Genomic DNA, 57,671 nt, shown 5'->3' with positions numbered 1-57,671 from the left:
CCGAGGCGGGTGGCGGCCGGGCCGAGGGAGAAGGCGGGGTCCGGGGCACCCTTGGGGCGGCCCAGGTGCGAGGCGACGATCACGCGGGCGCCCGCGTCGGCCAGGGCCTTGACGGTGGGCACTACGGCGCGGATGCGGCCGTCGTCGGTGATGGTGGTGCCGTCCAGCGGGACGTTCAGGTCGGCGCGGACGAAGACGCGCTTGCCCGCGGCGCCTTCGGAGAGCAGTTCGTCGATCGTCTTCAAGAGGGCTCCTGGGTTCTCGGATCGCTCGTGATCCTACGAGGGCTGGTCGCGGCGGACGCGACGCAGGGCCCGGGCAGCGCGACCTTGCGCTGCCCGAGCCCTGCTACCGCATCGAGGTGCCTTGCTGAAGTCGATCAGAGCTGGTTGCCGACGAAGACCGTGAGGTCGACCAGGCGGTTCGAGTAGCCCCACTCGTTGTCGTACCAGCCGAGGATCTTCACCGTCTTGCCCTCCTGGACCATGGTCAGGGAGGAGTCGAAGGTGCAGGAGGCCGGGTCGCCGACGATGTCCGAGGAGACGATCGCGTCCTCGGTGTAGAACAGGAAGCCCTTGAGGTCGCCGCCGTCGGCGGCCTTCTTGAACGCGGCGTTGACCTCGTCCTTGGTGACCTCGCGCTGGAGCTCCACGACCAGGTCGGTGGCCGAGCCGGTCGGGACCGGGACGCGCATCGCGATGCCGTCGAGCTTGCCCTTGAGCTGCGGCAGGACCAGCGCGGTGGCCTTGGCGGCACCCGTGGTGGTCGGGATGATGTTCTCCGCGGCGGCACGGGCGCGGCGCAGGTCCTTGTGCGGGAAGTCCAGGATGCGCTGGTCGTTCGTGTACGCGTGCACCGTCGTCATCAGGCCCTTGACGATGCCGAAGTTCTCGTCGAGGACCTTGGCCATCGGCGCCACACAGTTGGTGGTGCAGGAGGCGTTGGAGATGACGTGGTGGTTCGCCGGGTCGTACTTGTCCTGGTTGACGCCCATCACGATGGTGATGTCCTCGTCCTTGGCCGGGGCCGAGATGAGGACCTTCTTCGCGCCACCGGCGATGTGCTTCTCCGCGTCCGCCTTCTTCGTGAAGATGCCGGTCGACTCGATCACGATGTCGACGCCCAGCTCGCCCCACGGGATGTCGGCCGGGTTGCGCTCGGAGAGGACCTTGATGGTCTTTCCGTCGACGGTGATGGTGTCCTCGGTGTGCGTGACCTCCTGCTTGAGGCGGCCGAGGATGGTGTCGTACTTCAGCAGATGGGCGGTGGTCGCGGTGTCACCCAGGTCGTTGACAGCCACGATCTCGATGTCCGCACCCTGCTCCAGCAGCGCGCGGAAGTAGTTACGACCGATGCGGCCAAAGCCGTTGATGCCTACGCGGATCGTCACGAACCGATCTCCTCGTTGGTACGCCGGCCCGATGTGCCGGCGAGCTGTATTTGGGATGTCCCCGACCACCTCCGACCCTACCTCTCTACGGCGTCGGGGGTGACATCGAGACGGCCCATACCCGGCAGGGCGGTCCGTACCCGCCAGTAGGGGTACGGACCGCCCTGGGCGACGGGGACCGATCACCCGATTTCGCTACACCGTGTCAGTCCCCCGCACACCGGAATTCACTCGTCCAGGGCACGCAGCGCCTGCCGGACCAGTGCCGCGCGGGCGGCCGGTTCGGCGAGGTGCTCCAGGCCGAAGCCGAGCAGCACGGTGTCGTCCGTGGTGACCGCGCCGTAGGTCTGGAACAGCGTCCCGGTGCGGGTCCAGTCCTTCAGGACGGCGGGGCTGCCCTCCGGGGGGCCGGAGACCCGCCAGGCGCCCAGCGAGGCCTCGAAGCCCTCGGTCTGCGTCGCCGTGCCCCCGACGACCAGGGAGGCCTCGTCGGCGAGGACGCCGCGGCCGCCGCTGCCGGGGTCGGTGACGTAGGCGATCGACAGCTCGACGGACTTCCCGGCGTAGGCGCTCAGGTCGAACTCGACCTGCTTCCAGCCGCCGGAGGAGCCGGTGAGGCTGTTCCACTGCCCACTCGTGCCGGTCGCGGTGCAGCCGTCGTCGGACAGGGTCAGGTAGTGCCCGAGCCACGGGTGCTCGCCCATGTAGAACCCGGCCGCGCACTCGGCGGGCACGGCCGTGCCGGTGGCGCCGTTCGCCTCGGGCAGCGTGGTCCAGTCGTCGGCGCCGGTGGTGTGCGCCTCGACCAGGGCGTGGTCGTAGCCGCGCTCGGTGTCCCACAGCAGCTGGGTGCGGAGCGTGGGGCGGTCGGCGGCGGTGACACCGGTGAGGTCGACGGTGCGGGTCAGGCGCTTGTAGGAGTCGTCGGTGTGGACGGCGGCGGCCATCCACTCCCCCGCGTAGTGCCCGTACGGGTTGACCGTCCCGGCGAACTTCCCGGCGCCCGCGCTCGCGAACTGCGGGTAGGTGCCGGGGTCCAGCTCGTCGGAGGTCACGCTGTAGGTCCCGGCGGCGTCCAGCGGGTTGCCGGGGGCGTCGCCGAGGGTGCCTTCGGCCTTGCCGAGCTTGCCGGAGCCGGTGAAGGCGGTGGCGCCGGAGGTCGAGGTGCGGGTGTAGGCGCCCAGGTAGTACTGGCTGAAGTCGTCGGAGAGGGTGCCGGCGCCGAGGTCGACGTCGCCCCCGGCCTGTTCGCCGGCCTCGATCAGCTTGCCGCCCTCGTTGAGGAAGGCGCGCAGCTGGAGCTGGGTGGCGTTGCCGGGCACCGCGGCGCCCGTGTAGTGGACGACGGTGCCGAAGTGGCCGAGGACGCCGAGCGCGTCGGGGGCGCCCTGCGTGGCGACGTCCCAGACGGCGGCGCGCCGGCCGTTGGTCTTGAGCGCGTCCACGTACGTCTGTGCCTGCGTGGCCTTCGCGCCCTCCTCGGCGACGACGAGAACGTCGGCGCGGGGCCGCTCGGCGACCGTGTACGTGAAGTGTTCGCTCTCGGTGCGCTTGCCGTGCTTCCCGTGCCGGTCGTGGCTTCCCCGCGGCGTCTCGCCGCTGAACCAGACCTCGACGCGGTCACCGGGATCGGCGCCCCTGACCTCGGCCCGGTACTCGTCGAAGTAGAGGTTGTCGTCGCCGCCGTACGTCTCACCGCCCCGCCAGGGCCGCAGCGCCACGTCGTGGGTGCGTCCGCCGTTGACGCGGTACTTCAGCTCCTTGTCGCGCACGGACTCGCGGACGACGACGGAGACCTCCTGGTCGGCGCCGCGCGCGTAGGAGGTGGTGAAGGGGGCCGGGGTGAAGTCGGCGGCGTCCAGGCCGACCGAGGAGGACGGCCGGTCGGGGTGGGCGGCGGTCTCGGCGACGGAGAGCGCGAACGGGACGTTCTTGGCGAACTCCTGCTGGATCAGCTTCTCGTCGTCGGGGAAGTTGAAGCCCGACCGGCAGTCGCGGGCGTTCCACCGGTCGTCGGGGTCCACGTCGGAGGCCGTCTGGCAGGTCGACATCTCCGGGGTGAACATCGCCATGCCGTTGACGTTGGCCGCGTGCCCGTCGGCCTCGCCGTTGGTGGTGTACAGCTCCGAGGAGACCTGCGGGTGGTAGCCGGGGACCGCGGAGTTGTCCGGCGTGCCGGCGAGCGCCTTGTAGAGGACGTCGTCCGGGGTGTTGGTGGCGACCTGCCAGCCGACGCCGTAGAGGAGGAGTTCGGCGGCGGAATGGTAGTTGATGCCGTACGTGAAGCCGATCCGCTTCTCGAAGGCGTCCAGCGCCTTGGTCTCGGGCTCGGAGCCGGGGCTCGCGCCGCGGTAGGTCTCGCTGGTGGGGTTGGGGGACGAGCCCTCGTCGTCGTAGCCCCACTTGTAGGCGAAGTTGCGGTTGAGGTCGACGCCGTCGCCGGTGCTGATGGTGCCGTCGCCGTTGACGTCGCGCAGGTTCTTGCGCCAGAGGCGGGTGTCGGCGCTCTCGAAGGTGTAGTCGTAGCCGTCGGGGTTGGCCGACAGGACGAACCACAGCTCGGTGGAGTCGACGATCTGCCTGATCCGCCGGTCCTTCTTGTAGTTGTCCAGGTAGTGGTGCATCAGCCGCCGGGTCATCTCCGGGGTGATCCACTCGCGGGCGTGCTGGTTGGACATGTAGAGGACGGACGGCTTGGAGCCGTCCTTCGACTTCTTCGCGTGCTCGGTGAGCTTGAGCGCCAGGATGTCCTGGCCCTTCACGGTCTTCCCGATGGAGACGACCTTGGTGAGACCGGGGTTCTCCTGGGCGGTCCGCAGGATCTCGTCGCGCAGGCCGCCGCTGCCGCTGTAGGGGCGGAAGACGCCGTCGGCGGCGTCCTCGACGCGGTCGGCGGCCTTGGCGGACAGGGTGTGCTCGGTGAGGTCGACGCCCTGTTTCTCCAGCGTGCCGGCCTGCTTCTCGGTGAGGTAGAGCTCGACGGCGGCCGTACCCCGGTCGGGCACCTGCTCGCCGAGTTCGTGGCCGTCCTGGCCGGCGGCCAGCAGCAGGGGTACCTGCTCCCGGGTGACGTCGGCGCGGAAGACCTTCACTTCGTTCGCGTCCGGGGTCGCCGGGTTTGCGGGTTGTGCCTGGGCGATGGGTGCGAAGCTCGCTCCGCCGTTCAGGAGCGCGCCGACGGCGAGGATCGATCTCGCTCTTCGTCTCATGAACCCCCCTAGATGGGGCCTGTCCGACAGGCCTGGGTCCGCCACAGCAGCGAACAGATGCCAGGCTCATGACAGCTCATGATCGAGTCAAGAGTGCGGCAAGGACACGCGAAAGCCGGTGCCGGTCACCCAAGTGGGCGCCGGCACCGGCGTGTTGGCGGTCGCGTTCAGGCAGCGGCGCCACCGGCCGTCCGTCAGCCGACGAGGTTGTCGGCCAGCTCCTCGCCGAGGTTGGCGTCCGTGCCGGCGATGCCGAGGTCCGAGGCCCGCTTGTCGGCCATGGCCAGCAGGCGGCGGATGCGGCCGGCGACGGCGTCCTTGGTCAGCGGCGGGTCGGCGAGGGCGCCCAGCTCCTCCAGGGACGCCTGCTTGTGCTCCATGCGGAGGCGGCCCGCCGCGGCGAGGTGCTCGGGCACGTCGTCGGCGAGGATCTCCAGGGCGCGCTGGACCCGGGCACCGGCGGCGACGGCCGCGCGGGCGGAACGGCGCAGGTTGGCGTCGTCGAAGTTGGCGAGCCGGTTGGCGGTGGCGCGGACCTCGCGCCGCAGCCTGCGCTCCTCCCAGGCCAGCACCGAGTCGTGGGCGCCGAGCCGGGTGAGCAGGGCGCCGATCGCGTCGCCGTCGCGGACCACGACCCGGTCCACGCCGCGCACCTCGCGGGCCTTGGCGGGGATCGACAGCCGGCGGGCGGCGCCGACCAGGGCGAGCGCCGCCTCGGGGCCCGGGCAGGTCACCTCCAGGGAGGAGGAGCGGCCGGGCTCGGTGAGCGAGCCGTGCGCCAGGAAGGCCCCGCGCCAGGCGGCCTCGGCGTCGCAGGTGGCCCCCGAGACCACCTGCGGCGGCAGACCCCGGATCGGGCGGCCCCGGCCGTCCACCAGGCCGGTCTGCCGGGCCAGCTGGTCACCGCCGGCGACCACCCGGACGACGAAACGCGAACCGCGGCGCAGTCCGCCCGGCGCCATCACGATCAGCTCCGAGCCGTGCCCGAAGATCTCCAGGATGTCCTGCTTGAGCCGGCGGGCCGCCCGCGCGGTGTCCAGCTCCGCCTCGATCACGATGCGCCCGCTCACCAGGTGAAGGCCGCCGGCGAACCGCAGTACGGCGGAGACCTCCGCCTTTCTGCAGCAGGTCCGGGTGACGGGGAGCCGGGAGATCTCGTCCTTCACCGCTGCCGTCATCGCCATGGGCCGATCCTTCCATGCATCCGAAAAATACGGTCGTACGCGGCGGCCAGCAGCTCCGGGTCGTGCCTCGGGGTCCCGTCGGTCCGGGCGACCGGAGCCAGCTCGACCGCGGCGCCGAACCGTTTCGCGGCGTCGGTGAGCGAGTCACGGTCGGGCACGGCGGCCTCGTCGGCCAGCACCACGTCCAGGGCGAGTTTAGGGGCGTGTCGTCCCAAAACCTCCAAATGACGCTGCGGGGAGAAGCCCTCAGTTTCTCCGGGCTGCGGGGCGAGGTTCAGCGAGAGCACCCGGCGCGCCTTCGTCTCGACCAGCGCGTCCAGCAGATCCGGCACGAGCAGGTGCGGGATGACCGAGGAGAACCAGGAGCCGGGGCCCAGCACCACCCAGTCGGCGTCCAGGACGGCGTCGACCGCCTCGGGGACGGCCGGCGGGTCGCTGGGCACCAGGTGCACGGACTGCACCTCGCCGGGCGTGAGCGCCACGGTCGCCTGCCCCCGTACGGTGTCCACCTCGTCGGGCCGCTCCGGGTCGTGGCCCCTGACCAGGGCCTGGAGCTCCAGCGGGACGGCGGACATGGGCAGCACCCGCCCGTGCGCGCCGAGCAGCTTGCCCACCAGGTCGAGCGCCTGGACATGGTCGCCGAGCTGCTCCCACAGGGCGACGATCAGCAGATTGCCGACCGCGTGTTCGTGCAGGTCGCCCTGGGACTGGAAGCGGTGCTGGATGACGCGGGCCCAGGTCTGGCCCCAGTCGTCGTCGCCGCACAGCGCGGCCAGCGCCTTGCGCAGGTCGCCGGGCGGCAGAACGCCCAGCTCGTCGCGCAGGCGCCCGCTGGAGCCGCCGTCGTCGGCGACCGTGACGACGGCGGTGAGGTCGCCGGTGATCCGGCGCAGTGCGGCGAGCGAGGCGGACAGGCCCATGCCGCCGCCGAGGGCGACGACCTTGGGCTGGGCGCCCCGGCGGCGTGGCCTGGCGCCGCGCGCCTGTTCGGGCCGGGCGGCGCGGGCGTCGGCGGGTCTGCCGCCGCGTCCCTCGGGCACCACCCGGCGCAGCCTGCTCAGCCGCGGAGTACGTCCTGTCATTCCCGTCCCATGTCCCGGTGGACGACCACCGTCTCCACGCCCTCGGCGGCGAGCCGGGCGGCGAGCTTCTCCGACATGGCCACGGACCGGTGCTTGCCGCCGGTGCAGCCGACGGCGACGGTCACATAGCGCTTGCCCTCCCGACGGTAGCCCGCGGCGATCAGCTGGAGCAGCTCGGCATAGCGGTCGAGGAACTCCTTGGCCCCGGGCTGGTTGAGGACGTAGCTCGAGACCTCCTCGTTGAGGCCGGTGAAGGGGCGCAGCTCCGGGACCCAGTGCGGGTTGGGCAGGAAGCGCATGTCGACGACGAGGTCGGCGTCGACCGGGAGGCCGTACTTGAAGCCGAAGGACATCACCGTGGCCCGCAGCTCGGGCTCCTCCTCGCCGGCGAACTGGGCGTCCATCTTGGCGCGCAGCTCGTGCACGTTGAGGCTGGAGGTGTCGATCACGAGGTCGGCGTCGCCGCGCAGCTCCCGCAGCAGCTCGCGCTCGGCGGCGATGCCGTCGACGATGCGGCCGTCGCCCTGGAGGGGGTGCGGGCGGCGCACCGATTCGAAGCGGCGCACCAGGGCGTCGTCGGAGGACTCCAGGAAGACGATCCGGCGGGTGACGCCGCGGGCGTCGAGGTCCGCGAGGGACTCGCGCAGATTGTCGAAGAAGCGCCGGCCTCGGACGTCGACGACCACCGCGATGCGGGCCACGTTGCCCTGGGAGCGGGCGCCGAGCTCCACCATGGTGGGGATCAGCGCGGGCGGGAGGTTGTCGACGACGAACCAGCCCAGGTCCTCCAGACACTTGGCGGCCGTCGAGCGGCCGGCCCCGGACATGCCGGAGATGATCACCAGCTCGGGGATGGCCGCCTCGTGCGCCCCGGCCGTTTCCTTGCCCGTACTCACCTGTGCTCCGTCGTTGCGGGTCTGTTCTCGTTCCGCTGTGCGCTGGGCCTGTTCTCGTCCCGCTGCGGGCTGCGCCTCGTGCTCGGTCATCTCTCCTGCCCCCGTCGTTCGTCCGGGGTGCCCGCGGGCACGGGCTCCCCCGGGGCATCCGCCGTCGTCTCGGGTGCCCCGTCGTCGTCATCCATGATCTCTCCGGTCGCCGTGTTCACGGCGGGCGCGGCCGGGGTCGCCCCGGCCAGGGCCGCGGCGACGGTCTCGGCCGTCTTGCGGCCTATGCCGGGCACCTCGCAGATCTGGTCGATCGTCGCCGACCGCAGCTTCTTCACCGAACCGAAGTGCTTGATCAGCGCCTGCTTGCGGGTCTCCCCCAGGCCGGGCACGTCGTCCAGTGGACTGGAGCGGAAGCGCTTGGCGCGCTTGGCACGCTGGTAGGTGATCGCGAAGCGGTGGGCCTCGTCGCGGACCCGCTGCAGCAGGTAGAGGCCCTCGCTGGTGCGGGGCAGGACGACCGGGTCGTCCTCGCGGGGCAGCCAGACCTCCTCCAGGCGCTTGGCGAGACCGCACACGGCGATGTCGTCGATGCCCAGCTCGTCCAGCGCCCGCTGGGCGGCCGCGACCTGCGGCTGCCCACCGTCGACGACGACGAGCTGCGGCGGGTACGCGAACCGCTTGGGCCGGCCGTCGTCGTCCTTGAGCGCGGGGCCGTCCGTGAGTGCCGCGCCGTCGTCCTCGGCGCCCGCGCCGTTCGCGTGCTGGTCGCCGTCGGTCAGTCCCTCGCCGTCCGCCCACTCGCCGGTCTTCTCCTTCTCGGCGAGATAGCGGCGGAAGCGGCGGGTGATGACCTCGTGCATGGAACGGACGTCGTCCTGTCCCTCGAAGCCCTTGATCTGGAACCGCCGGTATTCGCTCTTCCGGGCCAGCCCGTCCTCGAAGACGACCATGGAGGCCACGACGTCGTCGCCCTGGAGGTGCGAGATGTCGTAGCACTCGATGCGCAGCGGGGCGCTGTCGAGGTCGAGGGCCTCGGCGATCTCCTCCAGGGCGCGCGAGCGCGTCGTCAGGTCGGAGGCGCGCTTGGTCTTGTGCAGGACGAGGGCCTGCTGGGCGTTGCGCTGGACGGTCTCCATCAGCGCCTTCTTGTCGCCACGCTGCGGAATGCGCAGCGACACGCCCGACCCACGGCGCTCGGTCAGCCACTGCTGGACGGGCTCGACCGGGTCGGGCAGGGCGGGGACCAGGACCTCCTTGGGCACGGCGTCCCCGCTCTCCTCGCCGTACAGCTGCTGGAGGGCGTGCTCGACGAGGGCGCCGGTGGTGATCTCCTCCACCTTGTCGGTGACCCAGCCGCGCTGACCGCGCACGCGTCCGCCGCGTACGTGGAAGATCTGGACGGCGGCCTCCAGCTCGTCCTCGGCGACGGCGATCAGGTCGGCGTCGGTGGCGTCGGCGAGTACGACCGCGCTCTTCTCCATCGCCTTCTTCAGGGCCCCGATGTCGTCGCGCAGGCGCGCCGCCCGCTCGTACTCCATCTCCTCCGCGGCGTCGGCCATCTGCCGCTCCAGGCGGCGCAGGTAGGTGCCGGTGCGGCCGGCCATGAAGTCGCAGAACTCGTCCGCCAGGTCCCAGTGGTCGTCGGGCGTGATCCGGCCGACGCAGGGCGCGGAGCACTTGCCGATGTAGCCGAGCAGACAGGGGCGGCCGGTGCGGGCGGCGTTCTTGAAGACGCCCGTGGAGCAGGTGCGCACCGGGAAGACGCGCAGCAGGAGGTCGACCGTGTCGCGGATCGCCCAGGCGTGCCCGTACGGCCCGAAGTAGCGCACGCCCTTCTTCTTGTGGCCGCGCATCACCTGGACGCGCGGGAACTCCTCGTTCATCGTCACCGCGAGGTACGGGTAGCTCTTGTCGTCGCGGTACTTGACGTTGAACCGGGGGTCGTACTCCTTGATCCAGGAGTACTCCAGCTGCAGCGCCTCGACCTCCGTGGACACCACCGTCCACTCCACGGACGCGGCCGTGGTGACCATGGTGCGGGTGCGGGGGTGCAGGTTCGCCAGGTCCTGGAAGTAGTTCGCCAGGCGCTGGCGCAGGCTCTTCGCCTTTCCGACGTAGATCACCCGGCGGTGCTCGTCACGGAACCTGTACACCCCCGGGGAGTCCGGGATCTCTCCCGGCCTGGGGCGGTAGCTGGAGGGGTCGGCCATGACTCACACCCTACTGGCGCGGACCGACACTGCGGCGGGGCTGTGGACGACGGGCCGGACGCCTGTGGACAGCCGCCGGGGAAGACCGGGGCGGCCGGAGAGGAGGGCCGGGGAAGACGGTGCGGGGTCGGCCGGTCACGGCGGGTGGCCCCCCTGGAGGGCGGGCCCGTGCGTTCTCGGCCAGGAGCGCGTGACGGTCGGGCGCCAGGTGTTGTCGGGACTAGGTCAACACGCTTCAATGCGGGGGGACTCGGGGCCTGAAGCGCGGTGCACGGATGTGAAGACCTCTGCGCCGCGACCGGGGGCGGCCCCGGCCGATCCGTGTCGACGGTCTGACCAGCCGTCGTGAACTTCACAGAAGGGCCCCTGCATGCCGCACGCCACCCAGCACGCGGACGTCGCCACCGCGCAACTCGACTCGGCCCTGCGCGGTGGCCCCTTCCACGTCGCGCTGCGCGCGGCGATCGCCGCTCGCGGACTGCCGCTGCAGCGCGTGCAGCACCATCTGTCGCGCCACGGAGTGAAGGTGGGCGTCACGAGTCTGAGCTACTGGCAGCAGGGTGCCCGGCGCCCGCAGCGTCCGGAGTCCCTGCGGGCCGTACGGGCCCTGGAGGAGATACTCCAGCTGCCCGAGGAGTCGCTGATACGCCTGCTCGCCGAGTCCGACGCGGAGGCCTCGGACCGGCGGCCCGCCAGCCGCTCCTACCGCGCCCACCTGGCGGCCTCGGACGTCCTGGACGGGCTGCTGACCGAACTGGGGTGCCCGTCGCCGGACGGCGGGGTGCACACCCTCGGGCACCACGAACGGATCCGCATCGGGTCCGGCCGTGAGCTGGCGGGACGCGAGTCGCACCTCATCGTCCGCGCCCACCGGGACGGCGTCGACCGCTTCGTCGCCGTCCATTACGGCGATCCGGGGTGCGTCCCCGCCCGGATGACCGTCCACGCCCTGGAGAACTGCCGCACGGGACGGGTGCGCGCCCACCAGGAGACCGGTCTGCTCGTGACCGAGTTGCTCTTCGACACGCGGCTGGGGGCCGGCGACACCCACCTCTTCCGCTACGGCGTCGAGGACGGCACGGCCGGGGTGTCGCGCGAGTACGTCCGCGGGTTCGGTACGGCGGGCGGGCAGTACGCGCTCCAGGTGCGGTTCGACGTCGCGGCCCTTCCGGTGCGCTGCCACCGGTTCACGCAGCACTCCCCGGCGGCACCGCGCGGCGGCCGGCAGGAGCTGGCGCTGAGCGGACGGCACCACTCGGTGCACCTCGTGGAGCCGCGGGTCAGGTCGGGGATGCTGGGGATCGGCTGGGACTGGGAGTAGGACGCGCCGGCCCCTGCGGGTCAGGTCCCCGGGCCCGCGACGATCCGGCCCTGCTTCACCTCGACCGGCAGTTCGACGAGCGGCACGGTCGCCGGGGCGTGCAGCACCTCGCCGGTACGGGCGTCGAACTCGCTGCCGTGGCAGTTGCAGACGAGCTTGGTCCCCTCCAGCTTCTTGATGGGGCACCCCGCGTGCGTGCACACCGTGCTGAACGCCTTCAGGGAGCCGTCCTCGGCCCGGCTGACCACCACGTTCCCGTCCGGGAAGAGCTTGGTCGCGCCCTTGGCGACCGCTCCGTCCGCGCCGAGGTCCACGGGCGCGGTGGGCCTGGCCGGGGCGGCGCCGTCGTCGCCCGGGGAACAGGCGGCCAGGCCGAGTCCGGCGACGGGCGTGGCTGCCGCCGAACGCAGGACGGTACGGCGACTCGGGGCGGGGCGGCCGGGCATGGGGTCTCCACTGGTCGGGGCCGGTCCCGACTGGTCGGGACGGGGGCAGTGCGGGTGCAGGGCGACGATATCCGGCGGGCCGGGCCGTGCGGCGGGCCGGGGCCCGGACGCCGGGTGTCCGCCCGGCCCTCCACCGGGCCCTCCACCGGGGCCTCCGCTGGAGCCTCTGCCGGGGCCTCCGCCGAAGCCTCCGCCGGGCCGTGCGGCGGGGCCTCCGCCGAGGCCCGAGGTCCGCGTAAACGTTCGCGCAAGCGTTTACGCGGGCCTCGGGCATGGGGTACGGTCCGGCCAGAGCGCGACTGTTGAGCGAGGGGGGTGCGCCGGTGGCGACCATGGCCGATGTCGCGCGGAGCGCCGGGGTCTCCGTGGCGACCGTCTCGCACGTGCTCAACGACACCCGCCCGGTACTGCCGCACACCCGCCAGGCGGTGCTCGACGCCGTCGAGGAGCTGGGCTACACCCCGAACGCCCTCGCCCGCTCCCTGGTGACCTCCCGCACCCGCTCCATCGGGCTCGCGGTGTCGGCGATCAGCAACCCGTACTTCACGGAGATCCTCCAGGGCGTCGAGGCCAGTGCCCTTGAGCACGGTTACGGCCTGCTCATCGCCGACCCGCACGACGACCCGGGGCACGAGCGCAAGGTCGTCCAGCTGCTGCACGAGCGGCGCGTGGACGGCATGATCGTCGCGCCCTCCGCCGAGCCCCGGGATCTCGTCGCCTACCTCACGCGCCACCGGGTGCCGGCCGTGTTCCTCGACCGGATCGTCGACATACCGGAGACCGAGGACGCCCCGCGCTTCGACCAGGTCTGCGCCGAGGGTGCGGAGCCGACGACCGGACTGGTGGGCCACCTCGCCGGGCTGGGCCACCGCCGGATCGGCCTGGTCGCGGGCCGGCCGGGGCTCAGCACGACCCGCGAGCGGATCACCGGCTACCGGCACGGCCTCGCCGCCGCCGGGCTGCCCTACGACGAGCGGCTACTGGTCCACGGCGACTCCGAGGCGGCCGGCGGGGAACGGGCCACGGCGGAACTGCTGTCCCTGGCGGTGCCGCCCACCGCGCTGGTCACCGCCAACAACGCGATGACCATCGGCGCCCTGCGCGCCGTCCGCGAGCGGGGCCTGTCCGTACCCGGCGATCTCGCGCTGTGCTGCTTCGACGACTTCGCCTGGGCGGACCTCTTCTCGCCCCGGCTCACCGCCGTCGCCCAGCCCAGCAGGGACATCGGCGCGCGGGCGGTACGGCTGCTGCTGGACCGTCTCGCCGCGCCGGACCGGCCCGCGCGGACCGTACGGCTGCCCTGCTCCTTCGTCCACCGCACCTCCTGCGGCTGCGCCGAGCGGCCCGGGCGGTCCGCGGAAGCCCATGCCAAGGCCCACGAAAGGACCCTCCCGTGATCGTCGTCGCCGGTGAGGCACTGATCGACCTGGTACCGCAGGGCACGGGCGCCCTCGCCGCGCTGCGGCCCGCGCTCGGCGGCGGCCCGTACAACACGGCCGTCGCGCTGGGCCGCCTCGGCTCGCCCGCCGCGTTCTGCTCGCGGGTGTCGTACGACGCCTTCGGCGAGGCGCTGCTCGACCGGCTGCGCGAGACCGGTGTGGACGTCTCGCCGGTGCAGCGCGGGGCCGAGCCCACGACCCTCGCCGTGGCCTCGCTCGACGCGGACGGCTCCGCGGCATACACCTTCTACGTGGACGGGACGGCCGACCGGCTGTTCACGCTGCCCGCCGGTCTGCCGCCCGGCGTCCGGGCCGTCTCCTTCGGGACCTGTTCGCTGGTACTGGAGCCGGGCGCGAGCGCGTACGAGGAACTGCTGCGCGAGACGGCCGCGCGGGGCGTGTTCACGGCCCTGGACCCGAACATCCGGGCAGGGCTGATCCCGGACCCGGACGCCTACCGGGCCCGGTTCAAGAGCTGGCTGCCGTCGGTGTCGCTGCTGAAGCTGTCCGCCGAGGACGCCGAGTGGCTCGGCGGCACGCCCCGGGAGTGGCTCGCGGCGGGACCGGCCGCGGTCGTGGTCACCCGGGGCGGTGCCGGTCTGACGGCGTTCACCCGGGGCGGGGGCGAGTACACGGTGCCGGGCGAGCGCGTCGAGGTGGTCGACACGATCGGCGCGGGCGACACGGTGAACGCGGCCCTGCTGCACGGTCTCGCGGTACGGGACGCCCTCGGCGACGCGTCCTTGGCCGCTCTGGGGCCGGACGGCTGGGCCGGGCTGCTGGGCTTCGCCGCCCGCGCGGCGGCGGTCACCTGTTCTCGCGCGGGCGCGGAACCGCCGTACGCCCACGAAGTCACCGTCTGACGTCACCGTCCGACGGACGCAGGTCGGCGCAGGCGGCGGCACCGGCGGCTGAGCGCGTGGGCCGCGCGAAAACGGCGGCCGGGCCCCACGGACGATCCCGTGGGGCCCGGCCGCCGTCCGGACTCAGGCCTTGCTCGTCCGCGTGGCCTTCTTCGCGGCGGGCGTGGCGGCCTTCTTGGCCGTCTTCGCCGTCTTGGCCGTCTTGGTGGCGGTCGCCTTCTTGGCGGCCGTGGCGGTGACCGCCTTGGTGGCGGTCTTCTTGGCGGTGGCCTTGGTCGCGACCGTCTTCGCCGCCTTGCGCGGCCGGGTCACCGAGGGCGCGTCGCTGACCCGGTCGGCGCCCAGGACGTCCCGCAGGAACTTGCCCGTGTGGCTGGCGGGGACGCCCGCGACCTGCTCGGGCGTGCCCTCGGCGACCACCAGGCCACCGCCGGCGCCGCCCTCGGGGCCCATGTCGACGACCCAGTCGGCGGTCTTGATCACGTCGAGGTTGTGCTCGATGACGATGACCGTGTTGCCCTTGTCGACCAGGCCGCCGAGGACCGTCAGCAGCTTGCTGATGTCCTCGAAGTGCAGACCGGTGGTCGGCTCGTCCAGGACGTAGACCGTGCGCCCCGTGGAGCGGCGCTGCAGCTCGCTGGCGAGCTTGACGCGCTGCGCCTCGCCGCCGGACAGGGTGGTCGCGGACTGGCCGAGCCGGACGTAGCCGAGGCCGACGTCCTTCAGCGTCTTCATGTGCCGGGAGATGGCGGGGACCGCCTCGAAGAAGTCGGTCGCCTCCTCGATCGGCATGTTCAGCACGTCGGCGATGGACTTGCCCTTGTAGTGGACCTCCAGGGTCTCCCGGTTGTACCGGGCGCCGTGGCAGACCTCGCACGGGACGTAGACGTCCGGGAGGAAGTTCATCTCGATCTTGATCGTGCCGTCGCCCGCGCAGTTCTCGCAGCGGCCGCCCTTGACGTTGAAGGAGAACCGGCCGGGCATGTAGCCGCGGACCTTCGCCTCCGTCGTCTCGGCGAACAGCTTGCGGATGTGGTCGAAGACGCCGGTGTACGTCGCCGGGTTCGACCGCGGGGTGCGGCCGATGGGCGACTGGTCGACGTGGACGACCTTGTCGACGAGGTCGTCGCCGTCCACGCGCGTGTGCCTTCCCGGGACGTTCCGCGCGCCGTTCAGCTCGCGGGCCAGGTGGGTGTAGAGGATGTCGTTGACCAGGGTCGACTTGCCGGATCCCGAGACGCCGGTGACGGCGGTGAAGACGCCCAGCGGGAAGGACACGTCGATGTCCTGGAGGTTGTTCTCCCGGGCGCCGTGCACGGTGAGCCGCCGCGAGGGGTCCTGCGGGCGCCGGATGTCGGGCAGCGGGATGGCCTTGCGCCCGGACAGGTACAACCCGGTCTGCGACTCGGCGTTGTCGAGCAGCTCCTTGAGGGAGCCGCTGTGCACCACCTTGCCGCCGTGCTCACCGGCGCCGGGGCCGATGTCGACGATCCAGTCGGCGACCTTGATGGTGTCCTCGTCGTGCTCGACGACGATGAGCGTGTTGCCCATGTCGCGCAGCCGGACGAGGGTCTCGATCAGCCGGTGGTTGTCGCGCTGGTGCAGGCCGATGGACGGCTCGTCGAGGACGTACAGCACGCCGACGAGACCGGAACCGATCTGGGTGGCCAGCCGGATGCGCTGGGCCTCGCCGCCGGAGAGGGTGCCCGCCGCGCGGTTCAGCGAGAGGTAGTCCAGGCCGACGTCGACCAGGAACCGCAGCCGCTCGTTGACCTCCTTCAGCACGCGCTCGGCGATCTTCTTGTCCCGGGCGTTGAGCGTCAGCTCGCCCAGGAAGTCCGCGCAGTCGCTGATGGACATCGCCGAGACCTCGGCGATCGACCGGCCCATGACGGTGACCGCGAGGACGAGCGGCTTGAGACGGGTGCCCTCACAGGTGGGGCAGGGCACCTCGCGCATATAGCCCTCGAAGCGCTCGCGGCTGGAGTCGCTCTCGGCCTCGCTGTGCCGGCGCTTGACGAAGGGGATGGCGCCTTCGAAGGCCGTGGTGTATCGGCGCTCGCGGCCGTACCGGTTGCGGTAGCGGACCTCGACCTGGGTCTTGTGGCCGTTCAGCAGGGCCTTGCGGGCGCGCAGCGGCAGGCCTGCGAAGGGAATGTCCGTACGGAAACCGAGCGCGTCCGCGAGGGCACCGATCAGGCGGCCGAAGTAGTCCTTGGTGTGTCCGTGCGACCAGGGATGGATGGCGCCCTCGTCGAGGGACTTGTCCTCGTCGGGGACGATCAGCTCCGGGTCGACCTCCATGCGGGTGCCGATGCCGGAGCAGTCGGGGCAGGCGCCGAAGGGCGAGTTGAAGGAGAAGGAGCGGGGCTCCAGCTCTTCGAAGGACAGGTCGTCGTACGGGCAGTACAGGTGCTCCGAGTACATGCGCTCGCGCTCGGGGTCGTCCTCGGGGAGGTCGACGAAGTCGAGCACGACCATGCCGCCGGACAGGCCGAGCGCGGTCTCCACGGAGTCGGTGAGACGCCGCTTGGCGGAGTCCTTCACCGTGAGGCGGTCGACGACCACCTCGATGGTGTGCTTCTCCTGCTTCTTCAGCGTGGGCGGGTTGGAGAGCTGGACGGTCTCGCCGTCCACGCGCGCGCGGGAGTAGCCCTTGGTCTGAAGGTCGGAGAAGAGGTCGACGAACTCGCCCTTGCGCTCGCGCACCAGCGGCGACAGCACCTGGAAGCGGCTGCCCTCCGGCAGCTCCAGGACCTTGTCGACGATGGCCTGCGGCGACTGGCGCGAGATCGGCCGGCCGCACTCGGGGCAGTGCGGCTTGCCGATGCGGGCGAAGAGCAGGCGCAGGTAGTCGTAGACCTCGGTGATGGTGCCGACCGTGGAGCGCGGGTTGCGCGAGGTCGACTTCTGGTCGATGGAGACCGCCGGGGAGAGACCCTCGATGAAGTCGACGTCCGGCTTGTCCATCTGGCCGAGGAACTGCCGGGCGTAGGAGGAGAGCGACTCCACGTAGCGCCGCTGGCCCTCGGCGAAGATGGTGTCGAAGGCCAGGGAGGACTTGCCCGACCCGGACAGGCCCGTGAAGACGATGAGCGAGTCACGAGGCAGGTCGAGCGAGACGTTCTTCAGGTTGTGCTCGCGCGCGCCACGGACGATGAGACGGTCGGCCACGCCGGTCCGCACCTTTCTTGAGAGAAGTGACAGGGGCGGGGCCCCCGTCTTTCTCAGACTAGGGGGAGCCACTGACAACGCCGGTCGGATTCACCGGTTGTCAACAAACCCCGACTTCCCAGCATGCCCGACGCCGCGATCGACCTTATAGCACGCGCATTCGAATTGCGGGGGGCGTCCACAACCTTCACCCGAAGGTGTGGCGCGGTCTAGGGTCAGCAGCATGATTGATCACGCGCATGACCTGGCGTCTGTACGTGACGCGACCGAGCGGCTGCTCACCGCGGTCGGGAAACTGGACAACGCGTCCGTGACGGAGTCGTCACGGCTTCCCGGCTGGAGTCGCGGCCACGTCCTCGCCCACCTCGCCCGCAACGCCGACGCCCTCGTGAACGTCCTCGAAGGACGCCCCATGTACGTCTCCGGCGAGGCCCGCGACGCCGACATCGAGCGGGACGCCCCGCGCGCCCTCGACGCCCAGCTCACCGACGTGCGCGAGAGCGCGGCCCGCTTCCAGGAGACGGGAGCGGCGCCCGCGGACTGGTCACGCACGGTGGAGCTGCGCAACGGGGTCACCGACTCGGCCTCCCGGGTGCCGTTCCGGCGGTGGGTCGAGGTGGAGCTGCACCACGTGGACCTGGGCATCGGGTACGAGCTCGAGGATCTTCCGGCGGAGTTCACCGAGCGGGAGACCGACTTCCTCGCCGCCCGGTTCGCCGGGCACCCCGACGTGCCGCCCACCCGGCTCACGGACGGCACACGCGCGTGGCGCACGGGACGGGAGGCGGACACCCCCGAGGTGACCGTCACCGGTCCCCCGGCGGATCTGCTCGGCTGGCTCGCCGGTCGCCGTGAGGGCTCCGCGCTCACCGTGGAGGGCGGCCCGCTGCCGGCACTGCCTCCCCTGTAGGCAGGCGGAAGGCGGCCGGGAGGCGGTCTGCGGGCCGCCTCCCGGCGCTAGGCTGGCCGTCATGACGTACAGCGGAGAGGTGACGGTCGGCGGACCCGCCGACGTGCACGAGCTCAAGGACCTGATGATCACCAAGGTCGCGGTCGGCCCGATGAACAACAACGCCTATCTGCTGCGTTGCCGGGCCACCGACGAGCAACTGCTGATCGACGCCGCCAACGACGCGCACACCCTGCTCGGTGTCATCGGCGAGGACGGCATCGCGTCCGTCGTCACCACCCACCGGCACGGCGACCACTGGCAGGCGCTCGCCGAGGTCGTCGCGGCCACCGGCGCCCGCACCCACGCCGGCCGGCACGACGCCGAGGGCATCCCGGTGCCGACCGACGTCCTGGTGGACGACGGCGACACCATCCGGGTGGGGCAGGTGGAGCTCACCGCACGGCACCTCGTCGGACACACACCGGGCTCCATCGTCCTGGTCTACGACGACCCGCACGGGCATCCCCACGTGTTCACCGGGGACTGTCTCTTCCCGGGCGGGGTGGGGAACACCTTCCAGGACCCGAAGGCCTTCGCGAGCCTGATCCACGACGTGGAGACCAAGGTCTTCGACACGCTCCCGGACGAGACGTGGGTCTACCCCGGGCACGGCAACGACACGACGCTCGGTGCGGAGCGGCTGCACCTGCCGGAGTGGCGAGCGCGCGGCTGGTGACGGGCGGGCGCGTGCGGTGCGAGCCCGCGCGCTGGCGCCTGCGTGCGCGCCCCGTGTGAAGCGTTCGCACGCACCCGCGGGCCGTGCGCGCTCCCGCCGCACCGGTGCGGCGCGGTCGACTGGTGGCAGCCCCGCGCAGGATCGACGGCTCCTGGGCGGCACGGGCCGCCGGCCTCCCGATCCCCGCCCTCGGCCGGCGGCCCCGGCACCTCAGGTCCTGGCCGAGCCCGCCCCGGCCAGGGCCGCGATCCGCTCCACGCCGAACACGTACCCCTGCACCCCGCATCCCGCCACGACGCCGTCGGCGCGCTGCGAGACGTAGGAGTGGTGACGGAACGGCTCACGCTGGTGGATGTTGGAGATGTGGACCTCGACCACCGGAAGTCCGTCGCAGGTGTTGAGCGCGTCCAGGATGGCGACGGACGTGTGCGAGTACGCGGCGGGGTTGATCACGATCCCGCAGTGATGCAGCCGGGCCTCGTGGATCCAGTCGACCAGTTCGCCCTCGTGGTTGGACTGCCGGAAGTCCACCGTGCCGCCGTGCGCGGCCGCCGCCTTGGCACACAGCGCCTCGACGTCGGCGAGGGTGTCGGAGCCGTAGATCTCCGGCTGGCGCTGGCCGAGCAGATTCAGGTTGGGGCCGTTGAGGATCATGATCGGGGCTTGGGCCAGGGTGCGGGGCACGGTTCCTCCGGTCCGTGAGGGGTGCGGCGGCCCTTGCTCGACCGCTGCTCGGTCCCCGGTTTATCACGGTGCGCCGATCGCCCGGCGGGCCGTACTCTCCGCGCATGACGGTGATCGCGTACCCGCCCAAGCCCTCACCCGGCGACCGCGTCGCGGTGGTGTCCCCCGCGTCAGGGCTGCCGGGACTCCTCCCGCTCCCGTACGAGTTGGGCCTGGAGCGGCTGCGCAAGGTCTACGGTCTCGAGCCGGTCGAGTATCCGGCCACCCGGAGGATGGGATCGACGCCCGCCGAGCGTGCCGCCGACCTCCACGCGGCCTTCGCCGACCCCGGCATCAAGGCGGTGTTCGCCTCGATCGGCGGTGACGACCAGATCACCGTGCTCCCGCTGCTCGACCGGGAGCTGATCCGGGCCGGCCCGAAGCCGTTCTTCGGCATGAGCGACAACACCAACCTGCTCGCCTACCTGCGCAACACGGGGATCGTCGGCTACCACGGCGGGAGCGTGATGGTGGAGCTGGGGCGTCCGGGCGCCATGCACCCGCAGACCGCCGACTCCCTGCGCGCGGCGCTGTTCACCTCGGGTCCGTACGAGCTGCGGCCCGCCGAGCACTGGAACGACGTCAACCGCGACTGGGCCGACCCCGCGACCTTCGAGACCGAGCCCGCGATGCGGCCCGGGGCGGGCTGGTCCTGGGTGAACGCCGACCGGGTGGCCGAGGGACGTACGTGGGGCGGCTGCCTGGAGATCCTCGCGTGGCTGCTGATGGCCGACCGCGAGATCGCCCGCGATCCGGCGGAGTACGACGGTGACGTGCTGTTCCTGGAGACGTCCGAGGAACTGCCGGGCGCGGAGGAGGTGTTCCGCACCCTGCGCAACATGGGCGAGCGAGGGCTGCTCGGCCGCTTCTCCGCCCTGCTGATGGGACGTGCGAAGACGTGGTCCTTCGAGCGGCCCAACAGTGCCGGGGAGGCCGCCCGGTACGCGGCGGAGCAGCGTGCGGCGGTACTGCGCGCGATGCGCGTCTACGCTCCCGACACCATGATCGTCTTCGACGTGGACCTCGGCCACACCGATCCTCAGGTGATCGTCCCGTACGGGGGCACCGTGCGGATCGACGGGCCCGCCCGGCGCATCACCGTGACCTACTGACGCTTCCGCCCGGTCTACGGCTGACCGCCAGTTCCAGGTACGCCGCGAACAGCACCAGGTGGAGGCCTCCCTGCAAGGGCGTGGCCCGGCCCGGCACGACCGTCAGGGAGGCCACGACCACGGTCAGGGCGAGCGGCACCATGTGGATGGAGCTGAGGCCCGGGACCAGCGGCCCGGCCCGGAGAGCGCACGGAGGCCAGGGCGACCGCGGGGATGGTCAGGCCGATGCTGGCCATGGCCGAGCCGAGCGCGGTTCAGACTGGCCTGCACCCGGTCGCGGCGCGCGGAACGCACCGCGGCGATGGTCTCGGGGAGCAGGACCAGCAGCGCGATGATGACGCCGACGACGGCATGGTCACTTCGCCCTGCCGGGTGATCGGCAGGCCTCTCGCCACGGTGCGCGCGAGGTCGCCGAGCACTCCGAGCACGCGGGGAGCGGCGAACGGCTCGGCGCCGTTCGCCGCTCTCCGGCCCGGGTGAATCAGGCCTCGACGCTGTCCTTCGAGGCGTCGCCGCTCTCGGCGGCCGCCGCTTCCGCCGCGGCCTGCTTCTTGGAGGCGCGGAGACTGGTGATCGTGGTGACGACCAGGACGGAGCAGATCACGCCGAGCGAGACCGGAATGCTGATCTCGGGGACGTGGACGCCGGACTCGTGCAGGGCGTGCAGCACCAGCTTGACGCCGATGAAGCCCAGGATCACCGACAGGCCGTAGGAGAGGTGCACCAGCTTCCTCAGCAGTCCGCCGATGAGGAAGTACAGCTGGCGCAGACCCATCAGCGCGAACGCGTTGGCCGTGAACACGATGTACGGGTCCTGCGTCAGACCGAAGATCGCCGGGATGGAGTCGAGTGCGAAGAGCACGTCGGTGGTGCCGATGGCGAGCATCACGACCAGCATCGGGGTCATGACCCGCTTGCCGTTCTCCTCGATCCACAGCTTGGTGCCGTGGTACCGGTCGGCGACGCCGAAGCGGCGCTCGGCGGCCTTGAGGAGCTTGTTCTCCTCGAACTCCTCGTCCTCCTCGTCGGCCCGGGCCTCCTGGATGAGCTTCCAGGCGGTGTAGATGAGGAAGGCACCGAAGATGTAGAAGACCCAGGCGAAGCTGGCGAGGATCGCGGCACCCGCGGCGATGAAGATCGCCCTGAGGACCAGGGCTATGAGGACACCGATGAGCAGGACCCGCTGCTGGTACTGCGAGGGCACCGCGAACTTCGCCATGATCAGGACGAAGACGAAGAGGTTGTCCACGCTCAGCGACTTCTCGGTGATGAAGCCCGCGAAGAACTCACCGGCGGGTTCACCGCCGCCGAAGAGGAGCAGGCCGAGCCCGAAGAGGCCCGCCAGGGCGATCCAGACGCCGGTCCAGATGCCGGCTTCCTTGATCGATACGTCGTGCGGCTTGCGGCCGATGAAGAAATCGACCGCGATGAGGGCGGCGAGGCCCACGATGGTCAGGACCCACAGGGTCACGGAAACTTCCACTACGCCTCCGGCAGTACGTCACACGGCAGATGTCAGCGTCGTCGCTGCCGGAGGTCTCTTCCACCCGGGTGCCCGGGACGCGTGATGCGCCCGGAACCACGGGCCGACGCCCCGGGATCTGGCCTGATCCGTATTGACGGGTACGCCGCAGCAGACAGGGAGTACTCCCCTCCGTACGGAAGACAGTACCCCAATCCCCAAGGGAAGGTAAAGAGATTTGCAAATAAAGCTCAAAAGTCCAGCTCGGAGACGGTCACCCGCCCCATGAGCGGCGGGCCGCGGCAACCTGTGCGAGCACCTGCTGGAGCACCTGGCTGCCGGGCGGCACGAGCGGCGGCTCGTACGTCCAGGCATGCCCGACCCACGGGTCGGCGAGGTGGTCGTCGGCCACCGGTGTCAGCCGCAGCAACGAGCGCCACAGCGGGTCGAGCAGCGGTCCGAACCCGGCGGACTCCTCGCGGTCGGCGACCATCATCAGGTGGACTCCGACGGCCGGCCCCTCGTCGGCGAGGTAGCGCAACTGGTTGACGGCCCGGTCGTCGAAGCCGTGCGGGAAGTCGTTGACGATCAGCAACTGCTGCGAGGTGTCGAGGCCGGGCGGGAGCGCGTCGGGAGCGCCTCCGCGCAACGCCATCTGGACCAGGTCGACGCGCTGGGTGAGACGAGCCAGTACGTCCGCCGCCCCCGCGGCGCCCTGGGCGGGCGGCGCGGGGAGCACGCCGCTCTGCACCAGCGGCGCCAGCGCCTGGGCGCCGGATCCGGCCGGATCGATGACGTGCACGGTGAACTCGCCCGCCGGGTAGACGGCGAGCAGCCGGGCCGCGTGGGCGACGGCCGTCTCCAGGCCCAGGCGCCGCATCTCGTGGGAGTCGGCGAACGAACCGTCGAGCGAGGCGGAGCGTCCGCTGTCGATCCACAGGCCGCGCTCGAGCGGCAGCCGGATCAGCATCGGGACGCGTATGCGGTCGGCCTCCGGCAGATGGAGATCGCCCAGCCGCAGGGCCATCGGGATCTCCATGGGGACGCGGTAGGCGTGCCAGACGGGGTTGTCCCAGCGCGCGAAGGCCGCCGGCAGGGCGGGCTCGACGACCTCGGCCTCCGCGACGAGCTGGGCGACATCGCGGTCCAGGACCTCCCTGGCCTGGGACACCAACTGACCGTGCCGGGCGCGCGCCGCTTCCCGGGCGGCGTCGCCCTGTCCGCCGATCCGGTTGCGCGGGTCGGACAGGATCTGGTCGAGCTCCTTCTCCATCCGGGAGTCGGCGAAGTCGACGGCGCTGCGGTAGGCCGCCGTGGTGCGGGCCAGGTCCTCGAACATGCCCCACACCTGGTTGTAGAGCCGTTCCTCCATGGACCAGCCGGTGGCGTCGCCGGCGACGGGCCGGGCGGGCTGACCGGGTTCGGCCGGGGGTGCGGCCGGCGGGGGCGGGGGCGGGGCCGCGGTCTGCCGGCGGGGGTGGCTGTAGTCGATCGGGCCGCCTCCGGCGGGCGCGGACGGCTGGCCGGCGGTGACGGGCTCCCCCGGACCGCCCGGGTACGGCTGCTGCGCTCCGTGCTGTCCCGGCGCCCCGGGGCCCTGCGGGCCGGGAGCGGGAGCGCCCTGGGGGTCGTACGGAGAGGCCGGCGGTACGGGACCGTCGGAACCGGGCCGCGCCGCGGTGCCGTGGTCCGGGCGGTGCGCCGGGGCGGTGGCCGGAGGGGCCGGTACCGAACGGGCCAGCCCGCTCGCCACCGCCTCGTGGATGCTCCCCGCGAGCTGGTGGGCCTGGGGCAGCTTCTGGTCGGCGAAGAGCTCGGCGAGGCCGCCCGCGTAGCCCTGGCCGACGGCGCGCACCTTCCAGGCGCCCTGTCGCCGGTAGAGCTCCAGGGCGACGACGGCTGACTCGGCCTCCAGGCCGGTGATGGTGTAGCTGGCGACCTCGTCGCCGTCGAGGCCCGTGACGGCGACGAAGGGCGCGGCGACGGCCCCGAAGCAGGCCGGGCCCCTCCCGCCGGTGGGCAGGGCGAGCAGCACACTGACGCGGTGCACGGCGTCCGGTACGGCGTCCAGGTCCACCGCGAGGCGGTGGTCGGCGGCGGCCTGCCGGGAGACCTCCAGGCCCGGGAGGGTGGGTGCGCCCGGGTGGGCCACCCACTCGACGCCGTGGATGGTGCCGTTCTCGTCGCCGAGCGTGGCCCCGGCCACGACCGGCGTGCCGGCCGAGACCCGGATCTCGAGACGAGCCCCGGGAAGCGGGTGGTTCTGTCCCCGCGTCAGCTCGGCCGTCATCGCCTTTCCCCCTGTGTCGTTCGTGCGTCACCCGCGAGGCGTCACGCGGGTCTGGCCGGTCCCGCGGACGGGACCGGCCGGTTCGTGTCGGACTGCTGCGGGCCGCACTGCTGCGGGCCGGACTGCTGCGGGCCGGACTGCTCTGGGCCGGACCGCCGCAGCCGGGTTCCTGCGGGCCGGCCGCTACAGGACCGGCAGGATCGCCGGCATCAGGTCCTGGAAGGTGCGGCCGTTGGCCGGGGTGCCGATGGCGGTCATCGCCCAGCCCTGGCCGGCGCGGTTCACCTTGGCCATGATCTGGGCCGTGAAGGCCCCGCCGCCGGCCAGTGTGTAGCGCGCCAGTTCCTGGCCGTTGGTCTCGTCGACCAGGCGGCAGAAGGCGTTCTGGACTTCCTGGAAGGTCTGGCCGGTGAAGGAGTTGACCGTGAAGACGATCTGGTCGATGTGGACCGGAACGCGCTGCAGGTCGACGAGGATCGCCTCGTCGTCGCCGCCCTGGCCGACACCGCCGACGAGGTTGTCCCCGGTGTGGCGCACCGAGCCGTCGTCGCTCACCAGGTGGCGGAAGAAGACGACGTCGACCGGCTGCTTGTCCGCGAAGAGGACCGCGGAGGCGTCCAGGTCGATCTCCCGGGTGCGCGAGCCGAACAGGCCGCGCCGGGGAGCCGCCTGCCAGCCGAGACCCATGCGCACCGACGTCAGGCTGCCGCCGTCGCTCTTCTGCAGACTGATGGCCTGACCCTTGGTCATGTTGACGGTCACGCGCTGATCCCCTCTCGAACTGTCCCCTGTTGCCGCGGTACCCGCGGTTGACCAGAACCCTATGCAGAGGCACTGACAGTGCCCCACCCCGGTCCGCGCTTTGTGTCGGTCTTGCAACACAGTGCGCTGCCCGGCCGGGCCGTCAGGCCAGGCCCGCCTCCTTCATCTGGCGCAGTTCCTTCTTCATCTCGGAGACCTCGTCGCGCAGCCGGGCCGCGATCTCGAACTGGAGGTCGGCCGCTGCGGCGCGCATCCGGGTGGTGAGATCCTCGATCTGTCCGGCCAGCTCCGCCGCCGGACGGTCGGTCACCGCCGTTTCCTTGGCCCGGCCCTTGGCAGCCTTGGTCCCGCCCGTCGCCTGGCCGCCCAGCGCGGGCACGGGTGCCTCGGCGCCCTTGCCCTCCTTCGCCTGGCGGTAGCCCGAGCCGAGGAGCTGTTCGGTGTCGACGTCCTCGCGGGCGATCTGCGCGACGATGTCGTTGATCTTCTTGCGGAGCGGCTGCGGGTCGACGCCGTTCGCCTTGTTGAACGCGACCTGCTTCTCGCGGCGGCGGTTGGTCTCGTCGATGGCCTTCTCCATCGCCGGCGTGATCTTGTCCGCGTACATGTGGACCTGGCCGGAGACGTTGCGCGCCGCGCGGCCGATGGTCTGGATCAGGGAGGTGCCGGAGCGCAGGAAGCCCTCCTTGTCGGCGTCGAGGATCGCCACCAGGGACACCTCGGGCAGGTCGAGGCCCTCACGCAGCAGGTTGATGCCTACCAGGACGTCGTACTCGCCGGCGCGCAGCTCACGCAGCAGCTCGACGCGGCGCAGCGTGTCGACGTCGCTGTGGAGGTAGCGGACCTGGATGCCGAGCTCCAGGAAGTAGTCGGTGAGGTCCTCGGCCATCTTCTTGGTGAGGGTGGTGACCAGGACGCGCTCGTCCTTCTCGGTCCGTGTGCGGATCTCGTGCACCAGGTCGTCGATCTGGCCCTCGGTGGGCTTGACGACGACTTCCGGGTCGACCAGGCCGGTGGGGCGGATGATCTGCTCCACGGCGCCGTCCGAACGGGAGAGCTCGTAGGCGCCCGGGGTCGCCGACAGGTACACGGTCTGCCCGATGCGCTCCTGGAACTCCTCCCACTTCAGCGGACGGTTGTCGAGCGCGGAGGGCAGCCGGAAGCCGTGGTCGACCAGGGTCCGCTTGCGGGAGGCATCGCCCTCGTACATGGCGCCGATCTGCGGGACGGTGACGTGCGACTCGTCGATGACGAGCAGGAAGTCGTCCGGGAAGTAGTCCAGCAGGGTGTTCGGCGGGGAGCCGGGCGAACGGCCGTCGAAGTGCATCGAGTAGTTCTCCACGCCGGAGCAGGAGCCGATCTGGCGGAGCATCTCGAGGTCGTACGTGGTGCGCATCCGCAGCCGCTGGGCCTCCAGGAGCTTGCCCTGCTTCTCCAGCTCGGTCAGGCGCTCGGCCAGCTCCTTCTCGATGTCGTTGACCGCGCGCTCCAGGCGCTCGGGGCCGGCGACGTAGTGGGAGGCCGGGAAGACGTACAGCTGCTGGTCGTCGCTGATGATCTCGCCGGTGACCGGGTGGAGCGTGGACAGGGCCTCGATCTCGTCGCCGAACATCTCGATGCGGACGGCCAGCTCCTCGTAGACCGGGAAGATCTCGATGGTGTCGCCGCGCACCCGGAAGGTGCCGCGGGCGAAGGCCATGTCGTTGCGCGTGTACTGGATGTCGACGAAGCGGCGCAGCAGCTCGTCCCGGTCGTGCTCCTCACCGACCCGGAGCGGGACCATGCGGTCCACGTACTCCTGCGGGGTGCCGAGGCCGTAGATGCAGGAGACGGAGGCGACCACGACGACGTCACGGCGGGTGAGCAGCGAGTTGGTGGCGGAGTGGCGCAGGCGCTCCACCTCCTCGTTGATCGAGGAGTCCTTCTCGATGTAGGTGTCCGACTGGGGGACGTAGGCCTCGGGCTGGTAGTAGTCGTAGTACGAGACGAAGTACTCGACGGCGTTGTTGGGCAGCAGCTCGCGGAACTCGTTCGCCAGCTGGGCGGCCAGGGTCTTGTTCGGCGCCATCACCAGGGTGGGGCGCTGGAGCTTCTCGATCATCCACGCGGTGGTGGCGGACTTTCCGGTGCCGGTGGCGCCGAGCAGGACGACGTCCTTCTCGCCTGCCCGGACACGCCGGGCCAGCTCGGCGATGGCCGCCGGCTGGTCGCCGCTGGGCTGGTAGGGGCTGACGACCTCGAAGGGCGCCACCGTGCGTTCGATCTGGGAAACGGGCCGCATGGGTTCCACCGTACGACCCGCCACTGACAACGGGTCGCGGTCAGCGGTTCTGCGGGGTGCGCGAGCCCCGGTGGGCGAGGGGGCGGCGCGTGCGCCGGGCGGGGTGGTGTGCCGGGTGCCGGATCGTGCGCGGGACCTCGGTGTGGGCGGGGACGCCCGGCTTCCGCTCGACGGGGGCCACGGCGGGCCTTCCCATGACCATCAGCGGGTCGAACACGACGACGACGCCGGCGAGGAGGAGGAAGGCGAGGGGACCGATCAGCATGGGGGCGAGCATTTCGGCGGGCGATCCTCCGACGGGGGGCTCGGCCGTGCCGGTGAGGTGGACCTCGAGGGCGGCCATTCCCGTGTAGTGCATGCCCGTGACGGCCAGCCCCATGATCAGAGCGGCGCCCACGCTCCACAGGAAGCCCCGGACCTGTCCGGCCGACCACAGGGCGGCGGTGGCGGCGGCCATGGCTATGACGACGGACGCGGCGACGGTGAACGTGTTGTACGTCAACTGCCCGTCCAGGTTCATCCCGGCCATTCCCAGGTAGTGCATCGAGGCGATGCCCAGGCCGGTGACGGTACCGCCGGTGAACAGGGCCGTCCCGCGCGCACCCCGGTAGCCGACGATGAAGATCCCCACGCCGACCATGACGATGGCGACGGCCAGGCTGGCGAAGGTCATCAGCCAGTCGTAGCGGATCGGGGTGTGGTCGATCGTGAACCCCATCATCGCGACGAAGTGCATGGTCCAGATGCCGGAGCCGATCGCCGCCGAGCCGAGGGCGAGCCATCCGGGGCGCCAGGAGCGGGTGACCAGCACGGCCCTGGCGGTGCAGCGCAGACCGAGGGCACCGCCGAGGCAGGCCATGAGGTAGGCCACCAGCGGTGTGACGAGTCCGTAGCTGAATCCGTCGACCGTGCTTTGCATGTGCGGCTGCCTTTCCGCCTTCTTACACCCCGGCGATGTCCCGGTTTCTCCTGATGTGCGCCCCCTCCCAGGACCGCGCGAACGATCAGGGTCGAGGCAGAGAGTATGACTTCCACCGGAATGGTCGAACGATTCTCCGGCAAAGAATCACGGTCTCGCCCCAGTTGTGCCGCCGCCGTGAGCGTAATTGAGCAACTCCATTCAGCCTGTGGCCACTCCGCACCCCTGTTTTGTTGACTCTCCGATGTCACAGTGGTGCTGTCCGTGATCGTTCGAGGCGAGGAGTACGCATGCACGTACGCGCAGTAGCCGTCACGACCACCGCTCTTCTTGGGGTCGCCCTCACGGCTCCCCTCTCGCACGCCCGGGCCGACGAGGCGGGCGACGACGGGCCCACGGTCGTCGCCCACCGGGGTGCTTCCGGGTATGCGCCGGAGAACACGCTGGCCGCCGTCGACCGGGCGGCCGAGCTGGGCATCCGCTGGGTGGAGAACGACGTCCAGCGCACCCGGGACGGCGAACTCGTCGTCCTCCACGACGAGAGCCTGGCGCGTACGACCGACGTGGAGGAGGTCTTCCCGGACCGGTCGCCCTGGAACGTGAAGGACTTCACCGCCGCGGAGATCGCGCGGCTGGACGCGGGGAGCTGGTTCGCTCCCGAGTACGCGGGCGCGCGCGTGCCGACGCTGGAGCAGTACGTGGACCGGGTGGAGCACAACCACCAGAAGCTGCTGCTGGAGCTGAAGAGCCCCGGGCTGTACCCGGGCATCGAACGGCAGACCCTCAAGGTCCTCGCCAACGAGGGCTGGCTCGACCGGCGGCATGTGGCGGGACGGCTGGTCGTGCAGAGCTTCGACGCCGACAGCATCCGGACGGTCCACGATCTCAAGCCCGCCGTCAAGACCGGTTTCCTCGGCACCCCGGCCGTGTCGGAGCTGCCGGCGTACGCGGAGTTCGCCGACCAGATCAACCCGTCGTACAGCACGCTCTCCATGAGCTACGTGTCCGCGGTGCACGCGTTCACGGGCCCGCACGGCAGGCCGCTGGAGGTGCTCACCTGGACGGTGAACGACGCGGACACCGCGCGCCGGGTCGCGGGGTACGACGTCGACGGCGTCATCACCAACAAGCCCGACGTGGTGCGGGACGCCGTGGACTGACCCGGGCGTTGTCAGTGCCGGGCCGTACCGTGGGGGCATGGACAGCCATGGGCAGTACGAGCAGCAGGTCGTGTGGACCGTCGTCGGCACCGACATCGGTCCGCTGCTGCTGGCCGCCACCCGCGACGGTCTGGTCAACGTCGTGTTCCACGCCACCGACGCCGCGCGCGACCGGGCGCTCGACAGGCTCACGGCCCGGCTGGGCACGGAGCCCGTCGAGGCGCCCGGCTCCCCGCTGCTGACCGAGGCGATACGCCAGGTGGAGGCGTACTTCGCGGGCAGGAGGCGCGACTTCGACCTGCCGCTGGACTGGTCGCTGATCTCGGGCTTCAACCGGCAGGTGCTGCGCGAGCTGGCCTCCGGCGTCCCCTATGGCTCGGTCGTCGGCTACGGCGCTCTGGCCGGCCGGGTGGGCCAGCCGGGCGCCGCCCAGGCGGTGGGCATGGCCATGGGGGCCAATCCGCTGCCCGTCGTCGTGCCGTGTCACCGGGTCGTGGAGAGCGACGGCGGCATCGGCGGGTTCGGCGGCGGTGTGGACACCAAGCGGCGGCTGCTCGCGCTGGAGGGCGTGCTGCCCGAGCCGTTGTTCTGACGGACGGCACCGGCCGGGCGGGGGCTACTCGTAGTGCCGGGCCTCGATGATGTTGCCGTCCGGGTCGCCGAAGTAGAAGCTCCGCCTGGCCATGCCGCGGGCGCCGTAGGAGTCGTAGGAGAGGTCCGACACCGGGACGGACTGCTCCTCCAGGCGGGCGCGCAGTGCGTCGAAGCCGTGCGGGGACAGGGACACGCAGATGTGGTTGACGGGATGCCCGGCACTGGCGTCGGCGCCGGGGACCACGCGCATGCGGGCCGCCATGGAGTGCGGTGCGAGGTCGAGGATGGTCTCGTCGTCGATCCGCACGGAGGGGAAGCTCACGGTCCCCGCGGCGTACTCGGTGACCCTCAGTGGCTCGAAGCCCAGGTTCTTCTCGTAGAAGCCGGCCGCGGCGACCGGGTCGCGTACCCACAGGACGACGTGGTCGAGACGGGTCGTGTTGTCTGTCATAGGCCCAGGCTCGTGCTCCGTCACGAGGGCCGCAACGGTTTTGTTCCGGCACCGGCGGGGTTTGGCCCGGTCCCCCGCCCGCCAGGGATGAGGGGGACCGGAGCTGAGGGAGACCGTCGGACAGGAGGCAGGCGCGTGAGGTTGATGGTGTCGGAAGAGGTACGGGAGGCGATCGACGCGTGTCGCCCCGTGGTGGCCCTGGAATCCACGATCATCGCGCACGGCCTGCCGCGCCCGCGCAATCTGCTGGTGGCCCGGGAGCTGGAGGAGGCGGTGCGGCGGGAGGGCGCCGTACCGGCGACGATCGCCGTGCTGGACGGACGGCCGCGTGTCGGCCTGGACAAGGAGCAGCTGGAGCGGGTCGCCAACGAGGACGGCATCCGCAAGCTGGGGCACCGGGACCTGCCGCTCGCGGTGGCCTCCGGGGCGAGCGGGGCGACCACCGTGTCGGCGACCGCCCTGCTGGCGGCCCTCGCGGGCGTGCGGGTGTTCGCGACGGGCGGGCTGGGCGGCGTCCACCGGGAGTGGACGGTGACGCAGGACGAGTCGGCGGACCTGGGACTGCTGGCCCGCACCCGGATCACCGTGGTCTGCGCGGGCGTGAAGTCCATCCTGGACGTCCCGGCGACCCTGCAACGGCTGGAGACGCTGGGGGTCGCGGTGGCCGGCTACGGAACGGACCGCTTCCCCGGCTTCTACCTGTCCGACTCGGGACACCCGGTGGACTGGACGCTGGACGACCCGGAGCAGGTGGCGGCGGTCATGCGGGCGCAGGACGCGCTGGACGGACCGCGGTCCGCGCTCGTGGTCGCCAATCCCGTTCCCGAGGAGGAGCAGCTCGATCCCGCGCTCCACGCGCGCGTGCTCGCCGACGCGCTGCACGCGTGCGAGGCGGAGGGTGTCACGGGCCAGGCGGTCACACCGTTCCTCCTCGAACGCCTGGTACGGCTCACCGACGGTGCCTCGCTGAGCGCCAACCTGGCGGCGGTGCGGGGGAACGTGCGGCTGGCGGCCCGGATCGCGGCGGCCTGGACCGGGGCATGAGCGCGGCCCCGGGCGGTGCGCTGCTGGTCGTCGGGGACGTGGTCACGGACGTCGTCGCCCGGCACCGGGGACCGCTGGCCCCCGGCACGGACACCGCCGCCTCGATCCGTCGGCTGCCCGGCGGGGCGGGTGCCAACGTGGCCTGCTGGGCGGCGTACGCGGGGTGCGGGGACGTACGGCTGCTGGGCCGGGTGGGCACCGACGCGTCCGCGTGGCACGAGCGGGAGCTGGCGGCGTGTGGGGTGCGTCCGCTTCTCGTCGTCGATGTGGCGGCACCCACGGGGACGGTGATCTGCCTGGTCGACACGGACGACTCGGCCGAGCGGACGTTCCTGACGGACAGCGGGGCGTCGTTGCTGATCGGTCCGGACGACTGGTCGGACGCGCTGCTCGACGGCGTGGGCCGGCTGCACCTGTCCGGCTATCTCCTCTTCTCGGAGCCGGGCCGCGCCCTGGTGTCGGTCGCCCTGGCGGCGGCCCGCGCGCGTGGGGTGCCGGTCAGCCTGGACCCGGCGTCGGCCGGGTTCCTCGCCGAGCTGGGCGTCGGCCGTTTCCTCGGCCTGGTCGAGGGCGTGGACGTGCTGCTGCCCAGCCGTGACGAGGCGTGTCTGCTGACCGGCCTGCCCGACGCGGCGGACGCGGCCGCGAAGCTCAGCCGGCACGTTCCGCTGGTGATCGCCAAGCAGGGGGCGGAAGGGGCGCTGGTGGCCCGGTCCGGCACCGTGCGCGCACGGGTCGCCGCCGTCACGGCGTCGCCGCGGGACAGTACGGGCGCAGGTGACGCCTTCACCGGCGCGTTCCTCGCCGCACTGCTCACGGGCGCCGAGCCCGAGGAGGCGGCGGCCGCCGGATGCCGGGCGGGCGCACGGGCGGTCGAGGGGGTGGGCGGAAGACCTCCACGAACGGCCGACCGGCGAACGGCCGACGGGTAGCCCCAGTCACCCCTTGCGGCCCCACGCCGAGATCATCGGCGCCGTCGCGAGGTCCATGCCGCCGGACGCGACGTTCGCGAGGTGGCGGTCGATGTCGTCGTGGGAGGCCACCCCGGCGGAGACCAGTTGGTCGCGGATCTGTCGTACGGTCGCGGACTCCAGGGCGGCGCACGCGGGCGAGGTGACCGGGAAGTAGGCGTCGGCCTCCACCCGGCGCAGGCCCGCCTCCCGCAGCAGCCGGGGCAGCCGGCGGCCGTAGGACAGGTCGGCGCCCCGCTGGGAGAGCAGTTGGCGGAAGCCGTGCCGGAGCCTGTTCGCCAACTGCTGCTCGGGGCCGTGCTCGTCGGGGCAGAGCAGCGGCTGGAGCGCCGGGTCGGCGTCCTCGACCAGGAGGCGGCCACCCGGCCGCAAGGCCTTGATCATGGACCGCAACGCCCGCTCCCGGTCGGGGACATGGACGAGTACGAGCCGTGCGTGCACGAGGTCGAAGCCGTCCCCGGGCGGTTCCTCCGCGCCGACGTCGTGCACCCGTACCTCGACCGGCGGGCGGCCGGCCGGGGCGACCCGTGAGGTGTCGATGTCCGTCGCGAGGACCCTGCCGGTCGGTCCCACCCGCTTGGCCAGCCACGACACCACGGAGGTGCCGCCGGCCCCGACCTCCCAGCAGCGCCACCCGGGACCGACGCCGAGCGCCTGGAGGTGCCGGAACGTGGTGGGGTCGAAGAGCGTGGCGAAGGCGTCGAAGCGCTCCGCAGCCTCGGACTGCCCGTTGTCGAGGAGGTATCCGTCGGTTCGCGTCATGCTGCGATCATCCCAGTTGTCCCGCTTGCCCGAAGGGGGCGACGCTCCGGCGGCGGAGGCCCTCCGGATCAGCCGTTCCAAGCGGGATGGCGTGGATCGTCGGCGCGCACCAGGACGTCGGCGCTGCCGGACGGGTCGGTCTCCTCGTCGTAGCGCTCGAAGGCGGGCAGGGTCCAGTGCTCGGACTCGGGGGTGCGGCGGCGCAGGGCCCCGGGGCTGAGGACGAGATGGACGCTCAGGTCCAGGGGGAACCAGTGGCGCAGCAGAAAGGGACCGTGGAGCAGCAGCGCTCCGCCGGGAGGGAGCCGGGCGTAGGGGCTGCGGGTGGCGCGGTCGGTGACCGGGTCCCACAGGTCGGGCAGGACCCGCCCGTCGCCGCCGGGCCCGAGGGGGTCGAAGACCTCGCGCCACAGGGCGCCGGTGTCGTACCAGCCGTTGTAGTAGGACTCGACGTCCTGGTGCCCGTATTCCAGTCGGAGCGAGGCGGGCCGCAGGAAACCGTCCGTTCCCACGACGAGGGAGGGGCGGCCGCGGACGCGCAGCGCCTCACCGACCCGGTCGGCGAGGTCGCCGGTGCGGGCGGCCGGGGCGCCGTCGAGGGCGACGCGCGTCCAGGCACTGCCGTCGGTGGGCTCCAGGTCGAGCACTCGCTCGGCGAGCCGGTCGCCGAGCCGGTCCCAGGTGATCGCTTCCAGTCGCACCCGCCCATGATGCGTCACTTGACGCGTCGCCTGTCGCGGCGGTCGCCGCCCCGATCCCCTGGACGCTCGCGCATGGGCCCGCGGCGCTCGGCCATGGTCATCGCGCCGGTGCGGAGGTTGACTTGGGGTGATCGACGGCCGGCGGCGCCGGACGGGCGGCCACCGGGCCGGCAGCTGCTCGACGGGTGGGAGTGGACAGGACATGATCGACGGACCGTACTTCGTGCTGACGGTGCTGGGCGTGCTCGGGACCGGTGTGACGGCCGGTGTCTTCTGCGCCTTCTCCACCTTCGTGATGCGGGGGCTCGCCGCGCTGCCGCCCGGGCAGGGCGTCGCGGCGATGAACGCGATCAACACGGCCGCGGTACGGCCGGCCTTCATGTCCGTGTTCCTCGGGACGGCGGTGCTGGCCGCGGTGATCGCCGTGGTGACGTTCGTGCTGTGGCCGGAGGGTGCGGCGGTGGAGTTGCTGCTCGGCAGTGCGCTGTACCTGGTGGGGTCGTTCGGGGTCACGGCGGCCGCCAACGTGCCGCGCAACGCCGCGCTGCTCCGGCTGGAGCCGGGCTCCGCGGAGGCGGCCGGACGCTGGCCCGGCTACGTGCGCGAGTGGACCGCCTGGAACCACGTCCGGGCGGGTGCCTCGGCCGCCGCGGCGGTGGCGTACGTGCTGGCCCTGGCCTGAGCCGGGCGGCGTACGTGCCGGCCCCCGCCCGAGCCGGGCGGCGTACGTGCCGGCCCCCGCCCGAGCCGGGCGGCGTACGTGCCGGCCCCCGCCCGAGCCGGGCGAGGCGGGGACCGCGCCGCCCCGTCACTCCGCGCTCGGCCACCGCACGCGGATCACGGCTTGCGGGCCACCGCCCCGTACCCAGGGATGACGCCGTCCTCCTGGCCGGCGACCGGGTCGCCCAGTTCGGGGTGCCACAGGTGCGGCACCTCGACGCCGGGTTCGACCAGGTCGAGGCCGGTGAAGAAGCGGGTGAACTCCTCGCGCGAGCGCAGGGCCAGGGTGACTCCGGCGGCCCGGAGCTTCTCGGTGGCCGCCCGCGACTCCTCGGGCGTGAAGTCGGCCGTCGCATGGGTCATCACCAGGTGACTGCCGGAGGGCAGCGCGTCCAGCAGCCGGCGGACCAGGTCGTGTGCCCCGTCCTCGTCGGAGACGAAGTGCAGCAGCGCGACCAGGGACAGCGCGACGGGCCGGTCGAAGTCCAGGATCTTCCTGGCGCCCTCCAGGACGGCGTCCGGATCGCGGACGTCGGCCTGGAGATACTCGGTCTCGCCCTCGGGCGTGCCGCGCAGCAGGGCCGCCGCGTGGGCCAGCACGATGGGGTCGTTGTCGCAGTAGACGACGCGGGCGTCGGGCGCGACCTCCTGGGCGACCTGATGCAGGTTGGGCTCGGTCGGGATGCCGGTGCCGACGTCCAGGAACTGCCGTATGCCGTGGCCCGCCAGCCATCGGGTGGCCCGGTGCATGAAGGCGCGGTTGACCCGCGCCATCACCGGCACCCTCGGGTCGAGGGTGAGCATCTGCCGGCCCATCGCCTCGTCGACCGGGTAGTTGTCCTTTCCGCCGAGATACCAGTCGTACATCCGCGCGGGATGCGGCTTGCTCGTGTCGATCTCGGCGGCGCGGTGCTGCCCGGTCATGACGCACTCCCAGATGTTGAGTTCTCGTCGCGATGGGTGATCAACTCAGTGCCAAACAGCTTAAAAACAACAATCAGCAGGGCGCAGGATTCAAGACAGCAGGATTCAGGACAGCAGGAAGTCCGCCTCTCCCGCCTTCGCGCCCTCGATGAAGGCCGTCATCTCGGCCGAGGTGTAGATCAGCGCCGGCCCGTCCGGGTCGGTGGACTGACGTACCGCGATCCGGCCGTCGGCGAGCTTCATCGCCTCCAGGCAGTTGCCTCCGTTGCCGCCGCTCCACGGCTTGTGCCAGCCTTCACTGCCCAGTTCACGGGCGGGCATGCCGTTGTAGATCCGCTCACCGCGGGTCAGTGGCGGGCGCTGGGGTTTGATGCGGTTCATTCACAGCTCCTTGCGGAGATCCCGGAGGATCTCCTTCGTGCGATGTGCCGTGGCGGCCTGCGCCGCCATGCGGTCCATGACCTCGAGGTGGGTCGCCACCTCGGCGCGCGCGTCGAGGTAGACGGCGCCGGTCAGGTACTCGCTGTAGACCATGTCCGGGAGTTCCGGCATGGCGAATCGGAACAGCACGAAGGGCCCGTACGTGCCGGGGTGCGGCCCGTTTGCGAACGGGGCGACCTGCAGCGTCACGTTGGGCAGCTTCGCGGCCTCGAGCAGCCGGTCGATCTGGGCACGCATCACCTCTGGCCCCCCGACGGGGCGGCGCAGCGCGGTTTCGTCCATCACGACCCAGAGCCGGGGTGCGTCCTTGCGGGTGAGCAGTTCCTGGCGCTGCATGCGCAGGTCGACGTGGCGCTCGATGTCGTCCGGCCGGGTCTGTCCGATGGCGCCCGAGCGCAGCACCCCGCGCGCGTAGTCCTCGGTCTGCAGCACTCCGGGGACGAAGTGGGGCTCGTAGGCGCGGATCAGGGAGGCCGCGCCCTCGAGGCTGACGTACAGCGAGAACCAGCCCGGCAGGATGTCGTGGAAACGCTGCCACCACCCCGGCTTGTTGGCGTCCTCGGCCAGCTGGACGAAGGCGTCGGCCTCCTCGTCGCCGACGCCGTAGGCCTTCAGCAGGAGCTGGAGGTACGGGATCTTGAGGGCGACCTCGGCCATCTCCATGCGGCGCACCGTGGCGGGGGCGACGCGCAGGATACGGGCGGCTTCCTCGCGCTTGAGGCCGGCACGTTCCCGCAGGTCCAGCAGGCGCCGGCCGAGTACGACCTGGCCGACCGTCGGCGCGGACCGCGGCTCGCTCACCGCCCACCTCCTGAAGAGTCCGAAAGAGTCCTTGCGTCCCTGTTCCGTTGTACGGACAGCCTCGGCGACCCCCGGCGTGTCCTGGTGCGGACAGCCCGGCGGCGCCATTCGAAGGTTCGTTCGAAAGCCCGGGAGGCCTTTCGAACGGCCTGAAGTGGCGCCGCTCGACGTGCTGTTGCGAGCAGTGTGCCACGGCCGTCCAGAACGTCACACAGCACTCTGCATTTTTCAGAGTGACACTTGCCAAGTGTTCACGGCGGGGCGATAGTGGCAAGCGTGATTCCGTCCGCGCCCTTAGGAACAGACGCCACCGTGGGCTCCCTGGGCCTCGGTGCCGCCATGGGAGCCGGCTCCTCGGGAGCCGCCGCCGAGCGCCGGTTCCGTTTCGAGCTGGCCGCCCATCCGGGCTCTCCCTCACAGGCCAGACGCCTGACACGGGCCCGGCTGAGCGGCTGGTCGGTGTGCGAGGACACCTGCGACACCGCGGCCCTGGTGGTCTCCGAACTGGTGACCAACGCGATCGTGCACACGGCGAGCAGACACATAGTGTGCGAGCTGCACGACGCCGACGACCTGGTCCGCATAGCCGTGCGCGACGAGGGCTGCGCCCCCGGCCAGCCCCACCCCTCGGTCGATCAGCAGCCCGAGGACGAGCACGGCAGGGGCCTGATCCTCGTCGACGCCCTGTGCGACGCCTGGGGCGCCCACGAGCACGGCCCCGGACTGCTGGTCTGGGCCGAGCTGCCGCGCAAGGCCGACGGACCGCTCGACCCCTCGGAGCCCCGCAACGACCTGGGCTGGGGGGCCCGGCCGAAGCCCGGCCCGGCGGACGACACGGGGGACGAGGGCGAGGCGGAGTCCTGCCGCCGGGAGAGCCGAGAGACACGCCGCGGAACGGGGACCGAATGGCTATGAGGGCTGCGTCCGGCATCCGACCGCTCGGCCTGGACACGATGGTCCGCCTCCAGCGCGGACGAAGCACTGCCGGGACACCCGTGAGGCTGCCCGTGCCGGACGGCATGACGGCACCCCTGGGCTGCGACGCGGTGGCGGTACCCGCCCTCCTCGCCCAGCAGGTGCTGCCCCGGTTGCCACGCGTGGGGTGCGTCTACGCCGATGAGACGCACTGGTGGTGGATCGTTCCGTCCGACTCCGACTACGCCCTGGAGTGGCCGGCGCCCGCGCGCTACGCCACCGGTGCGGTGGTACCCGGGGCCGCGGGCCTGCCCGGCCTCCTGCACCGCTCGGACGGCACGGTTCCCTACACGCCGCCCATCCCGCTGTACCTGGCCCTGTGCCGGCTGACGAACACGACGCCCACCTGGTCGCGGACGGTGAGCGCGTAGGCGCTGTGAGCGCATGGGCGCTGTGAGCGCGTAGGCGCTGGGCGGCGGCGCGTCAGGCCGCCGCGTCACCCGCGGCGTCGCCGCGGCGCACGACGACCAGGAACATGTCCGTGGCGAGGTCCATGACGACCTCGGCGGGCAGGCCTTCCAGACGCCGCGCCTGTGCGAACTCCTCCGCCGGCCAGGATCCTCGCGGTCCGCCGGCGGGAAAGCGTTCGAGCACCGTTCGCCCGTTCACTCCGCACCTCCATGTAGCGCTGTACTCGTAGAGTTAAACGCCAACCATGGAGCGAACGCCTCGCGCGGTGATGGTACTGAGACATAGTTGACACCCGTTCACCGCAAAGTGTGATCCACGCGTCGGCCGTTCGGCCGTTCTCGCTACGGAGCGTCTCAGTCCTCGTACTCGTCGTGGTAACGGACTCCCCCGCTGCCCGCAGGCGCACCGAGAGCCGACGCGCGCCCCTCGGGTTTCTCCCACGGCTCACGCCGGCCGAGCGCGGTCAGGTCGAGCAGGCTGGTGGTCGAGCCGAGCCCGTCCAGGCCGCGCTCGTACGTGGAGTAGGTGTGGAAGACCCGTTCGCGGTCCCGCAGGAAGCAGCTGAGCCCCGGCCGCTCCACCGGCTCGCCCTCGTGCTCGAGGGTCACCTCGAAGTCGGTGTTGAAGTCGCTGACGTAGGACGAGTACCAGGGCAGTGTCCATCCCATCCGCGCCTTGAACGGCAGGATCCTCGGATACGGCGCCCGGGAGACGGCCGCGAACGACGTACCGCGGGCCCTGAGGTGCGCGAGGTGCCCGATCTGGTCCAGGAACGCCGAGCAGCTGCGGCAGCCGGCTTCCCACTCGGGCGCGAACATGAAGTGGTAGACGACGAGCTGCTCCCGGCCCTCGAAGAGGTCGAGCAGGGTGGCCTTGCCGTCGCCGCCCTCGAACACGTACTCCTTGTCGACCTCCACCATGGGCAGCCCGCGCCGCTCGGCGTTGAGGGCGTCACGCGCGCGGGTGGCCGCCTTCTCCTTGGCCAGTAAGGCCTCGCGCGCCGCGCGCCAGTCCGCGCGGGTGACGATCTCGGGCAGCGACATGGCTCCAGCCTCCTGTGCGACGTGCGTCGTGCTTCGGTCCGACGGCCGGTCCGAAGCGTTCGGGCCGTCCGAGTGGTGACCGAAGGGCGGGGCGGAACTCATCGCTGCCCGGCAAGATTCTTTTCAAGGCGTCCCTGAACAGGCCTTTCAGGTGTCGTACTCCTGGATGCGCTGCCCGTGCCCCCGGTCGGTCAGGGCGGGCAGCCGCTCCCCCAGCTCCCGGACCACCTCGGGCACGTCCACGGTGAGCAGCTCGCGGTCGCGCATGAGGACACGCCCGTCGACGATCGTCGTGCGCACGTCGGCGGAGCGCGCGCTGTGCACCAGGGTGGCGGCGAGGTCGTGCACGGGCTGGGTGTGCGGGCCGGTGAGGTCGACGAGGATCAGATCGGCCCGCCGCCCCGGCGCGATACGGCCGACGGCGCCCCCGAGCCCGACCGCCTCGGCGCTCTGCACGGTGGCGTGGTGGAGCGCCTGGCGGGAGGTCAGCCAGCGCGGGTCGCCCTCGGTGGACTTCTGGATCAGGGACGTGAGCGCCATCGACTCCCACACGTCGAGGGAGTTGTTGGAGGCGGCGCCGTCGGTGGCGAGCCCCACGGCGACGCCGATGCCGCGCAGGGCGCGCACCGGTGTGGTGCCGGGCCAGGCGAACTTGAGGTAGCCGCGGGGCGCGGTCGCCACCGCCGTACGGCCGCCCGCGCGCGCGAGGAGCGGCAGGTCGCCCTCGGTGATGCCGGTGCCGTGGGCGATGAGCACGTCGGTGTCGAGGATGCCGGTGCGTTCCAGGACCTCGATCGGGGTGACCCCGTGCCGGGCCAGGCTGGTGTCGGTCTGGTCGCGGTTCTCGGCGGCGTGGAGGTGCACGGGCAGGCCGTGTTCGCGGGCGAGTTCCGCGGTGGCGGTGAGGTCGGCGTCGGTCACCGTGTAGGGGGCGTGCGGGGCGAGGGCGGTGGTGATCCGGCCGCCGGCGGAGTCACGGCGCCGCAGGGCGAACTCCAGTGACGCCTCCAGACCTTCGGGCCCCTGCGAGGAGAAGTACGCCTGTCCCAACTGCGCCCGCATCCCGCACTGGGTGACGACCGCGGCCACGGCGTCCATGTGGAAGTAGCTGTCCGCGAAGGTCGTGACCCCCGCGCGGATCATCTCGGCGCAGGCCAGCCGGGCGCCCAGGATCACGTCCCGCACCGTGAGGTTGGACTCGACGGGCCAGACGACGTCGTTGAACCACTCCTCGGTGGGCAGGTCCTCGGCCACGCCGCGCAGAGCGACCATGGACGCGTGCGTGTGGCAGTTGATCAGCCCGGGGAGGGCGACCTGACCGCGTGCGTCGATGCGGTCGGCGGCGGGCACCGCGGCCCCGGCGGCGGCGGTGGTCACGGAGTCGACGATTCCGTCGCGTACGACGACGGCCGCGTCCTGCTCGAAGCCGACCCGTTCGCGGTCGTCGTGCACGAGGACGGTGCAGCCGGTGATGACCAGATCGGCGGGCCCGGGGGAGGAAGGCGTCATCACGCCAACGTACGGTGCCTGCCCACGCGCCCGCGCCGCTCGGCGAGTTCGTCCCGCAGGGCGGCGAGCCGCTCGGTGTGGCGGGGTGTGAGCCGCCCCGTGTCGTCGAGGTGCACGGCGCACGCGGTGGTGGTGTCGACGAGCCGTTCGAGGACCGCGGCGACCTCGTCGGTGCCCTCGGAGTGCCGGGCGAGGGCGGGCAGTTCGGCGGCGGCGCGGGCGATGGCGGCGCGGGCCTCGGCGAGCGTGCGGTAGGCCTCCCGGCGCAGCGTCCACCGGGTGGCGCGGTCGTCGGACTCGCTCAGTACGTGCGTGAGGTAGGCGTGCGCGGCGGCGTCGGCGGTGTCGACGCCCGCCCGGATGCCGGCGCCCCGCCGGCCCGGCATCGGCAGGTGGCCGACCACCAGCACGATCGCGCAGGCGAGCAGCGTCTCCCCGATACGGCCCACGGAGGCCGGCGGCTCGCCGCCGACCATGACCAGGGCGAGGACGAGGACGGTGACGACGGTGGTCTGGGCGGCGAAGTGCCTCGTGGCGACCGGCACCAGTGCTCCGCAGACGGCGACGAGGACGACGAGCCCCTCCGGACGGGGCAGTACGACCGAGAACCCCGCGAACAGCAGCGCCCCGAGCACGGTCCCGGCCGCCCGGCACAGCACCCGGGACGCGAGCGGGCCGAGATCGGGCTTGACGAGGAAGACGGCGGTGGCGGGCAGCCAGTACCAGTGCTGGTGGGAGCCGTACCAGTGACCGTGGTGCAGTGCCTGGGCGACGGCGGCACTGGTCCCGAAGCACAGCCCGGCCCGCAGCCCGTACTCCCGCCCGCCGGCGCCGAGCACGGCACGCGCCAGGGAACGGGGCGACCGCCTGCGGGTGTGCAGGTCCAGGCCCCTGCCCCGGTCGAAGGCCTCCGCCGCGTGCAGCAGGGCGTCGTCCAGGGCACGCAGGGCGGGGTCGGTCCGGCTGGGCGCGGGCAGCGGCCCGGCGTGGGTGTTGGCGCGGACGGCGGCCGCGAGCCGCCGGGGCCCTTCGGCGGCCCGCGCGGGCACGGCCTGCTCCGCCCAGGCGAGTGCGGTCGCGGCCTCGCCGAGGGGCAGCGCGGCGGCGTACTGGGCGTGCAGCCGGCGTTCGGCCGCGGTCGAGGCCCGGCGTCGCAGCCGGGGCCCGGCGAGCGCGTCCTGCGCGTGGTCGAGCGCTGCGGTGAGCGCGGCCCGCCGGGCCACGGCGTCCCCCGTACCAACCGCGTCGAGCAGCGCGGCGACGGCCTCGTACACGTCGGCGACGGCCGCCCGTTCCCCGTCGAAGCGGAAGCCGAGGCGGAGGTCACCGGTGAGGGAAGTCGGCGTCGGCAGGAGCAGCCGCAGCAGGAGCAGCCATCCGGCTCCGGCGAGGAAGGCGAGCATGCTCTGCCACCCGGGGACGGGCAACGGCATCCCGGCGCCCACGGCGCTGCCGACCAGCAACTGCGTCCCGGTCGCCGACGCCACCGGCCCCACGGCACTGACGCCCCCGGCGACCAGCCCCAGCCCGGTCAGCACCAGGGTGAGCGCCACGGCCCCCAGGTGCAGCCCGGCGTACGTCCCGACGAGCAGTCCGACCACCCCCGCCAGCGCGGGTACGCCGATCCGCCGCACGGAGGTACGGCGGCTGCCCGGCCGGTCGTTGATGCCGGCCAGCATGGCGGCGATCGCGGCGACGACCCCGAGGGGGGCCCGCCCCGCGACCAGGGCCACGATCAGCAACGGCCCGCCGGCCAGCGCGCCCCGGACCACCGCGTTCCACGGCACGGGGCCGCGCTGGGCGTTCAGGGCGTGACCGAGCCAGGGCGGCAGCGGGCGGGAGGCGCGGCGGGCGGTGTGGGACACGGGGTGCGGGGCTCCTGTCGTCCGGTCGAGGGCGGTGGCGAGCCTTCGGGCGACGGTGGCCGGGCTGGGGTATGCGGCGTCAACGATAAGGGAGCTCGTGGGCGGATGGGGAACGCGTGTATTGCGCGGATGTGACGATCGCCTGTTCTCCCCGCTCCGGCCAGGTCAGAGGCTGCCGCCGTGCGCCGCTCTCAAGGGCTTCAGGAACCGGCTCGGTTCTCCGTTCCAGGAGATGGCGAGGGCGTCCCGCGCGCGGGTCGCCGCGACGAACAGCAGCGAGCGGGCGCGTTGCAGTTCACGACGGTGACGCAGCGCGTCGGTGTGTTCCCAGGCGTCGACGGAGGTCCGTGGTACCAGCCCCTCCGCCACCCCGGCGATGATCATGCACCGGTATTCGAGGCCCTTGAAGCGGTACATCGTGCCCACGTTCACGCCCTCGTCACCGCGCGGGCCGTCCCGGGTGATCTCCGTGGCGACGATCCCCCTGCGGCCGAGCCGCTGGATGACGTCGGCGACCATCTGGTTGGTGGGGACGCAGACGGCCACGGATTCCCGGGGGACGTCGCTCCACGCCTTCAGCTGTTCGACGACGAGGTCCAGCTCCTCGTCCCAGCTGTCGGCGGCGCGCAGCGTGGGGCGGAGCCCGTGGAGTACGGACCGGTACCCGCCGAGGGTGTCCTGGTCGCCGTCGAGGTCGTCGTAGTCGACTCCGTCGAGGACCCCCATCGCGGAACGGAGGATCTCCCAGGTGGTCCGGTAGCTGAGTGTGAGCCGTGCGGACCGGCCGCGGATGTTGATGCCGAGGCTGCCGAGGGTGACCTGGTGGTCGTAGATCCGCTGGTGGGTGTCTCCGACGAGGAAGATGTCGTCGGGGCCCGCCGGGACCATGGCGCGCAGCATCTTCCAGTGGGCGGCGCTGAGGTCCTGAGCCTCGTCGACCACGACGTGCCGGTAGCGGTAGCGCAGGAAGGCACCGCTTCCGGACTCGATGTGGATGTTGCCGAGTCCGCCCTGTTCGTCCTTCTGGTGCTGCCGCTGGTCGATCTTCCGCTTGCGGTCGATCTCCATCCGGGCCGCGCGCTCGGCCACCTGCCGGTGGGTCTCCAGGCCCTTGAGTTCCAGCCGCTGCGTGAAGCGTTCGGCGAGCTGCCAGATCTCGGCCCGCTCGGCGCGCGTGATGCTGCGTCCGCGGCCGGCTCGGCGCACCTTGAAGTAGTCGGACCGGGAGTGGACCGCTTGGCCCAGGATGACCTGGTTCCACTCGTCGCTCAGGAACTCCGCGTCCCACCGGTTCTCGCCCGCCTCGACCAGCAGCCGGCGCCATTCGGTCAGGGCCTGGGAGTCCTCGATGCGCCGCTTGGTGTTTCCCGGATCGGACTCCCGCACGACACGGGTCGCGAGCTGGTCGACGTGCACGATGTCGACCCGGGCGACGGTGTCCGGCCCGCCGAGCGACAGCAGGCGTGCCCGGAGGTCGGCGGCGAGGTTCTTGTTGAACGTGGTGAACAGCACCGGCTTGCTGTGGCCGGGGCCGAGCCGGTCCACGAGGTGCTTGACGCGGTGCAGCGCCACGATCGTCTTGCCGGTCCCGGGGCCGCCGCTCACGCGGGCCGGACCCGAGTAGGTCCGGCGGACCAGCTTCTCCTGGGTGGGGTGCAGGAAGACCTTCCAGCGGCCGAAGTCGCCTTCCTCGATGATGCTCTGCAGCGTCTCGTCGTCGGTGATGACCACCGCCTGGGAGCGGCCCGCTGCCGCCTGCCAGTCGTCGGTGTCGAGCTCTTCGGTCTTCTCGACGGCGACCGGCTCGGTGACCTGTTCTCTGACGGCCTCGTACGAGAATCCGTCCCGCAGCCGCAGCAGCACCTCGCCGGTGTGCCTGGGCGCGTACTCGGCGAGGCCGAGCAGTTCGTCGTCGGTGGTGAGCTTGAGGACGATGGGGATGAGCGGCTCGGCGACACCGAGTTCGGCGAGCTGCTCTGCGCTGTACCGTGCGAACAGCGGCTCCTCGGTCGGCTGCCCCGGACCCGCGGTCGTCTCCGGCTCGGGTGCCGGCGCCCGGCGCAGCATGTCTTCCTCGACGACCTGGAGGTCGACGTAGTCGATGGCGCCGGTGATCTGGTTGATGCCGTAGGTGAGCCGGTCCAGGTTCTGATGGACGTGGCTGCGGTGCTTGACCGAGACGAGCAGCCAGTCGCCTGCGCCGAGGTGCAGCAACAGGGCCCGGTACTCGCGGTTGACCCGGGCGGACCAGAGGCGTCCGTCGCCCTTCAGGGGCTTGAGGTCGAATCCGCCGCCGTTCGGGTTCTTCCGGAAGTCGTGCTGGAACTTGTAGACCGCCCCGACGATCGCCCGGTCCAGCTTGACGATCTCCTTGTCGGCCTTGTCGAGCAGGCGCAGGGTGGCGCCGGCGCTCGGCCCGGCGGGGCTGGTCATCCGTGGTGCTCCTCGTCTTCGTGCGTCACGCCGTCACCGCTGAGCAGTGCGGCCAGTTCTTCCGTGTCCCATTCCAGAGGCGTGCGGACCTGCCATCCGGCGTCGGCGTACGCCTTGTCGCGGTTGTGCGCGTCCGTGTCCGGTGTGCCGTCGGCGTGCTCCTCGGGCGCGAGTACGACGCCGATACGGGAGGCCGGCCAGGCCAGTTCGGCCGGCCAGGCCGCGTCGCCCAGTTCGTAGCCCGCTTCGGGGACGGGGGCGCCGAGGTCAGCGAGGGCCGTGGCGAGATCGGCCAGGCCGGGCTCGTCCACCAGGTACGCGAGGATCTCGTCCCAGGCCGGGTCCCGGACCGGGCCCCCGGCCGCGTCGCCGGGGCGGGGCGCCGCGGGCACGGCCGGCTCGGTGTCCGCGGCCACGCGCCGCTGGGAGGTCAGCCACCCTGCTCCGCCGATGACGGCCAGTTCGGCCACGTCGAACCCGGACAGCAGTGCGGTCGTCAGCTGGACTCCGTCGCCCTCCGCCTCGTTGAGGAACTGCAGCAGGTTCGTCCAGTACAGCCACGCCTGCCAGCGGCGCCGGTGGGCGGGCTCGTCGGCGCTGATCACGGTGGGGGCGTCGGGGAGGACGGTCACCGCCGACCAGACGGCGCCCGACTGTCCCTTCCGCAGATCGAGGACGATCGTCAGCGGGCAGCCGCTGCCGTCCTTCGTCCCCATCACCTGGACGGCACCCTTTCCTCCGGCCAGCGGCTGCCCGGCCAGCGCCTCACCGATGCGGTCCGCGATGCCCGGGCCGTCGGCCAGCGCGCGGCTGGTGGCGGACACCGTGGCGAATCCGGCGAGGGCGGACTGGGTGCGAGCCCGCCACAGCTCCGGTTCCGGCCGCGTCAGGTAGCCGATGAGGGTGTCGACGGGGTTGGCCCATACGAAGCGCGGCAGGTCGCGGGTGTCGCCGGCGTGCAGCCGCCGGTGGATGTCGAGCGCGGTCTTCTGCGCGGTGTTCTGGTACGGCACCCACACGGGATCGGACACCGGCGGGCGCCGTCCGGTCCACGCCTCGACGTCCTCCCACGTCAGCTGGAAGACCTGCCAGCCCAGGGCGCGCAGCCGTGCGCGCTTGCCCGCGTCGTCGGCCAGGCGGTTGCACTCCGGACTAGCGTGGTAGCGGTATCCGTCGAGGTAGACGGCGACCCGCAGCCCGTCCGCGTCGAGCCTGCGGAAGACCACGTCGGGGCGGGTGAAGCCGAGGTCGGTCTGCGTCTCCATCTGCCAGCGGGTGACGGAGCCGTCGGGTGCGGTCAGGCGCAGTTCGGTGCTGCGCTCCCCGTCCGGGGTGAGGGCCGTGCGGACGCTGGCCTCGTCGACGTCGTCGCGGCCCGCCCAGTCCAGCAGGCCCTGCCGGAACAGCGCTTCGAGTTCGCTCTCGACCTGTGGGCCGATGGCGATGTCCCCGGTGGTGGTGACGGGCTTGGCGTCCCAGCCGGCGCCGTCGGCACCGAACAGTTCGCCCAGCATGTCGAGGGCGTGTTCGCGCGAGACGTCCTCGTACTCGCCGTCGGCGACGTGCCGCAGCAGACAGCGGTGGCAGGCGGGGCGTCCCTCCTCCACGCAGACGCACGTCTCGATGATCTCCCGGGCGCGGGCGAGGACGTTCCGCAGCCCGTCCGGGCCGGCGAGCCGTTGCAGATAGCCGGTGCCGCGCGGCAGCGTGTCGTAGAGGACGAGGAAGTGCCGGCGCACGTCCCGGTCACCGCTGTCCGCGTCGGGCATGGAGTCGGTGACGACGGCCAGGTGGTCGGGGTCGCCGCCGTAGCTCCTGGCGATGCCCGCGAGCAGGGCGGCTTTGAAGGAGACGAGCCGTTCCTGGGTGTGGGCGGTGACGGCGGGGATGAGGATGCGCAGTGCCTCGGTCTCCAGGACGTGGGCGAGGAGCACCTTCACACCGGACTGCCCGGCCGCCGAGTCGCCGGGGGACATGCGCGCCTTGGGGCACCAGGGCCGGTGGTACTGGCTGCTCTTCACCGGTACCGCTGCTTCCGCGACCCAGAACTTCATGGCGGTGACGGGCCCGCCGTCCGGGTCGGCCTGCCCGCAGGACTCGCACACCCAGAAGGGGTTGAGCCGTACGCGCCGGCCCGCGAAGGCGTCGTCCGCCACGGCGTCCACGCGTGAGGCGCCCACGTTGACGTGCCGGACGGTGGCCTGCCGGGTGAACTCCCAGCCGAAGGTGGCCCGGGGATGGCGCCAGGCTTCGACGACGCTGTCCTGCGGGATGTCCACGGCGGGTACGACGGTGTAGTGCCGTCTCTCGCGCTCGTCGGTGTCGTCGCGCACCCGGGCGTCGTCGCGCTGGTCCCGTGACTGGACGCGGTGGGGCACCAGCACCTTGTGCAGGCAGCCGACGTCGCCGATGGCGGCGGAGCGGCAGCGCGGACAGGCGGAGGAGTCCTGTTCGGCACGGTGGGTGCGGACGTGACCGCAGTCCGGGCAGACCCGCCACCAGGCCCAGGCGGGCCGGCCGGGGCTGCCGATGTCGAGGCCGCTGATGTGGTGTTTGTACCCCTGGACGTAGTAGTGGTTGCCCGGGGCGTAGTCCTCCAGGGCGAAGCGCGCGGACCGCTCGTACTTGAGCACCTTGCTGTGGTGCTCGTGCCCGCCGTCGGCCGTCTCCTCCCGCCAGGTGAGGGTGGCCTCCAGTTCGGTGGTGGAGTCGACGAGGCTGTAGTTGGGCAGCAGGCCGAAATCGACGAGAGCCCCGTGGGCGGTGCCGCGGCTGATCTCACCGGCGCGCCGGGCGACGGCCCTGCGCTCGGCCCGCAGTTCGCGCCCTTGCCGCTCGTGCTCGGGGTCGCCCGCGACGAGCCGCCCGATGGCGTCGTCGATGGCATCGATCCGGTGCTTCAGCTCGCTCCGTCGGCTGTCCCACTCGCGGCTCGCCGCCGCGAGCCCGTCACGGACGCCCCCGGTGGCGAACTTCCGTAGCGCGTCGGCTGCTTCCGGGCTGACGCCGGTGCCCCGGCTCTCGTCGTACGGCGGGAAGAGCCGGAGGAAGCTTTCGACCAGCTGCGCGCCGTTCGCCAACGCGGCGGCCTCGAAGTCGGACAGCCAGCCGGCCGGCCCGAACAGGGCGGTGGCCAGGCGGGGCAGGGGGTGGGCGGGCGTGCCGTCCGGCATCGGCAGCCGTCCGGCGCCCGCGAGGTCCAGCAGGTGGGCCAGGTACTGGCGGCGGAGGATCTCCCCGGCGGACAGGAAGCAGCCGGGCGGCTGGATGTCGCCCGCGATCATCTGCAGCGGGTCTTCCAGGTAGTACCGGTCGCGGGGACCGCGATCGACCATGGTGAGCAGGTAGGCGTTGCCCGTGGTGCGCCCGGCGCGGCCCACGCGCTGTACGTAGTTGGCCGGCCCCTTGGGCAGCGAGGCGAGGACGACGGCGGAGAGGTCGCCGATGTCGATGCCCAGTTCGAGGGTCGGGGTGCAGGACAGGACCTGCGGGTTGGCGTAGTGGACGTCGGTGCCGTCCCGGAACGCCTTCTCCACGGCTTCGCGCTTGCGGCGCTCCAGGGTGCCGGTGTGCTCGGCGGTGTTGATGGTGAAGACGCCCGCCTCGCGGTACATCCGCCGGTAGAAGTCGTCGGTGTAGTCGCGGCGCCGCAGGCTTCCCTCGCCCTCGCGCCCGGCGAGCAGGTGGCCCTTGCACCGGTAGCGCGGGCAGGGCTGCCCGTGCCACTGGTGGGCCAGGTCCGGGTGGACCGTCTGCTGCCAAGAGCAGGCGGGGCAGCGCACCCCGGCCTCGGCGACGACCTCGTCGGCGAGCCCCCGGACCTGCACGTGCCCCGGCTGGAGGCCGTAGACGCGGGTGGCTCCGTCCTTGGCGGTACGCACGGAGACGATGCCGGCCTCGGCAAGGGCGGGGAAGAGCCGGGTGAGGAAGTGGTTGGCGGCGTCGGCCTGCCGGAAACCGAGGCTGCGGCGCGTGTAGTCCTGGTACCAGCCCAGTCGCCCGGTGAGGACGTCGAAGTCGTCGCTGCCCTTCTTGGGGCTGCCCAGCACGAAGGCGGGTGCCGATACTTTGGGCGGGAAGGCGGGCATGCCCTCACGGCGGCCGCCCCAGATCGGCCAGCGCCGCACGCCTGCCTGGTCGATCCAGGGGTCGAGCCAGGCGTGCCGGACGGCGCCGCGGATCCGCATCCGTTCCAGCAGCCCGCGCACATACCCGACGAACCGGTCCGGGCCGGGCACGGAGCCGTCGGGCAGGGCGATGTCCCCGGGCGTGGTGTGCAGGAGTTCCCGCACCAGCTCGGCCACGTCGTCGGGTTCGCCGAGCGGTACGTCGGCGGCGACCGTCCTGGTCAGTTCCAGGGTGCGGCCCTGTCTCGACCGCAGACCGAACTCCATGACCGCCGCGAACGCCAGTCGCTGCGCGATGAGCTCCCACGTCCGCTTCGAGCCGTGGCTGCGCCCGCTGAGCAGGGTGTCGACGCCCCGGTGCACGTGCAGGTCGGGTGGGACGACCGCGACCTGCACCTTCCGGCTGTCGACGACCTCCTCGACGATGTCGGCGGCCAGGTCGCTCAGCGTGATCGGGGTGTCCTCGTCGACGCGGCTGGCGAGCAGCGAGCGGAAGGAGAAGGTGTAGGAGCGGCTGGCGACGTATCCGGCTCGGTGGGCGGCGTCCTGGACGGAGTCGTTGAAGAGGAGGGTCTTGTTCTCCTTGAGGTTCTCGTCCAGCTCGCCGCCGGTGAACAGCTGGGTGATGGAGGCGGCGGCGAGCGCGGCGAGGCCCGTACCGAGGAAGCGGATGGCGTTGAAGGTCCGGCAGGCCGGACACTGGTCGGTCTCGGCGGCGCGGTCGCCCGCCAGGTCGACGACGACGAAGGCGGCTCCGCGCAGCGACTTGGCGGCGCCGGGCCCGGCCCCGTCCCGCGGCTGCTCGAAGTCGCCGTCGGGCGAGAGCGGACGCAGCCGCCCGCTGTCCCCGTCGAGCACCATCACGGTGGGGCCGGCGCGCACCGGTTCCTTCACGAAGGCGGCGTCGTACGCCTCGGCCACGGTGGCCGCGATCATGTTCCGCACCCGGCGCTTGTCACGTCCCACGGAGGCCCGGCGGATCTTGACGGCGTTCAGGTCCAGCTCGGCCGCGTCCGACTCCGGGGAGAGCGCGGCCCACCCGGAGCGTCCGCACTCGCGGCAGAACACGGCGGGCAGGAAGACCTCGGCGGGCGAGGGCGCACTGTCGTCGGCGGGCGCTACGGCCTCCTCGACGGCCGTGTCCTTGTCCCCTACGTCCTTCTGCACGAGCCGCCCGCCGGACGCCACCCGCTCGTCGTCCCACCGGAACTCGGCCCGCGCGGGGGTGATGCCGCGCAGGACGCGAGCCACCGACCGCACCCAGTGGTGCATCTCGATCGACAGCAGGGGGCGTCCCGGTTCGTCCGGGTCACGGGCGACGGACAGCAGCGCCACGTACCGGGCGAGCGCCTGGGCCGCGACCGTCGGCTTCTGCTGGGCGGCCATGCCCCAGTGGTAGGCGTACCGCGGCAGGACTTCCATCAACTGGGGCAGGGTGCGCGGGCTGCCGTCGAGGATCTCCAGGACGGCCGCGGTCAGCCGGTGCCGCCGCAGCCGGCCGCCCAGCTCCTCGGGGGAGAGCCCCGACTCACCGGTGAACGCCTGCGCGAGCCGGTCGAGCGCCCCCTTGTCCCGGGTCGGATCGCCGAGGAGTACGACCTCCTGCGGCGCCGGGAACGGCAGGCTGAAGTCGCTCTCCCCCGCGAACTCCTGCACGGTGCGCCGGGACTCCCCGACCACCGACTCGGGCGGGAACGGCACCCCGAAGACCTGCTCGGCGACTTCGAGCATGGACTGCCCGCCCGTTCCGTCGCCGCTCTCCCCGAGGGTCGCCGAGGTGGCCACGGGGCAGACGGGCCCGAGCGGCCGCCCGTCCCGCGCGAGCCCCGTCACGGAGCCGAGCCTGCGCAGCAGCATCGCCACGTCCGTGCCCTGTGCGCCGTCGTAGGTGTGGAACTCGTCGAGGACGACGTACGCCAGCGACGAGTCCTGCCACAGCTTCTGGTCCTCGGGGCGCTGGAGCAGCAGGTCGAGCATCTTGTAGTTGGTGATGAGGATGTCCGGCCGGGTCCGCCGGATCTCGTCCCGCTCCACGGCGACCTTGCGCACGGACTCCTTGAACTCCCGGGACGGCTTGTCACCGATGTACAGCGCGGCCCGCACCCGCTCCAGCCGGGTGTCCTTCTCCAGGTAGCCGTTGATGCGCTGTGCCTGGTCGGTGGCGAGCGCGTTCATCGGGTAGAGGAGGACGGCCTTCACGCCCGTCCGTCCGGCCTCCCGCTCCCGTCGGCAGTGGTCGAGGAGCGGCACCAGGAAGGACTCGGTCTTGCCGGAGCCGGTGCCGGTGGTCACCAGGGTCGGCTCGGCGGGCGAGTGCAGGGTGGAGAGCCGCTCCCAGGCCCGCGCCTGGTGCCGGTACGGCCGGAAGTCGCCGCGCGGCCACCACTGGAGGCACCGCTGCCAGTCCTCGTCCCCGGCGGCACTGAAGGGCGTGCGGATCCGCAGGTACGGCCCCCGGAAGATCCCGTCGGCACTGTCGCCGAGGAACTGCTCCAGCGCCCGCCGCGTCGACTCGTCCGCCAGGGCGTACGTCGTCGACAGGTACTGGCTCAGGCTGGCCCGTACCTGGTCGGCGGCGAGAGTCGGTCGCACGCGCGGTCCCCCTTCTGCGCGAGATCTTGCTTGTGCACCCCAACGTTAAGGGACGGCACCGACAGCGTCCGCCGTCAGGGGCCGTCGGACTCACCGGATCCCGAGCTTGCGTCCGACGTGGGCGATGCGGACGGTGCGGTCCTCCCGGACGAGCCGGAAGTGCAGGCGGCCGGGTTTCGGCGGGAAGTCGGTGTGCAGGTAGAACAGCCGCGACTCACCGTCGAGGTCGGTGAACCGGCACAGCCGCTTGCGCACCTCGAACTCGCCCCGCACGTCGCCGCGCCACCGCGGACGCGGCTGCGTGTCCGGATCCCAGTCGGCGACGGACTCCTCCAGCTCCATCAGCCGTCTGCGCACGACGGCGACGGAGTCGGGCGCCAGGTCCCGCAGGTGGCCTTCGACGTCGGGCAGGAACTGCAGGCTCGGGCAGATCCGGTCCCGCTTCGCCCAGATCTCCGCCCCCGTGCGGGCCGCGGTGTCCCGGGCGGTCTTGATCCAGGGCAGGTGCTCGTCGACGTGCGGCCGGGCCGAGACGTGCCGGATGTCGACGAGGTCGGCCTCCGTGCCACCGCCGTCCTCGCTCTCGTCCTCCTCGACGAGGCGCTCCCGCTCCAGGGTCAGAGTGGTGGCGTCCCAACGGGTGTCCACCGGGAGCGAGATGCCCATTCCTCCGGCCAGGTGGGCGTGGCCGAGGCCGTCGACGAGGACGCCCTGGTGACGGTATTCGGCGTCGTAGCCGTCCACTCCCTCGGGGAGCCCGGCCTTGAACGGCGACTTGCTCCGCAGTTTGAGCAGCAGCGTCCAGGCGGCCTGGTTCTTGGGGTTGCCGATCCACTTGCCGATCGGGTGTCCCCGCGCGATGTGGAGCTGGTTGAGCTTCGCCTCCGTCACCAGCGTCGTGCCCGCCGGGTCCGCGCGGTAGACGGCGGCCGTGGCATGGGCGAACTCGGTCATGGCACGGTCCGCGCGCAACGGCTCACACGTGCTGCGGCACGATTCCTCGTTCAGGAACAGGTGCGGCACGACTCCCCCTGGTTCATGACACGTGACGAATGGTCGTTCGGCGGGCTCAGTCGAGGAGTTGCACGAGCGTGTTCTCCAGCTCGTCGAAGAACCCCATGGGCCACTGGTCGAGCTGGCCGTCCTCGTCGATGTGCGGCGTGATCACTTCGACGCCCGATCCGTCGGCACTGCGGAAGAAGTGCACGACGGCCTGCTCGGGCGTGAGCAGCCCCTGTTTGACGGCCAGCCGCATGCCGTTGAGAACGTGGTCGCTGTGCGTCTCGACGATCAGCTGCGCACCGTGCGCGGCGGCCGAGGCGGCGAGCTGCGCCATCTTGGTCTGTCCCTGCGGGTGCAGGTGCGCCTCCGGGTTCTCCAGGAGGATCAGCCCACCCGGCTGTGCGGTGAGGCAGGCAACGACGATGGGCAGGGCGTACGTCAGGCCGAAGCCGACGTTGGTGGGACGCCGGCGGCGGGTGGCGGTGAGGGCGTCGCCGAAGCCGTAGGAGAGGCGGACGGTGTCGGTGCCCTCGATGGGCGCGGCCTCCAGGTTCACGCCGGGGCACAGCTCGCCCATCCAGGCGGCGACCTGGTCGAGGAGGAGCGGGGACTTCGCACGGGTGTGGCGCAGTGGGCCGTCGGGGACCTCGTCACGGGCGTGGTGACGGAGGAAGTTGACGGTGTGCTCGCCTCGCACCCCGAGGAAGCCGCGGCCGATGGCGACCTGGTGGTCGCGCGGGTGGCGCTCGGCGGGGCTGATCCGGTCGGCGTGCAGATACTGGAACGGGGCTCGGAAGTAGCCGGGCTCCAGCAACGCCGCATGCAGATTCTCCGGCCCCTCCTCCATCGCCGGAGTGAGCACTTCACCCATGGGCAGCAGATTCTGCTCAGGCTCGTAGCTCACGGTGTAGGAGTAGCGGTAAGGACCATTGACCAGCGCCAGCGTGATGAGCGGTTCTTCGCCGGCGAAATCCTCGTGCAGGACGTCCTGTCCTGTACCGAGACTGACGAGCTCACCGTTGAGCAGGAACCCGTCCAAGTTCGTGATCTTGAACTGGAGGCCCTGCTCTTCGTGGACGATGTCCCAGACCTTCGCCGGGTCGGCGGACATGCGCGACTGGTACAAGAGCGCCAGCGACTGCATCACCGTGCTCTTGCCCGACGAGTTCAGCCCCGTCAGCAGGGTGAGCGGGCCGAGAGGGATCTCCGCATGCTGGAACGCCTTGAAGTTGGTCAGCGTCAAACGGTCAATCACCGCTCAGAACCCCCTGGAAAAGCTGCCGCACCACCTTGAACCGCGTCCGTACGTTCTCCTCGTCACTCGTGGCGACGGAGAGTGCGCGCGCGAAGTTCCAGTCCGCGTCGAGCTGGTACGCAAGATCGGCCCGGACCGTGTCACGCGACGTTACCAGCAGCTCACGCTGGTGATCCTCCAGCCCCGCGAGATTGACGGCCACTGCCTCGAACAGGGCCTTGTTCACCGGGGACTTGCGCCGCCGTCCGACCGACTTTCGGAACGCGTGCCGGCCGAAGACCGCGTGCGCGCACTTCATGGCCTCGCGGAATTGCCGGGCCTCTTGCGCCCGCTCCTCGTCGGTGAGGTCGTTGACGCGGTGCATGGCCTCGTTGAGGAACTGGTCGAAGTCCTGCTGCCGGTACTCATCCGGCGGCGACAGCCGGAAGGCCAGGTACCGCAGGATCATCTCCCGGTCGGTCATCCGCTCGTTCGACACACTGAATCCGGTCGCCTCGCCGAAGGCAGGCTCCTCCGCCAGGTCGGCGACGAAGTCGCGGGCGGGTCCGGGGATCATCGCGTGCCGGATCTCCTGGCGGGTCAGCGGAAGACCGGCCGCGTTGACCCGGGAGAACACGTTGAACTTCACGGCCTCGGGTGTGCCCAGGCGGACGAGATGGACGACGAGCCGGGTCTCGCGCAGCCGGATGCGCAGCCGTCCCGGCAGTTCTCCATAGGCTTTGCCGTCCAGTTGTCCCAGGAAGTCCAGCCCCCGCAGGGCGAGCGGTGCCGCCTTGACGAGTTCGGGAGCCATGAAGCGGACGAGTGCCGTCAGCCGCTGGGTGCCGTCGACGACGGACCATGCGTCGTTCTCCTGCTGGGCCATGAAGAAGGACGGCAGCGGGATGCCCAGGAGCATCGACTCGATGAGGCGGCTCTGCTGCGCCTCGCCCCACATGCTGGCGGCCCGGCGCTGGAAGTCCGGCGCCAGGTCGAGCGCGCCCCGGCCGAGCCGGTCCAGCAGTTCCTCGACCGTGACCGGCAGGATGTCGATGCTGACGCTGTCCGGGTCGAAGGGCTCCCCGACCCGGTCCGGCTCGTCGGCGGGCAGCTCCACCTCGACCCCGGTCGGCCTTCCGTTGGCACCGATCTCGACGGGGTTGTCGAAGAGCAGGTCACGCGGGTCGGTGTCGTCGTCCTCCAGGCCTGCCATGTCTCCTCTTCACCTTCGCCGTGCCGCACGAGTCGCTGCTACGGGTACCGTCCTCGGTCACCCTATGGCGAGGGAGTCCGCCACACCGGCAGCCCCGGCACGACCGTCCTCTATCCCTGTCCCGGTGTGCGCGTCAGTCCCAGACGTCCCAGGAGTTCGTCGAGCATCCGGTCGAACAGGGGAAGGCAGTCGTCGAAGGCGGTCGCCAGATGCCCGTAGACCGCCATGCAGGTGAGGCCGTAGATCTGCCGCCAGCAGCTGATCATCACGAAGGTGACGCCCAAGGGCAGCTCGGGGCTGCGCATCAGGCGGCGATAGGCGGCCAGCTGCCGCGCCAGCTCCGGGGCGAGTTCGTCGTCTGCCGGATACTCGAGCCCCTTCTCCTTCAGCACTCGCTCGAACAGGGACGCGTAAAGACCGCCCAGCTCGCGCAGGAACACGGAGTCCATGGCTGCCACGGAGGCGGCCAGACGGGCGTAACCCGCGCCGGTGAGCAGGTCGAACTCCGCGGGATGGGCGACGGACCAGTCGAAGGCGGCGCGGGTCGCGGAGTACAGACAGGCGGCCAGGTCCTCCTGGTCCTCCCGCCGGACGGCCTCGGCGACGACGGCGACGAACTCGGCGGTCACGTCCTCGTAGACGGCGAGCGCGAGGCCCTTCTTCCCGTCGAAGTACCGGTAGAGCGCCGGCGGCGTGACCCCGACGGCCCTCGCCACCGCCGACAGGCTGAGACCGCCGATCCCGTGCGAGGCCGTCAGCTTCCGCGCCTCGACCTTCGCCTCGCGCTCCAGTTCGGCGCGCAGACGTTCACGCCGCTTTCCCGTCAACTCTCCACCGCCGATTGGCTCTTGGGATGTACTACCGGCTTGCCTTCCACCCATCGTAGGTGGTTAATGGTCTTCACTTAATTTCACCCCATCACGTGATCCCGGAGGACGGATGACGACCACCCCACCACCCGAGCGTCCCCAACACGCACCCCCGCCTGTGGACCTCCCCCCGCCCCCTTCGGCTCCGCCGCCGGTCGGGTTGGCCACGTCGGTGGAACTGCGCATCAGCAAGCGGCTGCTGTGGATCGGGACCGCCGCCTATCCGCTGCACAACATCGCGCGGGTCTACACCTTCACGCTGCACCCGCGACGCAAGGAAGCGGTGATGCGGTTCCTGAAGCGCTCGGGAATGATCGTGGCCGTGGCCATGCTCGTCACTCTCCCCGCCATCGCCGGCGCCGCGCTGTCCGGTGACGGCACCTTCCTGGCCCTGATCTGGTTCGTGGCGGTGGGCCTGTGGATCTTCTGCCTGGTCGACATGATCATCGTCCTGAGTGCCCCCTCCCACTACGTGCTCGCCGTCGAGACCAACGGCGCGTCCACCGGGGTCGTGACCAGCCGGCACCCGCACTACCTGAACCAGCTCGTCGGTCAGATCTCGCACGCGATCGACCACCCGGACACCGAGCTCCAGGTGACGGTCGAGAGCATCAGCTTCTCGCCGAGTCACTACTACTTCGGCGACAACGTGAACATGTACGGCGGCAGCGGAAACGTGGGGATGGCGGCATGAGCGGGAACAGCTACTACTACGGCGACAACGTGAACATGCACGGCACACACAACAGCACCGGCATGATCAAGCAACAGGCGGGCGGAGCCGAGCAGCTGCCGCCCGCCGTGGTGGCGGCCATCGGTGAGCTCCACCGCATGATCGAGGAGTTGCGCACCCGGCTCGACGGGCCCGACGCGGAGCTCATCGAGGAGTCGCTGCCCGCCCTCGACGCCGGCGCCGCCGTCCCGACGCAGGAGCGACGCCGCGCCCTGATGACCGTCGCCGGTGTCGCCGGCACCCTGGGCGCGGTGGGCCAGCCGGTGGCGGAGGCCGTGCGGGCGGTCATCGAGATGCTGGCCGGTTAGCCCGACACGTCAGCTCGGCGTCAGGTCCAGCTCGGCCCGGATCGTCTTGCCGGGGAGGGCAACACCCTGCCCGACCCGGTCGACCACCTCCCAGCGGTCGGCGAGCGCGTCGACCAGCAGCAGGCCCCGGCCGCTCTCGTCGAGCGGCACGGGGCCTCTCCTCTCGCCGCGTGCGGGTGGCCGACGTTCAGCCCGGGTGTCGGAGACCTCGATACGGAGGAGCACGTACGGGGCGTGGTCGAGGCGCAGTTCGAAGTCGCGGCCCCGCACCCGGCCGTGGGTGACGGCGTTGGCGGCCAGCTCCGCCACGATCACCGTTGCCGCGTCGGAGAGTGAGCTGCCGTGCGGGATGCCCCAGACGTGCAACTGGTGGGCGGCGAGGTGCCGGGCGAGGCGGGCGCCGAGC

General features: G+C 71.7%; 47 protein-coding genes and 1 pseudogene (2 of these 48 running past the window's edge). 15 read left to right on the top strand and 33 right to left on the bottom strand.

Features of this window, described 5'->3' with window-relative positions; genetic code table 11:
• The 7 genes from ABS735_RS08015 to uvrC form a co-directional block, all read right to left on the bottom strand.
• Positions 1 to 245, bottom strand: the start of a protein-coding gene (locus ABS735_RS08015) for a phosphoglycerate kinase (protein ID WP_373902173.1). The gene continues 967 nt to the left of window position 1, outside the view; 245 of the gene's 1,212 nt are visible here — the first part of the coding sequence; its start codon is at positions 243 to 245; its stop codon lies off the left edge, out of view.
• A gap of 134 nt (positions 246 to 379) precedes the next feature.
• On the bottom strand, positions 380 to 1,390 hold the full coding sequence (gene gap / locus ABS735_RS08010; protein ID WP_373902172.1) for a type I glyceraldehyde-3-phosphate dehydrogenase: 1,011 nt from the start codon (positions 1,388 to 1,390) through the stop codon (positions 380 to 382).
• A gap of 227 nt (positions 1,391 to 1,617) precedes the next feature.
• Positions 1,618 to 4,599, bottom strand: coding sequence for a M14 family metallopeptidase (locus ABS735_RS08005; protein ID WP_373902171.1), 2,982 nt, complete (start codon positions 4,597 to 4,599; stop codon positions 1,618 to 1,620).
• Positions 4,600 to 4,793: 194 nt separating this feature from the next.
• On the bottom strand, positions 4,794 to 5,783 hold the full coding sequence (whiA, locus tag ABS735_RS08000) for a DNA-binding protein WhiA (protein ID WP_061445365.1): 990 nt from the start codon (positions 5,781 to 5,783) through the stop codon (positions 4,794 to 4,796).
• Complete coding sequence (locus tag ABS735_RS07995) at positions 5,774 to 6,865, bottom strand: gluconeogenesis factor YvcK family protein (protein ID WP_373902170.1); 1,092 nt, start codon at positions 6,863 to 6,865, stop codon at positions 5,774 to 5,776. Before ABS735_RS07995 ends, whiA begins: the two co-directional genes overlap by 10 nt.
• The gene (gene rapZ, locus ABS735_RS07990) at positions 6,862 to 7,851 is read right to left on the bottom strand and encodes an RNase adapter RapZ (protein WP_373902169.1); all 990 of its coding nucleotides are present in this window, start codon (positions 7,849 to 7,851) and stop codon (positions 6,862 to 6,864) included. Before rapZ ends, ABS735_RS07995 begins: the two co-directional genes overlap by 4 nt.
• Positions 7,848 to 9,962, bottom strand: coding sequence for an excinuclease ABC subunit UvrC (gene uvrC / locus ABS735_RS07985; RefSeq protein WP_373902168.1), 2,115 nt, complete (start codon positions 9,960 to 9,962; stop codon positions 7,848 to 7,850). The genes rapZ and uvrC overlap by 4 nt, the downstream gene beginning before the upstream one ends.
• Before the next feature lie 370 nt (positions 9,963 to 10,332).
• Between uvrC and ABS735_RS07980 the strand changes: the two genes are divergently transcribed.
• Entirely contained in the window at positions 10,333 to 11,283 is a 951-nt protein-coding gene (locus ABS735_RS07980; RefSeq protein ID WP_373902167.1) for a hypothetical protein, read from the top strand.
• Positions 11,284 to 11,303: 20 nt separating this feature from the next.
• Here ABS735_RS07980 and ABS735_RS07975 read toward each other — a convergent pair whose 3' ends face one another.
• Complete coding sequence (locus ABS735_RS07975) at positions 11,304 to 11,729, bottom strand: Rieske (2Fe-2S) protein (protein ID WP_373902166.1); 426 nt, start codon at positions 11,727 to 11,729, stop codon at positions 11,304 to 11,306.
• Positions 11,730 to 12,052: 323 nt separating this feature from the next.
• Between ABS735_RS07975 and ABS735_RS07970 the strand changes: the two genes are divergently transcribed.
• Positions 12,053 to 13,126 (top strand): LacI family DNA-binding transcriptional regulator, encoded by a 1,074-nt coding sequence (locus ABS735_RS07970; RefSeq protein ID WP_373902331.1) that lies wholly within the window; start codon positions 12,053 to 12,055, stop codon positions 13,124 to 13,126.
• Positions 13,123 to 14,031 carry a carbohydrate kinase family protein gene (locus ABS735_RS07965; RefSeq protein WP_373902165.1) on the top strand — a complete coding sequence of 303 codons (909 nt, stop codon included), beginning with the start codon at positions 13,123 to 13,125 and terminating at the stop codon, positions 14,029 to 14,031. Before ABS735_RS07970 ends, ABS735_RS07965 begins: the two co-directional genes overlap by 4 nt.
• A gap of 123 nt (positions 14,032 to 14,154) precedes the next feature.
• Here ABS735_RS07965 and uvrA read toward each other — a convergent pair whose 3' ends face one another.
• Positions 14,155 to 17,205, bottom strand: coding sequence for an excinuclease ABC subunit UvrA (uvrA, locus tag ABS735_RS07960; RefSeq protein WP_373902164.1), 3,051 nt, complete (start codon positions 17,203 to 17,205; stop codon positions 14,155 to 14,157).
• Positions 17,206 to 17,428: 223 nt separating this feature from the next.
• On the opposite strand from uvrA, the gene ABS735_RS07955 reads away from it, so the two are divergent.
• Entirely contained in the window at positions 17,429 to 18,115 is a 687-nt protein-coding gene (locus tag ABS735_RS07955) for a maleylpyruvate isomerase family mycothiol-dependent enzyme (protein WP_373902163.1), read from the top strand.
• 61 nt (positions 18,116 to 18,176) lie between these two features.
• Positions 18,177 to 18,833, top strand: a complete 657-nt coding sequence (locus ABS735_RS07950) for an MBL fold metallo-hydrolase (RefSeq protein WP_373902162.1) — start codon at positions 18,177 to 18,179, stop codon at positions 18,831 to 18,833.
• Between the two features lie 210 nt (positions 18,834 to 19,043).
• Here ABS735_RS07950 and aroQ read toward each other — a convergent pair whose 3' ends face one another.
• A complete protein-coding gene (gene aroQ, locus ABS735_RS07945; RefSeq protein ID WP_373902161.1) occupies positions 19,044 to 19,517 on the bottom strand; it encodes a type II 3-dehydroquinate dehydratase in 474 nt (157 codons plus the stop codon).
• A gap of 104 nt (positions 19,518 to 19,621) precedes the next feature.
• Here aroQ and ABS735_RS07940 point away from each other — a divergent pair, with 104 nt between their 5' ends.
• On the top strand, positions 19,622 to 20,668 hold the full coding sequence (locus ABS735_RS07940; RefSeq protein ID WP_373902160.1) for a S66 family peptidase: 1,047 nt from the start codon (positions 19,622 to 19,624) through the stop codon (positions 20,666 to 20,668).
• Here the strand turns inward: ABS735_RS07940 and ABS735_RS07935 are convergent.
• From ABS735_RS07935 to ABS735_RS07910, 6 genes and pseudogenes are all read right to left on the bottom strand, one after another.
• Positions 20,652 to 21,022, bottom strand: a pseudogene (locus tag ABS735_RS07935) (ionic transporter y4hA); the annotation flags it as partial. The gene ABS735_RS07940 and the pseudogene ABS735_RS07935 overlap by 17 nt on opposite strands.
• Positions 21,023 to 21,149: 127 nt before the next feature.
• Positions 21,150 to 22,151 (bottom strand): TerC/Alx family metal homeostasis membrane protein, encoded by a 1,002-nt coding sequence (locus ABS735_RS07930; protein WP_373902159.1) that lies wholly within the window; start codon positions 22,149 to 22,151, stop codon positions 21,150 to 21,152.
• Between the two features lie 253 nt (positions 22,152 to 22,404).
• Entirely contained in the window at positions 22,405 to 24,420 is a 2,016-nt protein-coding gene (locus ABS735_RS07925) for a TerD family protein (RefSeq protein ID WP_373902158.1), read from the bottom strand.
• Positions 24,421 to 24,603: 183 nt separating this feature from the next.
• Positions 24,604 to 25,182: a TerD family protein gene (locus tag ABS735_RS07920; RefSeq protein ID WP_030185838.1), complete on the bottom strand. Its 579-nt coding sequence runs from the start codon at positions 25,180 to 25,182 to the stop codon at positions 24,604 to 24,606.
• Positions 25,183 to 25,324: 142 nt separating this feature from the next.
• A complete protein-coding gene (gene uvrB / locus ABS735_RS07915; protein ID WP_373902157.1) occupies positions 25,325 to 27,463 on the bottom strand; it encodes an excinuclease ABC subunit UvrB in 2,139 nt (712 codons plus the stop codon).
• A 40-nt stretch (positions 27,464 to 27,503) separates the two neighbouring features.
• Positions 27,504 to 28,382 (bottom strand): MHYT domain-containing protein, encoded by an 879-nt coding sequence (locus ABS735_RS07910; RefSeq protein WP_373902156.1) that lies wholly within the window; start codon positions 28,380 to 28,382, stop codon positions 27,504 to 27,506.
• Between the two features lie 290 nt (positions 28,383 to 28,672).
• On the opposite strand from ABS735_RS07910, the gene ABS735_RS07905 reads away from it, so the two are divergent.
• Both ABS735_RS07905 and ABS735_RS07900 read left to right on the top strand, forming a co-directional pair.
• Positions 28,673 to 29,542: a glycerophosphodiester phosphodiesterase gene (locus ABS735_RS07905; protein WP_373902155.1), complete on the top strand. Its 870-nt coding sequence runs from the start codon at positions 28,673 to 28,675 to the stop codon at positions 29,540 to 29,542.
• A 37-nt stretch (positions 29,543 to 29,579) separates the two neighbouring features.
• The gene (locus tag ABS735_RS07900) at positions 29,580 to 30,134 is read left to right on the top strand and encodes a methylated-DNA--[protein]-cysteine S-methyltransferase (protein ID WP_373902154.1); all 555 of its coding nucleotides are present in this window, start codon (positions 29,580 to 29,582) and stop codon (positions 30,132 to 30,134) included.
• 24 nt (positions 30,135 to 30,158) lie between these two features.
• Here the strand turns inward: ABS735_RS07900 and ABS735_RS07895 are convergent, their stop codons facing one another.
• Positions 30,159 to 30,587, bottom strand: a complete 429-nt coding sequence (locus ABS735_RS07895) for a VOC family protein (protein ID WP_373902153.1) — start codon at positions 30,585 to 30,587, stop codon at positions 30,159 to 30,161.
• A 144-nt stretch (positions 30,588 to 30,731) separates the two neighbouring features.
• Between ABS735_RS07895 and ABS735_RS07890 the strand changes: the two genes are divergently transcribed.
• Positions 30,732 to 31,631, top strand: coding sequence for a pseudouridine-5'-phosphate glycosidase (locus ABS735_RS07890; RefSeq protein ID WP_373902330.1), 900 nt, complete (start codon positions 30,732 to 30,734; stop codon positions 31,629 to 31,631).
• Positions 31,628 to 32,563 carry a carbohydrate kinase family protein gene (locus ABS735_RS07885; protein ID WP_373902152.1) on the top strand — a complete coding sequence of 312 codons (936 nt, stop codon included), beginning with the start codon at positions 31,628 to 31,630 and terminating at the stop codon, positions 32,561 to 32,563. Before ABS735_RS07890 ends, ABS735_RS07885 begins: the two co-directional genes overlap by 4 nt.
• Positions 32,564 to 32,569: 6 nt before the next feature.
• Here the strand turns inward: ABS735_RS07885 and ABS735_RS07880 are convergent, their stop codons facing one another.
• A complete protein-coding gene (locus ABS735_RS07880) occupies positions 32,570 to 33,364 on the bottom strand; it encodes a methyltransferase domain-containing protein (protein ID WP_373902151.1) in 795 nt (264 codons plus the stop codon).
• A gap of 68 nt (positions 33,365 to 33,432) precedes the next feature.
• Complete coding sequence (locus tag ABS735_RS07875) at positions 33,433 to 34,065, bottom strand: nucleoside/nucleotide kinase family protein (RefSeq protein WP_373902150.1); 633 nt, start codon at positions 34,063 to 34,065, stop codon at positions 33,433 to 33,435.
• A 202-nt stretch (positions 34,066 to 34,267) separates the two neighbouring features.
• Between ABS735_RS07875 and ABS735_RS07870 the strand changes: the two genes are divergently transcribed.
• Positions 34,268 to 34,747 carry an anthrone oxygenase family protein gene (locus ABS735_RS07870; protein WP_373902149.1) on the top strand — a complete coding sequence of 160 codons (480 nt, stop codon included), beginning with the start codon at positions 34,268 to 34,270 and terminating at the stop codon, positions 34,745 to 34,747.
• Positions 34,748 to 34,902: 155 nt separating this feature from the next.
• On the opposite strand, the gene ABS735_RS07865 is transcribed toward ABS735_RS07870, so the two are convergent.
• The 3 genes from ABS735_RS07865 to ABS735_RS07855 all read right to left on the bottom strand — a co-directional run bounded on the left by ABS735_RS07865 (position 34,903) and on the right by ABS735_RS07855 (position 36,951).
• Positions 34,903 to 35,709 (bottom strand): SAM-dependent methyltransferase, encoded by an 807-nt coding sequence (locus tag ABS735_RS07865; protein WP_373902148.1) that lies wholly within the window; start codon positions 35,707 to 35,709, stop codon positions 34,903 to 34,905.
• A 105-nt stretch (positions 35,710 to 35,814) separates the two neighbouring features.
• Positions 35,815 to 36,090: a DUF397 domain-containing protein gene (locus ABS735_RS07860; RefSeq protein ID WP_102929095.1), complete on the bottom strand. Its 276-nt coding sequence runs from the start codon at positions 36,088 to 36,090 to the stop codon at positions 35,815 to 35,817.
• A complete protein-coding gene (locus ABS735_RS07855) occupies positions 36,091 to 36,951 on the bottom strand; it encodes a helix-turn-helix domain-containing protein (RefSeq protein ID WP_373902147.1) in 861 nt (286 codons plus the stop codon).
• Positions 36,952 to 37,218: 267 nt separating this feature from the next.
• Here ABS735_RS07855 and ABS735_RS07850 point away from each other — a divergent pair, with 267 nt between their 5' ends.
• Entirely contained in the window at positions 37,219 to 37,866 is a 648-nt protein-coding gene (locus tag ABS735_RS07850) for an ATP-binding protein (RefSeq protein ID WP_373902146.1), read from the top strand.
• Positions 37,857 to 38,297 (top strand): hypothetical protein, encoded by a 441-nt coding sequence (locus ABS735_RS07845; RefSeq protein ID WP_373902145.1) that lies wholly within the window; start codon positions 37,857 to 37,859, stop codon positions 38,295 to 38,297. The genes ABS735_RS07850 and ABS735_RS07845 overlap by 10 nt, the downstream gene beginning before the upstream one ends.
• Before the next feature lie 52 nt (positions 38,298 to 38,349).
• Here the strand turns inward: ABS735_RS07845 and ABS735_RS07840 are convergent, their stop codons facing one another.
• From ABS735_RS07840 to ABS735_RS07795, 10 genes are all read right to left on the bottom strand, one after another.
• The gene (locus ABS735_RS07840; protein WP_087809936.1) at positions 38,350 to 38,535 is read right to left on the bottom strand and encodes a hypothetical protein; all 186 of its coding nucleotides are present in this window, start codon (positions 38,533 to 38,535) and stop codon (positions 38,350 to 38,352) included.
• 155 nt (positions 38,536 to 38,690) lie between these two features.
• On the bottom strand, positions 38,691 to 39,380 hold the full coding sequence (locus ABS735_RS07835; protein ID WP_373902144.1) for a DUF899 domain-containing protein: 690 nt from the start codon (positions 39,378 to 39,380) through the stop codon (positions 38,691 to 38,693).
• A gap of 147 nt (positions 39,381 to 39,527) precedes the next feature.
• Positions 39,528 to 40,889, bottom strand: a complete 1,362-nt coding sequence (locus ABS735_RS07830; RefSeq protein ID WP_373902143.1) for an amidohydrolase — start codon at positions 40,887 to 40,889, stop codon at positions 39,528 to 39,530.
• Complete coding sequence (locus tag ABS735_RS07825; protein WP_373902142.1) at positions 40,889 to 42,754, bottom strand: FUSC family protein; 1,866 nt, start codon at positions 42,752 to 42,754, stop codon at positions 40,889 to 40,891. Before ABS735_RS07825 ends, ABS735_RS07830 begins: the two co-directional genes overlap by 1 nt.
• A 165-nt stretch (positions 42,755 to 42,919) precedes the next feature.
• Positions 42,920 to 45,187, bottom strand: coding sequence for a UvrD-helicase domain-containing protein (locus tag ABS735_RS07820; RefSeq protein ID WP_373902141.1), 2,268 nt, complete (start codon positions 45,185 to 45,187; stop codon positions 42,920 to 42,922).
• A complete protein-coding gene (locus ABS735_RS07815) occupies positions 45,184 to 51,906 on the bottom strand; it encodes a DEAD/DEAH box helicase (protein ID WP_373902140.1) in 6,723 nt (2,240 codons plus the stop codon). The genes ABS735_RS07820 and ABS735_RS07815 overlap by 4 nt, the downstream gene beginning before the upstream one ends.
• Positions 51,907 to 51,996: 90 nt before the next feature.
• Positions 51,997 to 52,860, bottom strand: coding sequence for a hypothetical protein (locus ABS735_RS07810; RefSeq protein ID WP_373902139.1), 864 nt, complete (start codon positions 52,858 to 52,860; stop codon positions 51,997 to 51,999).
• A gap of 115 nt (positions 52,861 to 52,975) precedes the next feature.
• Positions 52,976 to 54,163: an AAA family ATPase gene (locus ABS735_RS07805; protein ID WP_373902138.1), complete on the bottom strand. Its 1,188-nt coding sequence runs from the start codon at positions 54,161 to 54,163 to the stop codon at positions 52,976 to 52,978.
• Entirely contained in the window at positions 54,156 to 55,355 is a 1,200-nt protein-coding gene (locus ABS735_RS07800) for a DUF262 domain-containing protein (protein ID WP_373902137.1), read from the bottom strand. The genes ABS735_RS07805 and ABS735_RS07800 overlap by 8 nt, the downstream gene beginning before the upstream one ends.
• 110 nt (positions 55,356 to 55,465) lie before the next feature.
• Positions 55,466 to 56,182 carry a TetR/AcrR family transcriptional regulator gene (locus tag ABS735_RS07795; protein WP_373902136.1) on the bottom strand — a complete coding sequence of 239 codons (717 nt, stop codon included), beginning with the start codon at positions 56,180 to 56,182 and terminating at the stop codon, positions 55,466 to 55,468.
• Positions 56,183 to 56,396: 214 nt separating this feature from the next.
• On the opposite strand from ABS735_RS07795, the gene ABS735_RS07790 reads away from it, so the two are divergent.
• Positions 56,397 to 56,918, top strand: a complete 522-nt coding sequence (locus tag ABS735_RS07790; RefSeq protein WP_373902135.1) for a DUF6232 family protein — start codon at positions 56,397 to 56,399, stop codon at positions 56,916 to 56,918.
• On the top strand, positions 56,915 to 57,265 hold the full coding sequence (locus ABS735_RS07785) for a DUF5955 family protein (RefSeq protein ID WP_373902134.1): 351 nt from the start codon (positions 56,915 to 56,917) through the stop codon (positions 57,263 to 57,265). Before ABS735_RS07790 ends, ABS735_RS07785 begins: the two co-directional genes overlap by 4 nt.
• Before the next feature lie 9 nt (positions 57,266 to 57,274).
• Here ABS735_RS07785 and ABS735_RS07780 read toward each other — a convergent pair whose 3' ends face one another.
• On the bottom strand, positions 57,275 to 57,671 hold the 3' portion of the coding sequence (locus ABS735_RS07780) for an ATP-binding protein (RefSeq protein ID WP_373902133.1). Its footprint extends 71 nt past the window's final position; only the last 397 of its 468 coding nucleotides appear in the window; its start codon lies beyond the right edge, outside the window; it ends in the stop codon at positions 57,275 to 57,277.

Origin of the sequence: Streptomyces sp. MMCC 100 (assembly GCF_041538145.2) — a bacterium.
Classification (GTDB): Bacteria; Actinomycetota; Actinomycetes; order Streptomycetales; family Streptomycetaceae; genus Streptomyces.
Note: the sequence above shows the minus strand (reverse complement) of the source record. Positions and strands in the feature narration are given on the sequence as shown.

Excerpts from the sequence above, each read along its gene's own strand:
- ABS735_RS08005 (WP_373902171.1), bottom strand. The coding sequence starts at position 4,599 with ATGAGACGAAGAGCGAGATCGATCCTCGCCGTCGGCGCGCTCCTGAAC.
- whiA (WP_061445365.1), bottom strand. The coding sequence starts at position 5,783 with ATGGCGATGACGGCAGCGGTGAAGGACGAGATCTCCCGGCTCCCCGTC.
- ABS735_RS07995 (WP_373902170.1), bottom strand. The coding sequence starts at position 6,865 with ATGACAGGACGTACTCCGCGGCTGAGCAGGCTGCGCCGGGTGGTGCCC.
- rapZ (WP_373902169.1), bottom strand. The coding sequence starts at position 7,851 with ATGACCGAGCACGAGGCGCAGCCCGCAGCGGGACGAGAACAGGCCCAG.
- uvrC (WP_373902168.1), bottom strand. The coding sequence starts at position 9,962 with ATGGCCGACCCCTCCAGCTACCGCCCCAGGCCGGGAGAGATCCCGGAC.
- ABS735_RS07980 (WP_373902167.1), top strand. The coding sequence starts at position 10,333 with ATGCCGCACGCCACCCAGCACGCGGACGTCGCCACCGCGCAACTCGAC.
- ABS735_RS07975 (WP_373902166.1), bottom strand. The coding sequence starts at position 11,729 with ATGCCCGGCCGCCCCGCCCCGAGTCGCCGTACCGTCCTGCGTTCGGCG.
- ABS735_RS07955 (WP_373902163.1), top strand. The coding sequence starts at position 17,429 with ATGATTGATCACGCGCATGACCTGGCGTCTGTACGTGACGCGACCGAG.
- ABS735_RS07950 (WP_373902162.1), top strand. The coding sequence starts at position 18,177 with ATGACGTACAGCGGAGAGGTGACGGTCGGCGGACCCGCCGACGTGCAC.
- ABS735_RS07940 (WP_373902160.1), top strand. The coding sequence starts at position 19,622 with ATGACGGTGATCGCGTACCCGCCCAAGCCCTCACCCGGCGACCGCGTC.
- ABS735_RS07925 (WP_373902158.1), bottom strand. The coding sequence starts at position 24,420 with ATGACGGCCGAGCTGACGCGGGGACAGAACCACCCGCTTCCCGGGGCT.
- uvrB (WP_373902157.1), bottom strand. The coding sequence starts at position 27,463 with ATGCGGCCCGTTTCCCAGATCGAACGCACGGTGGCGCCCTTCGAGGTC.
- ABS735_RS07910 (WP_373902156.1), bottom strand. The coding sequence starts at position 28,382 with ATGCAAAGCACGGTCGACGGATTCAGCTACGGACTCGTCACACCGCTG.
- ABS735_RS07905 (WP_373902155.1), top strand. The coding sequence starts at position 28,673 with ATGCACGTACGCGCAGTAGCCGTCACGACCACCGCTCTTCTTGGGGTC.
- ABS735_RS07900 (WP_373902154.1), top strand. The coding sequence starts at position 29,580 with ATGGACAGCCATGGGCAGTACGAGCAGCAGGTCGTGTGGACCGTCGTC.
- ABS735_RS07895 (WP_373902153.1), bottom strand. The coding sequence starts at position 30,587 with ATGACAGACAACACGACCCGTCTCGACCACGTCGTCCTGTGGGTACGC.
- ABS735_RS07890 (WP_373902330.1), top strand. The coding sequence starts at position 30,732 with ATGGTGTCGGAAGAGGTACGGGAGGCGATCGACGCGTGTCGCCCCGTG.
- ABS735_RS07885 (WP_373902152.1), top strand. The coding sequence starts at position 31,628 with ATGAGCGCGGCCCCGGGCGGTGCGCTGCTGGTCGTCGGGGACGTGGTC.
- ABS735_RS07880 (WP_373902151.1), bottom strand. The coding sequence starts at position 33,364 with ATGACGCGAACCGACGGATACCTCCTCGACAACGGGCAGTCCGAGGCT.
- ABS735_RS07870 (WP_373902149.1), top strand. The coding sequence starts at position 34,268 with ATGATCGACGGACCGTACTTCGTGCTGACGGTGCTGGGCGTGCTCGGG.
- ABS735_RS07865 (WP_373902148.1), bottom strand. The coding sequence starts at position 35,709 with ATGACCGGGCAGCACCGCGCCGCCGAGATCGACACGAGCAAGCCGCAT.
- ABS735_RS07860 (WP_102929095.1), bottom strand. The coding sequence starts at position 36,090 with ATGAACCGCATCAAACCCCAGCGCCCGCCACTGACCCGCGGTGAGCGG.
- ABS735_RS07845 (WP_373902145.1), top strand. The coding sequence starts at position 37,857 with ATGGCTATGAGGGCTGCGTCCGGCATCCGACCGCTCGGCCTGGACACG.
- ABS735_RS07835 (WP_373902144.1), bottom strand. The coding sequence starts at position 39,380 with ATGTCGCTGCCCGAGATCGTCACCCGCGCGGACTGGCGCGCGGCGCGC.
- ABS735_RS07830 (WP_373902143.1), bottom strand. The coding sequence starts at position 40,889 with ATGACGCCTTCCTCCCCCGGGCCCGCCGATCTGGTCATCACCGGCTGC.
- ABS735_RS07820 (WP_373902141.1), bottom strand. The coding sequence starts at position 45,187 with ATGACCAGCCCCGCCGGGCCGAGCGCCGGCGCCACCCTGCGCCTGCTC.
- ABS735_RS07810 (WP_373902139.1), bottom strand. The coding sequence starts at position 52,860 with ATGACCGAGTTCGCCCATGCCACGGCCGCCGTCTACCGCGCGGACCCG.
- ABS735_RS07800 (WP_373902137.1), bottom strand. The coding sequence starts at position 55,355 with ATGGCAGGCCTGGAGGACGACGACACCGACCCGCGTGACCTGCTCTTC.
- ABS735_RS07785 (WP_373902134.1), top strand. The coding sequence starts at position 56,915 with ATGAGCGGGAACAGCTACTACTACGGCGACAACGTGAACATGCACGGC.